Below are 57,320 nucleotides of genomic sequence, written 5' to 3'. Positions count from 1 at the left end.
GCTGTTGCCTTGCCACCGGGTAGGGTTGTCAGTGACGAACGCAATGCGTTCTACGCCTTCCGCATGCAACTGGCGTGTGATGCGTGCCGGGTCGTTTGTACCCTCGGTCGGCTGGCCGCCGGTCATCGCAACGGCGTCGTTGTACAGAATCTTGTAGGTAATGTTGGTCTTTGCAGCGACTGCCGCGCGAATCGCAAGCAGACCCGAGTGCTGATAGGTCCCGTCGCCGAGATTCTGGAACATATGTGCGGTTTTTGAAAACGGTGCGGCACCGATCCATTGCGCACCTTCACCGCCCATATGACTCGTGACCTTAGTCTTTAGCTCCGGCTGGGAGAGTGCGATCACATGGCAGCCAATCCCCCCACCGGCGATCGAGCCGTCCGGCGTGCGCGTTGACGTGTTGTGGGGACAACCCGAGCAGAAGAACGGACGGCGCACAGGAATGACCGCCGTGGACGGCCTTTTCGCAGCCGCATCGAGCGCGGCGAGCCGTTCGCGCAGTGCTGGCTCATCGATCCCGTTGGCCTGGAGCCGCCGCACAAGCACACCCGCAACGAGGTACGCGCTGAATTCCCAGACCTCCGGCAGCAACTGTTGGCCCGCGACATCGGTTTTCCCGGTAACGACCGGTCGTTCGGCATCCGGGCGATGGAACAATGCATCCTTCAATTGCGCTTCGACATTCGAGCGCTTTTCCTCGATCACGAGTACTTCGCGGTGTCCCGCCGCGAACTCGCAGGCGCCTTGTGTTTCGAGCGGCCAGCTCATGCCTACCTTGTAGACGGAAACGCCCAAGGCGCGCAATCCGTCATCGCTGAGGCCGAGATCGCGGCAGGCCTGCATGAAGTCCTGGTGCGCCTTGCCGACGGTTACAATGCCGAGCCGCTTCGTTGGCGCGGAAACAACCAGCCTGTCAATGCCGTTGGCACGCGCCCATGCACGCGCGGCGGGCAAGCGCTCGTCGATGAGCCTGCGTTCGTACTCACCGCGCTGCGAGGGCCACGCCAGTTTCGGATCCCAGTTCAGGCCGTGCGCGGGTACAGCAAAATCCTCTGGTTCGCGAAATGACGGCCACGTTGACAGGTCGACCGTAGCGGCCGTTTCAACCACTTCGGCGATCGTCTTCAGCGAGACCCACAATCCCGTGTAGCGAGACATTTCGATGCCGGCCAGACCGAATTCGATGACTTCGCGCACGTTGCTCGGCTGCAGGACAGGGATCGACGTGGAGTGAAAGATGCCGTCCGTCTGATGCGGCCACATCGAGGACTGCGCCGCGTGATCGTCGCCCGAAATCGCCAGCACGCCACCCAGTTTTGATGTTCCCATCATATTGGCGTGGCGGAACACATCACCGGTACGATCAACGCCCGGCCCCTTGCCATACCAGATGCCAAAAACACCGTCGACCTTGACGTCGCCGAAGACACGATGCAACTGTGCACCCCACAGCGCCGTGGCGGCCAGATCTTCGTTGAGGCCGGGCTGGAAGATGACCTCATGCGCTGCGAGCTGTTTCGATGCCTTCCAGAGCTGCTGGTCATAGGCGCCAAGCGGCGAACCACGGTAGCCGGAAATGAGGCCAGCGGTGTTGAGGCCGCGTGCGCGGTCGCGCTCGCGTTGAATGATCGGCAGGCGCACCAGAGCCTGAATGCCGGTTATAAAGGTCCATCGTCCGCTTTGCGTTGCGGTTGAAGTACGGGGGGAAAGGAGTTCAGTACCCACAAATGTCTCCGGGAGGCTTTCTTGATCTAGACGAGTTAGTTTATGTCGCCGCCCGGACGAAATTGCACCAATATGAATTACCAATCTGGCCATTTATAAATAAAACGAACTATAGAACATGATTTTTATAGCGCAAATCATCTAACTATTTTGGCGACGCGATTCTTATGCGCTCAAGCGACGATGTCAGAGCGCAAAAGAGTTGCACCTGACAAGTCGGACTGCTGGAGGAGGAATGGAAAGAATCGCGAGCGAAGAAGAGGCCACTACGCTCGGCGACTTTAGTTCGATTTGACTACGTGATCGCGGATACGTAGATCAATCATGTCTACGAGGGGCGTATATCCAGCCTATTTTGGTAAAAACGTTGCGCTGCCGAAGCCTAAAATGACTCTTCGAGATCGTCGTCCATGGCCCTGCCGGAGCGGTAATTATCATGAGCAGAACGCAAGCTATCAGGATCCGCGCGACAGGCTGCCCGGAAGTCATGGAGTGGGTCGATGTCGACATCGAACGCCCGGGACTCGGGGAAATCCGGGTGCGGCACGTTGCCGTGGGCCTCAATTTCATCGATGTGTATTTCCGTACCGGACTCTATCCCATGCCGCTGCCCGGTGGAATCGGTATGGAAGCCGCGGGCGTGGTGACTGCAGTCGGCGACGGTGTAACGCGGTTCAGTTGCGGGGACAGGGTTGCCTATGCTGGCACGAAGCCCGGTGCCTACGCACTCGAGCGTGTCGTACCGGAGGCCGAAGTCGTCCTGCTTCCCGATGGCGTGAGTTTCGAAGATGCCGCCGCGGTGACGTTGCAGGGTCTCACTGCGCAATACCTGTTGTGCCGGACTTATCGGGTTCAGGCAGGAGACACTATCCTCATTCATGCCGCGGCCGGCGGCGTCGGGCTGCTCGCTTGTCAATGGGCCAGGGCGCTCGGCGCAACCGTAATCGGTACGGTTAGTACGGGTGAAAAGGCCGAGCTGGCCAAGTCCAATGGATGCGATTTTCCGATTGTCTATTCGCGGGAGAATTTCACGCAGCGTGTCCGCGAGATTACTGACGGGAAAGGCGTGCCTGTTGTCTACGATTCGATCGGAAAAGACACGTATATCGGCTCGCTGGATTGTCTTTCGCCGTTGGGGATGTTCGTGAGTTTCGGCAATGCCTCTGGTCCCCTCCCGCCTGTCGAGGCATTCGAATTTACGCGGCGAGGGTCGCTGTTCTTTACACGCCCGCAGCTTTTTCACTACGCCGCAAAGCGCGAAGATCTGGACGACATGGCGAAGGACCTGTTCAATATGGTTCAGACAGGCAAGGTGAAGCCGAACATTGGCAGGCGGTACGCATTGGCCGATGTTGCGCAGGCTCACCGGGATCTTGAGGGCAGAAAGACAATCGGCTCAAGTGTTCTTCTTCCTGAAGTCAGTGGAGCATGACCTGTGAGCAGGGAGAACCTCGAGCGATCGCAGTGCCGAGAGCCGATACGGTCTACGCTACTCGAAGGGGCAGAAAGACTGATTCGTGAACGGGGCTACGCGGCGTTCAGTCTTCCTGTACTCGCGCAGACGCTTTCGGTTGAAGAACTCAGTATCGCGAAGTACTTTCGCAATCGCGAAGACGCCTGCACGGAACTGGTCGAGAGGCTGATCCTTCGAGTTGGACAGGAACTCGGTGACATTTATCGTGAGTACGGCGACGCACAAAGTCGGCTGATAGCCTACGCCTGTCTGCGCAGCGAGGAGTTCGTGTGCGGAGTGCCGTCGTTATCGGCGGCCTTGGGGGCGGCTCATGCCAGTCTGCCGGATACGATACGCACTCGCGTGTCCGATCTGCTCGCGCTGCAACTCGACTGGATTCGAAACGTCGTCCAGGACCATTTCGGCTCCTTTCACCAACGCGCGGGTGTGTCGTCCACACAGGCCGCAAAGCTGCTGCTCGTTGCGCTGGAGGGAGACGCAATGCTGGAATGTGTCACGCGCGAACGTGAGCCGTCTGCTTCGGGTTATGTCCTCATGATGGCCGTATTGGGTCTGAATGAGCGAGCGGAATAGGCCGCCACGGAAGCTACTCCGTGCGCGTTGACTAAACAGACTCCGTCCGGCCAATTGCCGCCGGACGTTTCGATGCTCCATTTGCGCTCGCGCTGCGCTAGCCCTCCTTCCGCGGGCTACGTCTTTTCCTGGAAGTTACTCGCGCATCTGCTCGAAGCGTAGTGAGCGAGCGGTATGCGAACGAGTGCGCATTGTGCTCAAGCGACATGTATTTTCCGGTGAACAAGATGTAGTCGCGGCGGTCAGCGTACCCATGCGCCTGTCAATCCGTGATGCGACCACGCCGTTCATGAAAACGTCTGTATGTGCGGCCTTAGCGAGGATGCCTTCATGATTCAGGAGCGGAAAATCCGGGGCTTCCAGATTGGCATGTGATTTGCACGTATACGGCGAGTAGTACCGGTAGACCATACCCCGGGCCAGTCGCGGTGGGTGCCGGTGCCAGCAGGCAGATTCAACGTTCCAATGCCGTTTCACACAACCAACAGGAGATAAGATGCAGCCCGAATACAGCGATGCAGAATGGAAAACACGTTGCGAACTTGCTGCCCTGTATCGCATCATCGCGCATCACCGCATGACCGATCACATCTACACGCACATCAGTGCTCGCGTTCCCGGCACTGACAAACATCACTTCCTCATCAACCCGTACGGCCAGATGTTTCATGAGATCACGGCTTCGAGTCTGGTCAAGATCGATGTGAATGGCAATATCGTTGAGTCTTCGTCAGATCGGCGCCAACGCGTGAACAAGGCGGGGTTCATGATTCATTCAGCCGTGCACATGGCCAGACACGATATTGCCTGCGTTGTTCACACCCATACTGCTGCGGGTATCGCCGTGTCCGCGCAGGAGCAGGGACTGCTGCCGATCAGTCAGCATGCGCTGAAATTTTACGGACGGCTGTCCTATCACAACTATGAAGGCATCGCATCGGACGAGGAAGAACGCGCGCGACTTGTCACCGATCTCGGCGACAACAAGGCCATGATCCTTCGCAATCACGGCTTGCTGGCGGCAGGCACAACGGTGGCGGATGCATGGCTGGTGGTCTATTACCTCGAACGTGCATGCCAGGCTCAGGTCGCGGCGCTGGCGGGGGGGAGCAAGCTGATCTATCCACCGGAGGCGGTTCGCAAGCACACGGCCGAGCAGTTCGCAAGACTCGATATCGAGGACGACGCGTTCGACACCGGCGGGGTGCAGAGCTACCAGCAGGTCGGATTCGACGCCGCATTACGGCTGATCGAGCGTGACGAGCCACGCTACAACAGCTGACCGCCGGGCAGCCCCCTACACACAATAACGAAAGCCGCATCGCGTCGCGACGCTGATGACAGGTCGTGAGCTTACGCAGCAAGGGCGCAAGTCGTCGCTTGCTGGGTCGCACGCGACCCGAATGTGTAGCGTGCGGGCGGCGATCCACAAGAAGGATGGAAGAGACATGGTTGCCACCGATCAGCGCTGCATGCGAAAGGTCCTCTGGCGGTTCCTACCGCTTTTGCTGGTGTGTTATATCGTTTCCAACCTGGACCGGGTCAACGTCGGCTATGCCGCGTTGACGATGAATCAGGACCTGGGCCTGTCCAATTCGGCCTTCGGACTTGGCGCGGGACTATTCTTCATCACCTATTTCGCGTTTGAAATTCCGTCGAACATCGCATTGCAACGCTTTGGCGCTCGCCGCTGGATTGCGCGCATCATGCTGACATGGGGAGTGCTCTCGGGGGCAATGGCGTTCGTCCAGGGCGAGATCAGCTTTTACGTCGTGCGGTTATTGCTGGGTGCGGCGGAAGCGGGGTTTTTTCCGGGAATCATTTTCTTTCTCACACTATGGGTGCCGGCGCGCTGGCGCGCCACTTTCGTGGGGACGTTCATGGTGGCTGTGCCGATGGCCAGCGTCCTCGGCGCACCCATCTCGGCGTTCGTGATCAACGGCGCGGGGTTCCTGGGCCTGGCGAGCTGGCGGACGATGTTCATCGTCGAGGCTGTACCCGCGGTACTTCTAGCCTTTGTCGTTTTCAAGGTGTTGCGTGACAGACCGGAAGATGCCGAGTGGCTGAGCAATGAAGAGAAACGATGGCTCCTGGGTACACTTGCCGCGGAGCGTGCACAAGCGGGCAATCATGTGACCGAACGCATCGGTGTGATCCTTCGGACCCCGCAGATCTGGCTGCTCGCGTACGTTTACTTCTGCCTGGCGGGCATCTCCTATGGGCTGGCGTTCTTCCTTCCGTTGATCATGAAGGAGGCGCACCTGAGCGTCATCCAGACAGGTTTCGCAACGGCGGCTCCCTTTCTGGTCGGTGCTCTCGGCATGGTGTTGTGGGGGCGCAGTTCCGACCGGCGCCAGGAGCGGCGCGTTCACGCTCTCGTGGCGCTCGGACTGGCGGTGCTCGGGCTGGTCGCGTCGATCCTGGTTCCGTCGCCAGTAGCAAAAATGATCGCCTTCTCTGTTTCAGCACTGGGCCTCATGTCAGCGCTGCCCGTGTTCTGGACGCTGCCGAATCTGCTGCTCGGCTCAACTGTGGGCGCAGCGGGGATCGCAATGATCAGTTCGCTGGGGAACCTGTCCGGATTCGTTCAATCCGTGTTGATGGGCGTTCTCCGGGACAGGACGGGCAGTTATAGCCCAGGGTTGTTGCTGATCGCCGTTGTGGGCGCCGTGGGATTCGTCGTGCTGTGGCGGCTCACCCAACGTGTCTCGCGTCCTGCGGGGCAGGTCAATGACTGGACGAGTGCGTGGTGAATCCAAATCTTGCGGCCTTGCACGGGGGTTCCCGGGGATCTGTCGCGCCCGACGACACAACGAGTGCTTTGTGCCCGCTCCGACGACAGCTTCAGCGAACTTATCGCCGGGTGTCCTTGCTTAGCTGATCTGGAGCGTGAATGGCACATTCCTTGCGTTGCCAGAGCGCGCCGGGCAGCTAGAGCGACTCTTGGGGCGTGGTGCCTGCTTTTCCAATCCGGCGGGACTGAATCTGCTGAAACAGGATTAAAAAGACGAGGTTGATCAATATGTCTCCTTTGGAAGGTCTTACTGTTATCGATTTCTCGACGTTGCTGCCAGGCCCGATGGCGAGTCTCATTCTTGCCGAAGCGGGCGCCACGGTCATCAAGATTGAGCGTCCGCAGACGGGGGATGATATGCGGACCTATCAGCCTCGTCTGGGCGAGGATAGCGTGAACTTCGTGATGCTCAATCGAGGCAAGCGGAGCATCTCAATCGATCTGAAGCGTCCCGATGCACGGGAAAAGTTAAGACCGTTGATCGAGCGTGCCGATGTGCTGATTGAACAGTTCAGGCCGGGCGTGATGTCGCGCCTGGGACTTGGCTATGACGAAGTTCGTGAGATCAATTCCCGTCTCGTCTATTGCTCGATATCCGGGTGGGGACAGACAGGACCGAAATCGAATGTCGCTGCACACGATCTGAACTATGTCGCCGAAACCGGGATGCTCGGTTTGTGTACAGGCTCCGACGGCGCGCCCGTATTGCCACCGATGCTGGCCGCGGATATTGCGGGTGGCGCCTATCCCGCGGTCATGAACATCATGTTCGCGCTGCGCGAAAGAGATCGCACCGGTCACGGGGTTCAGCTCGATATTTCGATGGCAGATAACCTCTTTGCGTTCAACTACTGGGGACTTGGCAGTGGACTCTCGGGTGCGGGCTGGCCGAAGCCGGGGGCTGAACTGGTGACAGGAGGGTCACCCCGCTACCACATTTACCGCACCGCAGATGGACGGTATGTCGCCGCTGCGCCGCTTGAGGACAAGTTCTGGGACAACTTCACCCGGCTTATCGAATTGCCTGCGGACATGAAGGATCCCTCGGCAGTTGCTGAAAAGGCGATCGAGGCTGTGGCAGCCCGTATCGCTTCGCGCACCGCGGCGCAATGGAAGGTGATCTTCGAAGGACAGGACGTCTGTTGCTCTATCGTCGCGACATTGGAGGAGGCCGTGAACGATCCGCACATCGTCGCACGTGGATTGTTCGGGCGGACTGTCGGTTCACAGGACGGCAGATTGCCAGCGCTTCCGGTCCCCGTTGCCCCCGTGTTCCAGTCGAACGTACGGCACCGACAGGCACCCCGGCTCGGGGCAGAGAACGAGTTGCTTGAGTCCTGATCTGTCGACGCCTCTTTCAAACCCGACAGCAGCGACAAGGGGGATTGATTTTTCCGCGCCCTCCATGAGGCATGGCGTGCGGCGTTCATGCGGAAGGGAAGATTTTCCCTTCCCAACTCGAATGGTAGGCGCGGGGAAAGTGGCGAGTAGCACTAGATTGGCTCATTAATTCGGATTCCTATTGGAATTGAGCGAGCAGCGGATTTTCCAAGGCATTGCGGTATTCATCACGGCCTGTTTTTGGCGAGACGAAACAAACGTTTCGACATGGCGCGTGATCACAGCGAAACATGTTGGGGGAGGCAAAGCGACCGGACCAAATCGGCAGAAAAAACCTTATTTGGATGGCTAAGGTAGATCACCATCCGATGTGCCGTAGCTGACCGGAAAAGTTCAGGTTGTCCGGTCTCTGACTGGAGATGGGTAACTAAACTATGGGAACTGTCATGAAGAGCTTCGAAAAGTGCAAGATCGCATCGATATTGGTCAGTGTGGCTTTCGGTATCCCATCTCTTGCTGATGCTCAGGATACGGAGACGGTCGGCATTGGCGTAGCAGTGCCGCTGACCGGGGTGATTGCGCACATCGGGCAGGATGTCGCGAATGGCGCGAAGCTAGCCGTAGACGAGGCAAATGCAAAAGGCTTGGTAATTAACGGAAAGAAAGTCACGCTGAAAGTGATTGAAGAGAACGACGCTGCGGACCCGCGAACGGCAACTCAGGTCGCCCAGAAGCTTGTGGACGACAAGGTGGTGGCGGTCATCGGCCACGTCACATCCGGCACGACCATTCCCGCTTCAAAGATCTACAGTGACGCCGGGATCACCCAGATCACACCGTCAGCTACGAATCCGCTGTATACGGCGCAGGGTTTCAGGACGACTTATCGGCTGATTGCCACAGATGCACAACAGGCACCTGTACTGGCCACTTATGCCGGGAAAAAGATGGGTGCGAAAACGGTTGCGATTGTGGACGATGCGACGGCCTACGGGCAAGGCCTGGCCGATGAGTTCGCGAAGGATGCTCAATCTCTCGGGATCAAGGTCATTTCTCGCGACTCCGGTACGGACAAGACAATTGACTGGAAAAGCATCCTGACGAAAATCAAGAGTGAGAATCCAGACATTATCATGTACGGAGGCGAGGACGGCGCCGGCGCTTACCTGGTACGACAGGCTGGTCAACTGGGTCTGAGCACGAGAATCCTTTCGGGGGATGGAATGTGCACTGAAAAACTGGGTGAGCTGGCGGGTGAAGCATCAAAGAACCTGACATGCTCGGAAGCCAGTCTTCCGATCGAGCAAATGCCAGGGGGTAAGGGGTTCAAGACGAAATATGAGAGCGCGTTCAAGCAACCGATGCAGCCCTTCGCTCCTTTTGCGTATGACGCAGTCAATGTCGTGATCGATTCGATGCGGCGAATGAACTCTACGGATCCTGCAAGAATTCTGGCTGGTATGCCGTCGACGAATTACACCGGCGTAATCGGACCCATATCGTTCGATCCGAAGGGGGACTTGAAGAATTCGGGAATTTCGCTCTACAAATACAAGGATGGCAAAAAGGAATTGCTTGAAGTGGCGAAGCTTTAACGTCGGATTCTTCGAGCCAGGCGATGTGTGTAGATCTTTTGTGAATGAATACCTGGCTCATGACCGGTGTTAGAAGACGGGCAACGGCTACAAACGTCGCCCGTCCGAGATCCCGCAATCTCAGTGTGTCGAACGTGCGCGAAACGACAGGTCGATACCAGGTTATTCGATCGACAGTTCGTGTAGACGCTTGTAAAGGTACGACCGGGATACACCCAGTTCTTCGGCCACGCGCTTCTTGTTCCCCTTGAGACGTTGCATGGCCTCGACGATCAGTTCCGATTCGGCACGCTCTTTCGCAACCCGCACGTCGCGGGTTGCTTTTTCGCGTTGGGCGTGAAGCGGGGCGTATCCGCCAGTGGACGCGGACTGTGTACTGTTCACGGCATATCCGCAATTGGCCAGCGTAATAGAGGGGCCGTCGGCGAAAATGGCCGCTCGTTCGATGGCGTGCTGAAGCTGGCGAATGTTGCCCGGCCAGGGTTGCGACTGCAGGTATTGCACGACCTCCGCCGACACGGCCTTCTTCGGAACGCCATGTCTTTCCGAAAAGTTGCCAAGAAATGTATCCGCAAGCATCGGAATATCTTCGAGCCGTTCGCGTAACGGCGGCAGTCTCAGCGTGACGGCGGCGATGCGATAGAACAGATCAAGTCGGAATGTGCTTTCGGAAATCATGGCGTCAAAGTCGCGGTTGCTTGCCGAGATAAGACGAAAATCCGAATGCACCCGCCGGTCGCCGCCTACGCGTTCGAAGTTGCCATCCTGAAGCGTTCGCAGCAACTTCACCTGCGTGTCGAGTGGCATGTCGCCGATTTCGTCGAGGAACAGCGTGCCCTCATTCGCCTGCTCGAACTTACCCTTGCGGCCCTTGCGATCGGCGCCGGTGAACGCGCCCCCTTCATAGCCGAATAGTTCGGCTTCCACCAGCGTACTGGGCATCGCTGCGGCGTTGACGAGCACCATCGGGTTCGCGCTGCGAGGGCTCAGCATGTGAAGCGCGTGCGCAACCAGTTCCTTGCCGGTTCCGCTTTCTCCGGCGATCAGCACGGGCACGTCGAGCGGAGCAATGCGGATGATGTCTTCCTTAAGGCGGCGTACGGCGTCGCTGGTGCCAACGATCTGGTCCAGGCCGTAGGTCCGGTTACGCATACCGGATAGTTCGCGCTTGTAGAAGTCGAGTTCCTGGCGCACACGGGTCAGTTCGTTGCGGAGTTCGTCAATCGCCTCCGGACCCTTGAACATCACCTGCCCGATTGCGCCGACGCGGCGTTTGTTCCGGTCGAAGATCGGTGTGCGTGAAACGATGCGCACAACGCCATTCATCTCCTGAACCTGTCCGATCTGCGCGCGGCCGCGCACCGCGACTTCCTGCAGTTTGGTGTTCTCGATGACTTCGGTCACCGGCTGCCCAGCCGCTTCGCCATGGCGCAGCCCGAAGAACTTCTCGTGGACGGGGCTCATGTAAAGGAGCTTCCCGGCTGAATCCACTACGGTGATGGCCTCGTAGGGATTGGTCACGAAGTGCCGGAGGATGTCGTCGGAGAAGTCAACGGTCGAAATGAACTCGGCCAGCGCCTCGTCAGCATCGCTTTCGAACACGAGAAAGCACACCGCGCTGCCTGCATCGAAGGTGGAGACGATGAGCGCCTGTTCGCGACTGGAGATTGGAAATACCTGCTTGAGTTTAATGTCTGCGCGCTCTAGCCAGAGCTTCGTCAGTTCGTCGGCCAGTGAGCTGTCTTCGCACAAACCGGCGGCCAGCAGCGGGCTTCCGGTCTCTTCCAGCACCAGGATTCCGCATTTTTGTCTCGACATGTCTCCCTCATTGTTCTCACCCTGCGTGTACGGGCAGTGTGGTTCTCAAATACACTGAGCCTTCAAAAGTGACCGCAAGAAAAACAGTTCATTGCACATTCATTGTATTCGAGACATCATTCGAGAGAAAGACATTCACCGTGCAGTCTGTCTAATTCCCTGCCGCGACGGCGATGTTGGTCCGTACGCGCCCTCGCCAGATCGAAGTTGGCATACCTCTTGCAGATTGTGTCACTAACAAAAGCAGGAGACGTGATGAGCCAACTCGAAAAACTTCCGAGAATGCAGGGCAACGGTGGACTTCGCATGCTGGAGGGCTTGCGGATTCTGGATATGACGACCTCGATTGCTGGCCCCTACGCGACGCAGTTGCTCGCGGATCTGGGCGCTGAGGTCACAAAGATCGAGAAAGTCGGTGCGGGCGACGACACGCGCGCCTGGGGGCCGCCGTTTCTCGACGGGGAATCGTTGTGGTACCTGAGCGTGAATCGTAACAAGGCCAGCGTGACGCTCGACATCAGCCGGCCCGAAGGGCAGGCGATTCTCGACGACCTGGTGCAACAAAGCGATGTGATCGTGTTGAACATGGTGCCCACAGTCCAGCAAAAGCTCGGTCTGGACTTCGACAGACTGCACACGCTCAATCCTGCGTTGATTCACGTTTCGCTTACTGGCTTCGGCGTCTCTGGCGCCCGGTCTGCGCTGCCTTGTTATGACCTCGTCGCGGAAGGCTACTCGGGCGTGATGGACCTGACGGGCGAGCCAGAGTCGGGGCCGCAGAAGGTCGGTACACCTGCCGCAGACCTGCTCGCCGGGCAGGACGTAGCGCTCGCCACGCTTGCGGCAGTGATCGAGCGCCAACGCAGCGGGGTTGGCAAGCGCGTAGATGTTTCGATGGTCGCGAGCATGGTGCGCTTCATGTCGCCACGCATCGTGCCTTACCTGGGTTCGGGCGAGCCGGTGACCCGGTCCGGCGGCCGTGACTCGGTGATCGCCATCTATCAGGTATTCGACACGGCCGACGAGCCGATTACGCTTGGTCTCGGAAATGATGCGATCTGGGCGCGGTTCTGGAAGGCAGTGGATTCCGCAGACTACGGTGCGCTGGACAAATTTCAGACAAATGCAGCGCGCCGCGACGCCAGGCCCGAGATCGTCGCCGCAATTAGCGAAGTGTTGAAGACCCGGCCGCGTGCGCATTGGCTCAAACTATTTGCCGAATACCGGATTCCTGCGGGGCCTATCAATCGCGTCGATCAGGTTGTCGCCGATCCGCATCTGCTCGACGATGGCATGTTCTATGCCATCGAAGGCGAGAATGGTCTGGTTCCCCAAGTGGGCCTCGGCATCAAGTTCGATGGAGAGGGTGCAGTACATCGGCGTGCGCCCCCAACGCTTGGACAGGACACAGCGCGCGTGTTGCAGGAGCGGCTGGGTATTCAGGAGGCCGCACTGGCGACCTTGAAAAACGAAGGTATTGTTTGACGGAGACAACGATGCAATTCGAAGAAATCACTTACGAAGAAGACGGTCCCATTGGCACGATCACGTTGAACCGTCCGCAAGACGGCAACATGTTTACGGAGCGTATGTGCCACGAGATTCGCGACTGTATCAATGCGATCCGCCGTGAGACGCGCACGCGGGTCATCGTGATTACCGGCGCGGGCGACAAGTTCTTCTGCACGGGCGGTCGCAAGGAAGGTATGCAGGATTCCACACTGTATGCCGGCGTGCTGCCGACGCTTGAGATGTACGAAAGCATCGATCGCCTGCAAAAGCCCGTCATCGCATCAGTCAACGGGTACGCGGTAGGCGGAGGCAATGTGCTTCAGGTCGTCTGCGACCTCACGATTGCGAAGGAGAGCGCGATATTCCGCCAGGTTGGACCCATGGTCGGCAGTTTCGACGGTGGCTACGGCACGTGGTATCTCGAGGACCTGGTGGGCAAGAAGCGCGCGAAGGACATCTGGTATCGCAACCCGAAGATTTCGGCTCAAGAGGCGCTCGAAATGGGGCTGATCAACAAGGTGGTGCCGGACGACCAACTGAAGGCTGCCACGCGCGAATACGCGCTCGAGATTGCCCAGCGCGGCGCGTTCGCGCTCGCATCGATCAAGGGCGCATTCAATGCCCGCCACGGTGGCGTCAGCGGACTTTCGCGCATGGCGCACGATCTGCTGTTGCGGGGCTATCTCGACTCCGAGGAGCACGATGAACTCGCAGCTGCGTTCGCCGAGCGTCGTGCACCGGATACCGAAAAGTTCGGCCATTGAGATTCGAGGTAGGACGTCATGCAAAACATCCTGACACTTCACAATCCCGAGAAGGCGCGTGAGTACTATCTCTCGGGTGTCTGGCAGCAGGACACGCTTTACACGCTGGCACGACGTCATGCGCGAGAGACGCCGACGGCGTGCGCATTGCGCGATGCTGAACTGCGGCTGACCTGGCGGGAAGCGGTGGACTGGGCCGATAGCGTCGCGGAAGCGCTGCACCGCGCGGGACTTCGTGCCGGCGACAGGGTGGGTGTCTGGTTGCCCAACGTCGTCGAGACGGTGATCGTCTTCCTGGCTTGTTCCCGAAACGGATATGTATGTTGTCCGTCACTGCATCAGAACTACACGGTCGAGGAGATCACGCTGCTGCTCGAGCAGATCGATTGCCGTGCGCTGTTTGCGGCTCCGGGCTATGGGGCAGACAGTGATCGCCACTCGATTTTCGCGCGGACAAAATCGGTAGCCCATCTGAGCGCGGTGTTCTCGCTCGACCGGCACAGCGGGGGGCGTTGCGATCTGGAGGGCATCGCGGCTTTTCCGGAGCGTGTACCGCCTGCCATTACGCATGCGCCGGATCTGAATCCCGACAAGATCGTCTATCTCGCGTTTACCTCGGGCACCACGGGTTCGCCCAAAGGTGTCATGCATAGCGACAACACGCTGCTGGCCAACGGCCGGGCGCTGACTTACGACTGGGCGCGCACGACTGACACAGTGCTGCTATCGCTTAGTCCGATGAGCCATCACATTGCAACAGTCGCTATCGAGCAGATGCTGGTGGCCGGGTTCGAACTGGCCATGACCGACCCGCTTGCCGGACGTAAGGGTCTCGACTGGATCCTCGAGACCGGTGCGACTTATGTGATGGGAGTACCGACTCACGCAATGGATGTGCTCGCGGAGGTCGCGAAGCGCGGTTTGCGCGAGATCGGCAAGGTCAAATCGTTTTACATGGCCGGCGCGCCCATACCACGCGAGGTTGCCCAAAAATTCGTTAATCTCGGCGTGACGCCGCAGAACGTCTACGGGATGACCGAAAACGGATCACATCAGTACACGGTGCCTGACGATACGGCGGACACCATCGTCTCTACGTGCGGTCGTTCGTGCAATGGTTATGAAGTCCGGCTGTGGCGCCAGGATGATCCGGACACCGAAGCACGCCCTGGCGAGGTCGGTGAAATTGGCGGGCGAGGCGGCCTGCTCATGCTCGGTTACTTCAGTAACCAGGTGGCGACGGAGCGCTCCTTTAACCGCCATGGCTGGTTCATGAGCGGCGACCTGGGCGTGTTCACCGAGGACGGCTGCCTGAAGATCGTGGGCCGCAAGAAAGACCTGATTATCCGCGGCGGCCATAACATCCACCCGGCGCGTATCGAGGAGCTCGCGATGCGGCATCAGGATCTGGAGCGGGCAGCGGCCTTTTCCGTTGCGGACGAGCGGCTCGGCGAGAAAGTGTGCCTTGCTGTCATTTGCAAACCTGGGCGCAGCGTGCATCCCGACACCTTGCTCGCCTGGCTGGCGGAGGCCGGATTGTCGAAGTACGACATGCCGGAATATTTCGTTGACGTAGAAGCGTTTCCAATGACCGCGAGCGGCAAGATCCTCAAGCGCACGCTGGTCGAAAAGGTCGCCAGCGGCGAAATCCAGCCAATCGCGGTGCGCTATGTCGCTGAACACGTCGCAGGAGCACGGGCATGACGGTCCAACTCACATTCGAAGATTCGCTCGCCTATCTCACGCTGAATCGCGTCGAAGCGCTCAACGCACTGAGCTTCGGAGTGCTTCAGGAGATCTCGGACGCGATTGACCAGGTGGCTGCCACCGACGCGCGCGCGCTCGTGGTCACCGGTAGCGGCGAGAAGGCCTTTTGCGCGGGCGCCGATATCAAGGAATTGGCCGACCGCAGTCTGATGCAGGAGCGCAAGGGGGCCGAATTTGGCCAGGCTGCGTTCGCGAAGCTCGACCGTCTGCCGGTTCCGTCGATCGCAGTTGTCCATGGCTACGCGTTCGGGGGCGGTCTCGAACTCGCGATGGCCTGCACGTTTCGTGTGGCCACGCCCAGGGCGAAGATGGGGCTGCCGGAGATCAAGCTAGGTTTGATACCCGGCTATGGCGGCACCCAACGTTTGCCGCGCTTGATCGGCGAGGCCAGGGCGCTGGAATTGATCCTCTCGGGCAGGACCGTGGATGCCGACGAAGCACTGCGCATCGGTCTCGTCAACAAGATCGTCGAGAGTGGGGACCCGAGAGCAATCGGTGCCAAATTCGCGCGGCAGTTCACGCCGTTCAGTCGCTGCGCGTCGTTGTTCGCCCGCGAAGCCGTTCAGCGTTCCGCAGGCGTGAGCCTGCAAGAGGGGCTGCGCATCGAGGCGGACCTGTCGACGCTGGCGTTTCGCACGGCGGACGCTGTCGAAGGCATGCGTGCCTTCGTCGAAAAACGTGCTCCTCAATTCAAGGATGCCTGACATGAAAAAAGGATGTGTAGTGGTAACGGGCGCCAGCCGGGGTATCGGTGCCGCAATTGCAGAAGCTCTGGCTAGAGCGGGGTTTACCGTCGCATGTCTCTCGCGCACGGGAGGTTTCCCGCAACGTGCCTCTGCAGACGACGAAGTCCGCTCACGGTGGATCCCGGTGACATGCGACATCAACGACCGCGCCCAGCTCGAAGCGGCCTTCGAGGCTGTGGCGCAGCAATCGGCGGGACCGATTGTCGGCCTCGTCAACAACGCGGGGATTCACCTCGATGGGGCGTCAGACGCTTTCGCCGTGCAGGACTTCGAGCGCGTGATGTCCACCAACGCGACCGCGCTGTTTTCCGTGAGCCAGGTGGCGCTCCCCTACCTGCGTGAGGCCGGCGCAAGCGTCGTCGTCAATATCGGCTCGTTCTTCGACAAGATCGGCGTCAAGCGCAACGCCGCATATTGCGCTTCGAAAGCAGCGGTCGGTGCCATCACCCGCTGCCTCGCGGTCGAATGGGCCAGATACGGCGTGCGGGTTTTGAACGTTGCGCCCGGCTATATCGTGACGGACCTGAATCGCGAAGAGATGTCTGGCGAGAGTCTGCGCGGCTTCCTTGAGAAGCGCATTCCGATGGGCAAACCCGGGGAGGCGGACGACGTCGCACATCTGGTCGTTTCGCTGTTTGGCGAAGCCGGCACGTTCATGACGGGGGAGACCCTGTACGTGGACGGTGGACAAGGTATGGCGCTCTAAGGGTAACGAAAATGAATGTACTGGAACGGTTGGACGCACGGGTCAAGCTGGGCGATGAAGAAAGGATGGTGCTCGACAGCGTGAACAAGCTCGCGAAAGAGCAACTGGCTCCGCGCGCCGCCGAATATGATCGCACGGGGGAATTTCCGTGGGACAACGTGAGGGCGATCAACGAACTCGGGCTCAATGCGATGTTCGTGCCGGAGGAATACGGCGGGGCGCCGTTGTCCTTCGCGTGTTACGTGTCGTGCGTGAAGGCGATTTCGGAGGCGTGTGCTTCGACCGGCATCATCTGGGCGACGAATTTCCATGCGGCCAAGCCGATCGTTCAGTACGGCAGCGCGGCCCTGAAGCAGAAGTTTCTGCCGCGTGTTGCCGAGGGCGCGCTGGTGGCGCTGGCCATCACCGAGCCGAATGCCGGATCGGACGCCACCGGCATGACGACGTCGTTCCGTGAGGATGGCGACGACATCGTCATCAACGGCGGGAAGACGTTCATCACGAACGGCGACGTCGCCGATATCTATCTGCTGTTCGGAAAGTGGTCGAGTATCGACGACCCCAAGAAGGCGATTTCGGTGCTGATCCTGGAGAAGGGCACGCCGGGCCTCTCGGTACTGGGCACCGAACACAAGATGGGCACGCGTGCTTCGAGTACGGCAACGCTCTCGTTCGAGAACTGCCGCGTGCCACGGTCCAATCTGATGGGCGAGCCAGGCGAAGGGCTGAAGATCCTGTTCGGATCGCTCAACCGTTCACGTCCGAGCGTCGCGGCCCACGCTCTCGGTATCGCGCGGGCAGCGTTCGGAGACGCTGCCGCGTATATCAACGAACGCAAGCAGTCGGGGCGTCGCATCATCGAGTTTCAGGGTATCCAGTTCATGCTGGCCGACATGGCGGCTGAGCTCGCACTTTGTGAATCGTGGCTGTGGCGCGTCGCGGAAATGGTCGATGCCGGCGAATCGGACTTCGGTATCGAGGCTTCCATCCTGAAGATGCGCGCCACCGACGCGGCCATGCGAATTACAACGGACGCGGTTCAACTCCTGGGCGGTTACGGCTACTGCACGGACTACCGCGTCGAACGCCTGATGCGTGATGCGAAGATCACCCAGATCTGGGAGGGTACGAATCAGGTGCACCGCCAGCTGATCGGGCGCAGCTTCATCGAGAAATGAACCAGGAGACAGACGTGACGGATATCAGGACGGTTGGGGTCGCGGGAAGCGGCACGATGGGTAGCGGCATAGCGATTGTCGCAGCGCGCGCCGGCTTCGCGACGAAGGTCTATGACACACGCCAGGACGCGCTGGATCGTGCGCGTGCACAGACGGAAGCGTTTCTGCGCAAATCGGCCGAGCGCGGCAAGCTTGCGGCCGATGCCGTGCCGGAGATCATGGCGCGCTGGCAAGGTACGACTCGGCTCGAGGATATGGCCGATTGCGATATCGTGATCGAGGCTGTGTTCGAGGACCTGAGCGTGAAGCATGATCTCTTCGGCAAGCTCAATGCAATCTGTGGCGAACACACGCTGTTTGCATCGAACACATCCACGATTGCCATTACCGAAATCGCGGGCGGTTCAGGACGGCCCGACCGGTTCGTCGGTATGCACTTCTGCCTGCCTGCGCAACTCATGAAGCTCATCGAGATGTCGCCTGGAATGAACACCTCGGAGGAGACGTTCGCGCAGGCGTGGCAATTCGCACTCGCCTTGGGTCAGAAGCCGGTCAAGACGCAGGACACGCCGGGATTCATCCTGAACTACTTCCTGATTCCGTTCAACAACGACGCAATCCGGCTGGTAGAGCAAGGTGTGGCAGCGCCCGCGGAAATCGACAAGGCGATCAAGACTGCGCTTGGCTATCCGATGGGACCGCTCGAGTTGCTCGACCTTATCGGCATGGACACGCAACGTTTGCTATGCGAAGCGATGCATGGGTTGACCCATGAGCCCCGTGCCGCGTGTCCGCCCCTCGTGAGAAGAATGATAGCTGCGGGGTACCTGGGCAAGAAGAGCGGCAAAGGCTTCCATCAGTACGGCGATAGCAAGATGTTTGGAGCGTGATCATGTCCTACAAAATCATTCGTGCCGGCGAGAGCCGCTCTTTTCCCGAGAACCACACGTTTATCGATTCGGCGGATCCGTCTGCGCACGCACGCGTCTACCTGGGCGCCAATGCCGGTCAGTCGTTCGTGCGCGACAGCGCTGGCCTTGGGCAGGCTGATTTTGTACTGGTCGAATTGACCACAGAGTGTCTCGGCGTCTACGTCGACGAGAGCACGGCCAGTCTCGACGATGCGCAGGCAAAGAAGACTTTCGGATTCGCGCGATTTCGCCTCGGCAATTCGGAGCCGGGCAATCTGATCGAACTGGTTGTGCCCGCCAATCCTGACGCCGATGCGTTGGCGGCGGCACGCAAGGGTTTCGAAGACGCCGGATTCGTCGTCGCTGTGTGCGGGGACTTTCCAGGACGCATTGTCGACCGTCTCGTGCGTCCCTACTACAACGCGGCGCTGCGACGACTCGACGAGAAGCTCGCCACTGCGTCGGATATGGACATGACGCTGCGCTTGGGTCTCGGCTATCCGGAAGGGCCGATCGCATTGCTCGAGCGTACCGGGCTCGAGCACCACTACACGGTCACGCAGGCACTCTATGAGTCACTGGGTGACCCGGCGTATGCGCCGGCGCGAAGGGCAATCAACGCCTTCAATCGGGCAAAGCTTAAAGACAGGTAACGCTCTTCGTGAACGCTGGGACAGTGTGACGTCCCCGCCGGACGATGGTCGGGTGTCGCTCTGGAGGACATGGCCAGACGTTTCGTGGAGTGGCCAAAGACACTTGCCACACGCGAGCCCGCCGCTTTCATGTTGTCGACACATGATGTGCGCTTGGACAGCGGGCGTCCGGATCGATTGGCATGGCGATTGCATAGTTTGTAAGCGACCCTTTCAATCAATAAATCATTTTCCCTTTTCAAGGCGCCGTCATGCGGAGTTATCGAGTACATGAACATGGTGAACCGTCTTCGATGAAGATCGAGGATATTGCACCGCTCTCACCGGGTCCCGGCCAGATGCTGATCGATGTGCAGGCGTCCGGCATCAACTTCCCGGATGTACTGGTGGTGTCGGGCGCATACCAGTTATTGCCTGAGAGGCCATTTACCCCTGGGAAGGACTTCGCAGGCGTGGTACGCGCAGTCGGCGCCGGGGTAACCGAATACGCGGCAGGTGACAGGATCATGTCGCAGATCGAGTTCGGAGCCCTTGCCGAGCAGGCGCTGACCACTCCGTCGCAATCGTTCCGCATGCCCGATGGAATGAGTTTCGAGGCCGCCGCGGCCATGGGGCTGGTGTATCAGACGGCGTGGTTTGCACTGATGGAGCGCGGTCAGTACAAGGCGGGCGAAACGGTTCTGATCGGAGGTGCGGCGGGCGGCGTGGGACTTGCCGCGGTGCAGATCGCAGTTGGACATGGTGCGACCGTACTTGCGGCCGTTCGTAACGAGGAAGAGGCGACGGTGGTACGGGCGTCGGGTGCGCACCACGTCATCGATCTGTCGGGCAGTAACCTGCGAGAGAGCATTCGCGAACAGGTCCACGCGGTTACGCAGGGGCGCGGTGCGGATGTCGTGCTGGACCCGCTGGGCGCCGACTTCTTTGCAGGCGCATTGCGGGCAACTGCATGGTGTGGTCGCGTTGTCGTGATCGGCTTTGCAGCCGGAGAAATTCCGACGCTCAAGGTCAATTATCTGCTGCTCAAGAATATTTCCGTCTCCGGCCTTCAATGGAGTGACTATCGGGATCGAACACCGGCGAAGGTGCGTGCGGCCCAGGACGACCTCTTCAGACTGTGGCATGAGGGACATGTCCGTCCCGTCGTGATGCGTGCGTTTGCGTTCGAGGAAGCGGCGGATGCGATGGCGCTCGTGCGCGACGGAAAAGTACGCGGCAAGGTAGTGGTCGCAGCGAGTCGTAGCCTGTAGGTGCTGCTTCGTCAGTCGGCCCTGTGCATGGAGGCCGACTGAGATGACAAGAAAGAATTCAGAAAATTTAGGAGACTTAAATGCGGTCTAACATGCTCACTTTGCATGACCCGCGACTGGCGCGAGCGTTCTACGAGCGCGGTCTGTGGCAGGGCGATACGCTGTATACCCTCGCAAGCAGGCACGCTGGCGCGCGCCCCGGACACTACGCTTTCCGCGACGCCTACCGACGCCTTACGTGGCGACAACTCACGCGCTGGGCGGACGCCGTTGCAGCCGATTTGCATGCAGCGGGTGTGAAGACGGGCGATATCGTCGCGAGCTGGTTGCCCAATCGTGTCGAATGCTGGGTTCTGATGCTCGCCTGCTCGCGAAATGGCTACGTCTGCACCCTGTCGCTGCATCAGAACCACACGGTCGACGAGGTGCTTACCCTGCTGCAGCGCTGCGACGTCGCTGCGTTCGTGGGACAGGTCGGTTACGGCTCGGGCTCGGACCGCAAGAGCGTTTTCGATAGCGTCAAAGCACAAGAAGGCGTGCGCCGTGTCTACGCGTTTACTACAGAAGGCTCGAGCGACCGGCCCGAGGGTACGCATCCGTTTCCCGACGTTGAGAGTTCGCTGAAGCCTCCGCCGGTCAACGACAATCCAGACAAGGTGACGTACCTCGCTTTCACCTCAGGTACGACAGGCGCGCCGAAGGCGCTGATGCACAGCGACAACACGCTCCTCGCAAACGGCCGCGCGATGGTGGCCGACTGGGCGCACACCTGCGAGACGGTCATGTATTGTCTCGGTCCGCAAAGCCACCACCTGGCGACGGTCGGGCTCGAACAGTGTCTGGCTTGCGGCTGCGAGATGGTCGTCAACGATTTGCGCAAGGGTGAGAAGCCTGTCGACCGGATCATCGAATCCGGTGCAAGTTACGTGATGGGTGTGCCGACCCACGCGATCGACATTCTGATCGAACTCGATGCCCGCAAACTCGACCGTCTGGGCAACGTGCGCGTTTTCTATCTGTCGGGCGCAGCGATTCCGGCGGAGCTCGCGCGCCGCCTGCTCGATCGTGGCATCAAGCCGAAAAACACATATGGCATGTCGGAGAACGGGTCACACACGTCGACGCTGCCTACCGATGATTTCGATACGCTGGTTGCGACCGTGGGGCAAACAGTGGGCCGGGGCAACGCCTGCTACGAATTGCGCATCTTCCGGGCCGACGACCGTGATGTCGAGGCGCCGCAAGGCGAGATTGGCGAAATAGGGGGACGCGGGGCGTCGCTCATGCTGGGCTATTTCGGCAATCAAACGGCGACGCGCACGTCATTCAATTCCGAGGGGTGGTTCATGAGCGGCGATCTCGGCCGCTTCAACGAGAAGGGTGATCTCGAGATCATTGGGCGCCTCAAGGATCTGATCATCCGTGGTGGTCACAACATCTATCCGGCCGAAATCGAGGGGCTGGCCATTACTCATCCGAGTGTCGTGAAGGCTGCGGCCTTTCCGGTGGCCGACGACCGGCTGGGAGAGAAAGTCTGCCTCGGCATTATCGCCGTGGAAGGCGAGGAAGTTTCCCCCGACGAGATGCTCTCGCATCTGTTCGATGCTGGTCTGTCGAAGTACGACATGCCGGAGTACTTCATCCGCATGAGCGAATTTCCGATGACGGCGAGCGGCAAGATTCTCAAGCGGGAACTGACCGCGCAAGTCAGATCCGGCGAGCTGGCGCCACAGCCAGTGCGTTGGACGGGACGTAAGGAGACTTCGCTGTGACTTCCGAATCGAAGCTCAAATCTCCAGCGGACCTCGTGGATCTGCGTGGTCGCGTTGTCTGCATCAGCGGCGCTGCTTCAGGAATCGGGAAGGCGCAGGTGGAACTCTTTCTCGATGCGGGCGCGAGCGTCGTTGCGCTCGACATTGACGACGCTGGTTTGCAGCGGCTCTATGTGAGCCTGCCCGCCTACGCTGAACGACTGGTTTGCAAGACCGTGGATCTGACCATGCCCGAGCAGGTCGATCACGCTGTCGCTGCCGGGAAACAGGCGTTTGGGGTGATCGACACCCTGTGCAATACAGCCGGTTTCCTCGATGGCTATGCACGCAGTCTGGATACCGCGGAATCACTCTGGGACAGAGTGTTCGAGATCAACGTCAAGGCAATGTACCGCCTCACCAATGCGTTGCTGCCGGACATGCTCGAACACCGATCGGGCGTGATTGTGAACATGGCATCGATCGCCGGATTCCAGGCGGGAGGAGGGGGTGCCGCGTATACGTCGAGCAAGCATGCCGTTATTGGATTCACACGGCAGCTGTCATATGACTATGGCCGCTCCGGCGTCCGTGTGAATGCGGTATGTCCGGGGATGATCGAGACCGCGATGACTGAGGATGTGTTGGCCGATCCGGAGTCGAAGCTCGTCAGAACGCTCAAGCGCGTCCCTGCCGGTCGCCTCGGGCGTCCAGAGGACATTGCTCGCGTCGCGCTGTTTCTGTGCGGTCCTGGGGCGGATTTCATCCACGGTGCGGCCATCGTCGTGGACGGCGGGTTGATGGTGAAGTGACGGCGTGGCAGCGTGCCCGGCGTATGAAAGCACCGGCGCGTTGCCCGATATCTGATGCAGTCCATGCAGATGACGTAGCGCATCGATGAAATGCGGCGCGCATCGCGATTGCTGGTGAGACGAGATCGCCCAGCACGGAGGAGACAATCATGCAAAACTCAGTAAGGCCTTTGGGCCGCGTCGGCATCGTCAAGGTCGCAGCGGCCAGCTTTATCGGAACGCTGATCGAGTACTTCGACTTTTTCCTTTTCGGCACCGCGGCGGCTCTGGTATTCAACAAGATATTTTTTCCGAACCTGGACCCGCTGATCGGAACGATGGCTTCGTTCGCGGCTTTCGGTGTCGCGTTCGTCGCCCGTCCCCTCGGCGGCATCGTGTTCGGCCACTTCGGCGACCGGCTGGGGCGGAAAGCCATGCTGGTATTGAGCCTTTCCATCGTCGGGGTATCGACGGCGGCCGTCGGGCTGCTGCCAACCTATGCGCAGGTCGGTCTGCTCTCGCCGGCATTGCTGGTCTTCTGCCGGATCATGCAGGGGATCGCCATCGGCGGCGAGTGGAGCGGGGCGGTGCTGATGGCCGTGGAACATGCCCCGGCGCGCAAGCGCGCCTTTTACGGGAGCTGGCCGCAGTGCGGCATTCCCGCGGGGTTGGTGCTGGCGACGGCTTCATTCTTTTTCGTACAGAAGCTGCCTGCCGCCGACATGATGAGCTGGGGCTGGCGTGTGCCCTTCGTCGCGAGCGCAATACTCGTGCTGCTCGGCCTGTATATCCGACTGAAAATTGAAGAGACCCCGGTGTTCGCTGCGGTGAAGGAGCGCAGGCAGGAGGCACGCTTTCCGGTGGCGGAAGTGGTCAAAACCGCGTGGCGTTCGCTGTTGATTACGATCTTCGCAATGGCTTCGCCGAACATCCTGTTCTACATCGCGACGGTTTTTGTTTTGCGCTACGCGCCGGAGCATGTCGGCGTTTCACGTGATGTCGTACTGGGCGCCATCTGCGCCGCCGCCTTCGTGCAGATATTCACGATCCCGCTATTCGCGATCCTCGCGGACCGGTTTGGCCGGAGGCCGGTGCTGCTGTGCGGCTCCGTGCTGATGGTGTTTGCGGCATTCCCGTTTTTCTGGCTGATCGACGGGGGCACCGTGCTGGGGACCTTTCTGGCGCTGCAGTTGGCGTTGCCCATTCTGCATGCGTGCACCTACAGCCCGATTGCCAGCTTTATGCCCGAGCAGTTCGAGACTCGTCTGCGTTACACAGGATCGGCCATTGGTTACCAGGTGGGCGGTTTGATCACGAGTGGCCCCGTGCCCTTCGTCGCCGCTGCGCTGATCGCGTCCTTTGGTTCGTCGTGGCCGCTCGCGCTGTATGTCATGCTCGGCGGCATGCTTTCGCTGATTGCCGTATCGGCGGCGCGGGAGACCTATATGGCGCATATCGACGAGAGGCCCGGGCAGACCGACGGGACTTCGGACACTTCCTCAGCGGCTTCGCTGGTAGGAGGACCCGCAACTGACGCAGGCCGGTAGCGGCGCGAAATCATACGAGGGCAATTGCGTGCCAATCGACTATTCAGCGCTTAAAGACTGGCGCTTCGACGACGTTACCCATCGCTACGACAGACGCGACACGATCCTGTACGCGTTGAGCGTGGGGGCAGGTGAGAACCCCGCCGACGATCTCGCGCTGCGCTACGTCTACGAACGGGATCTGCTCGTGGTCCCCTCGATGGCCGTCGTGCTCGGCTATCCGGGCTTCTGGCTCAGGAATCCGGCGACGGGTCTGGACTGGAAGTCCGTGCTACACGTGGAGCAGAGCGTCACGCTACATAGAGCGCTACAACCGGAAGGCAGCGTGACTGGGCGTAACCGCGTGGAAGAAGTCTACGACCGTGGTGGTGGCCGTGGGGCCGTCATGGTAACGGTGCGCGATATTGCCGACGCGCTGAGCGGGGACCCCGTCGCGACGCTTCGATGCACGGAATTCTGCCGTGGCGAAGGCGGATTCGGCGGCCCACCTCCACCGGTGCGCGACATTGAATCGATGCCGCAGACGCCGCCCGACCACGAGATCGCCGTGGCGATCTCGCCGCGCGCGGCGTTGCTTTATCGTCTGACCGGCGACGACAATGCATTACATGTCGATCCCTCAGTAGCACGCACTGTGGGATTCGAGCGTCCAATTTTGCACGGCATGTGCACTTTTGGCACAACCGTATTGTCGCTGGTACGTCTTCTGGTCCCGAATCGACCCGGCGCCATACGACATATGAAAATGCGATTCACGGCTCCGGTTCTTCCTGGCGATCGCTTGAGCATCGACGTGTGGCATATCCGGCCGGGATCCGTCCGATTCCGTGTACGAGTCCCTTCACGTGAAGCTGTCGTGATCGACTACGGGTGGCTTCAGTTCGATACTTATCAATAGTCCTTATGAATCTACAGTTCAGCACACGTGACAGGCTCGGTCCCGTATTGGTAGTCACCATCGACCGTCCCGATGCCCGCAACGCCCTCAACGTAGAAGCCCATCACGAACTCGGGCGCATATTCGACGATTTCGAGGATGATCCTTCACTGCGGGTCGCGATTATCACCGGACGCGGGAACAAGGCCTTCTGCGCCGGTAGCGACATCAAGGATGATGTGAATCCCGACAGCAAGCCTGTCTCCGGCTTTGCCGGACTTAGTCGCCGGTTTGATCTGCGCAAGCCCGTTATCGCGGCCGTCAACGGCGTTGCGCTCGGTGGTGGCGTGGAGATCCTGCTCGCCTGTGACATCGCAGTAGCGGTGGATTCTGCGCGATTCGGCTTCCCGGAACCCCGTGTCGGGCTGGCTGCGATCGAAGGCGGACTGCAGCGGCTCGCGCAGCACATTCCTTTCAAGTTCGCGATGCAAATGCTGTTGACCTGCGAAACTATCGACGCCGCAACAGCGCTACGCTTTGGCCTGGTCAACGAAGTCGTACCTGAAAACGCGCTGCTAGAGTCGGCGATGCGCTATGCCTCGGCGATCGTCGCAGCGTCGCCTCTTGCGATCGAGACAACCAAAGCGGTAGTCATGCAGGGCATGAAAGAGGCGGGCGTAACAGGAACGTCGGTATGGCGACATGAGGCTGTCGCCAGCTTGTGGCAGAGTAACGACGCTGCCGAGGGCCTCAGCGCATTCGCGCAACGGCGGCAGCCAGTGTGGAAGGGCCGGTAAAGGTGTCAAGGCCCCAGCCATGTAACAACAATGGCAGAAAGCTGAAAATCGAACCACAAGCGCGGCAACTGGAATGGCGCGAACTCAGCGGCGTCTGCTAGACGGAGGAACAAATCTGCGGTTTGCTGGCGCTCACAAGGGTGGTGCGATCAGCGATTTCACCTCCTTCACGACGAACGCGGTACATACGTTCCTGACGCTCGGGCAAGCGTTGATGTGGTTGCGCGCAAACTCTCCGAATTCGATGGGAGATTTGGCGACCACGATCAACTGATAGTCGTATTCGCCGGAGATGCTGTAACAGGCAATGATCTCGGGTAACGGCCGGATGGCCATCTCAAACGCCCGCATATGCTCGATGTTGCGCTGGATTAGAGAGACCTGCACGAGCGCCGTGACGACATAGCCGAGCTGAGCGGGATCTACACGCGCGTGATACCCCGTAATGACGCCGAGCGATTCAAGGCGCTTTACGCGGCGCCAGCAAGGTGACGTACTGAGATTGACCTTTTCTGAGAGTTCAGCGCTGGACAGGCGAGCGTCGGCCTGCAATGCAACGAGAATTTGCTGGTCGAGACGGTCCAGCGTCGGGGTCGAACGATTCATTTCGTTACTCCAGAACTTAACGGCTGATTCATCGCGTGATCGACATTATCGTTGCGCCAAAAACGGCAAACAATAGTGGCGCTACTTAGATATCTTGTTCGTTTGCATCGCTCCGACTTCGGGCAGTCGAAATCAATCTGTTTTCCCGGAGCCGGTGAATGCCGCAGCATCAAGATCAACCGAAAGCGGAGAGAAAATGAAGATTTGCGTGCTTGGCGCTGGGGCATTGGGTTCAGTCATTGGTGGTTGCCTCGCGGAAGGTGGATCGGAAGTCTTTCTGGTGTGCCGGGAAGGCGCGCACTATCAAGCGCTGGCGACACGTGGGCTTGAACTGCGAGAGGACGGAAAATCGCGCATCGTCAACGTCAAGGCGACGACTGATTGCAACGAGATTGGTCTCGTCGATCTGGTGATTCTGCTCGTCAAGTCCTTTGATACGGAAGCGGCAATGGCGGGAGCGAGTGCGCTGTTTGGTCCGGATACGGTATTGATGTCGCTGCAAAACGGGCTGGGACATGAAGAAATCCTTAGGGAGATCGTGGGTGCGGAACGTGTGATCGCAGGCAAGAGCTATATCGGCGGCGTTCTTGTCGAGCCGGGCGTTGTGCTTGCGGGTCGGCACGACAAGCTGACGACCATTGGCGAGCTCGACGGGAAAATCTCGGAGCGAGTGTTGCGTATTGCCGCCGAGTTCGAACGCGCCGGTTTGCGCGTGAAGGCCGAAGACAACATCCTCGGCAAGATGTGGGACAAGCTGCTTGTGAACGTGGCGACGGCTGCGCTGTGCAGCATCACGCGCTTGACGTTCGGTGAGCTGTTTCAGGTGCCGGGAATGCGTGATTGTGGCGTGGCGGCAGTGGCAGAGGGTATCGTGGTCGCGCGAGCGATGGGCATCGATCTGGCCATCGACGATCCCTATGAGATCTGGGACCGGATTCCCCACGGCCTGCCGTTCGAATTCAAGCCGTCGATGCTGCAGAGCGTGGAGAAGGGAACCGTCACTGAGATCGACTTCGTGAACGGATCGGTCGTGCGTCTCGGCGAGAAGTATGACGTACCCACCCCGGTCAACCGAACGCTGGTAGCCTGTGTCAAGGGCGTCGAGCGCAACATCATGTTGTCTGTACGGCCGGGCGTCTGAGCGTGTTGAAGTCACGTAATGCACGGTTGTTGCGCGGCGTACGCCTGGCTGGCGGGCAGCGGAGTCGCCCGGAGGATAGCTAAAGGAGCGCCGGGATCAGCAGCACCGATCCCGGCGATGTGATGCGCGAACGGTCAGGAGAGGTGCGACCGCAGTATCAAACCCATGCGTTTGATGCCCTCGGCGATCGCGTCATCGGTACAGGCGGAAAAACTCAGGCGGGCGTTATTGACAGGGAGATGTCGCGTATCTGCGAAGAAGTGCACGCCTGGCACGTACGCGACCTTGGTGCGCGGCAGGAGTGTCGATCTGAGGAACTGGTCGGCGTCGAAGTCACCCGGAAAGGTCAGCCACGTAAACATCCCACCATCGGGTTGTGTGTAGGCGACCGAGTTGGGAAACGTGTCGGCGATGGTGTTCATCATCACGTCGCGTTTGTGGCGGTAGTGCTTGACGATGGTCTCGACGTGCCGGTCATGGTCGAACGTCTTGAGATAGGCGCTTGCGACTTTCATGTTGACGGTGCTGCATTGCGTGTCGGCCGCTTGCTTCAGCTGTGCGAAATTCTGCACGATCTCCTTGTTGGCGACGGCCCATCCCAGCCGCATACCGGGCACGAGGCTCTTCGAAAAACTGCCAAGGAAGATGACACGACCCTGGGTGTCGAAACTCTTGATGGGCACCACCGGGGCACCGGAGTAGCGCATGTCCCGGTAAGGCGAGTCTTCGAGGATGTAGAAGTCGTAGCGGTTGGCCAGGTCCACCAGCATGCGACGACGCTCCAGACTCAAGGTGACGCCCGCCGGATTCTGGAAGTCCGGAATCGTGTAAAGGAACTTGATCCCGCTTTCCCGCTCGAGGATGGCCTCGAGTGCAACGGGGTCTACACCGTGGCTATCCATCGGGATACCGATGTAGCGTGGTTCATAGGCATTGAAGGCGATGAGTGCACCAAGAAATGTCGGCGCCTCGACCAATACGGTGTCACCTTCGTCAATTAACATCTTTCCGGCGAAGTCGAGCCCCTGCTGTGCACCGTGCAGGATCACGATGTTATCGGCGTCGCAGGCGACGCCTTCTGAGCACATTCTGTCGGCAATCTGTTGCCGTAAAGTCGCGTCGCCCTGCGAATGTGTGTACTGGAACGCCATGTTGTCCGTCGCAATGACAGATTGATACACCTCGCGCAGATTTTCTGTGGGGAATTGCGAGGCGTCCGGGTATCCGCCACAAAAGGAGATGACCTCGGGATCATGTTCGAGCTGGTGCAGTTCGCGAATGGCGGAAGGCTTGACCATTGCCATTCTCTTTGAGTATTTCACTGCGAATCTCCGTAGTGACAGGGATGTGTCGGACGCTGCGTCGTTGAAGTCACCTCGGCGGGGCCGTTAGCGAATTAACCAAGGTCCCGTAGCGCCACACGTCCACGCAGGCTATCAAGCTAAAACGTTGAGGACTTTCGAATTCGCGACACCATTATCAGAAGTGTGCCGTGGGTTGGGTCCGGCTTCGAACAGGGCAGTCTTGTTGATTGGCGTGGTCTTTGCTTGATCACGGCTTCCGTCGGAGGACCGTATGAAGCATGCATGGAGCAGCTACGCTCAGTTTCATCAGATGTCGGAATATGGAAGGTTTGCGCAGGAACATCGTCGCTCTGTGGGCAGGATCCCGTTTCAGATGCTGACCGTTGAGTCGTGCCCGCACAATTTTGTGGACCCGGAGCTTGGCGAGACGCTGCTTGCCTTGCCATTGACCGTGGAGAGGGGCTGCAACTGGACATGGCACATCAATGGTCGAAGCGTGACGCAGCGAGTGAGCGTAGGCCGCATGCTGGTCGTGCCGCCGGATCTGCAAAGCGCATGGGAAGTGGACGGTGCACGCACCATGTTGACGCTCTGTATCCCCAATGCGTCGTTCCGGAGCATTCTGGGCGACCTCAGTGCGAAGGCGATCAGGACGGCGCTCTGGGATATCTCATCGGACACATGGGAAGATGAGTTCGTCGAGGGGGCGATGAAGCAGTTGTGGACCTGCTGCACCGGGGATCAATTTCTTGATGCGCATCTGAGCGACGGGATCATTACGGCGATCGTTGCCAACCTGCTAAAACGCGCCGGTGGCGTGGATAGTGCTGCGGCGCCGGTCTCCATGCCTGCGTGGCGGATGCGTCAGTTGCGCAGTTTTGTGGAGAGCCATCTTTCGGAAAACATTAACGTCGAAGACCTGGCTGGTGCCGCTGGGCTGAGCCCACGACAATTTTTCCGCGCGTTCCGGGAGCAGACGGGGGAGACTCCGCATCGCTGGCTTGCCGGGATTCGTCTCGAGAAGGCCAAGGGACTGCTCGCGCATAGCAATGAGCGTCTCTACGACATTGCCGTGTCGTGCGGCTTCTCCAGTCAAAGCCATTTGAGCGCGACATTCAGACAGGTGACGGGAATGACGCCATCGCAATGGCGCAGTCTCGGCGGCGTCACGCCACCAAAATGAGTCAGCTTCCGTGAACAAAAGGTGATGCGCGGCGAATAGCGGGGTAGCACGGCAGCGGGGGGCTGGCGTTGGCCCCTACCGCGAAAGCATTCAGAGCATCGGAGAGGTTCGGTTCAATACGGTCTTGAGTGCAAAACTCGAACGGATGTGCTCGACGCCGGGGATGCGTGTAAGCGTCTTGGCGAGAAAGTTCTGATAGGCGTCCAGATCCGGAACAACGACACGCAGGATGAAGTCGGCGTCTCCAGTCATCGTGAAGCAGCTCATGACTTCCGGCGCCACCACGATCTCTTTTTCGAATCGTTTGATTGCAGCGTCGGCCTGATTTTCGAGCGTGACGGATACGAACACGTTGAGTCCACCAATCAATTTGCGTTCGTCCAGGTGCGCGATATAGCCCAGAATAAATCCCTGCTCTTCGAGCTTGTGCACACGCCTGAGCGTTGGCGTGAGCGAGAGACCGATGCGTTCAGCCAACTCGCGCCAGCTCAAGCGTCCGTCATTCGCCAATTCGCGCAGGATTTTCAGGTCGATTTTGTCGAGGTCTTGTTCGTGGATCACAGTTACTCTATTTCCAGATCAGGTTGGTTCAAACACATCAGAGCGCGCCAACGGACGCACTTAGTTTAGTGCAAATAGACGCGAAGAAGAGCCTATGCTTGAACGCTTCCAGTAACGTTCTTCTGCATGACTGTGCACTCATTTAGCGATACGCACTATGTACTTATGCGGCTATTCCTGGTTGAGCACTCCCACTTACTTCATCCGTCTCGTTGATTTCGCCATGTCCTACCTTCAAGAACCCGCCCGCAAGACTGTGTCCATCCTCACCCTGCAAGCCATGCGAGATGCCGGAGAGCGTATTGCGATGATGGCGTGCTATGACGCGAGCTTTGCGGCTATGTTGGACCAGTGGGGTGTTGATGTTCTGCTCGTTGGTGACTCGCTTGGCAATGTCGTCCAGGGGCAGACAACCACGTTGCCGGTCACGATCGAGCACGCTATCTACCATACGCAAGCCGTCTCGCGCGGCAACCGCACCGCGCTCGTCGTCGCAGATCTTCCGTTTGCGACCTACCCGACGCCTGCCGATGCCTTCGAAAACGCAGCGCGACTGATGCGAGCAGGCGCGCAAATGGTCAAGCTCGAGGGTGGTGCGTGGCTGGCGGAGACTGTTCGCTTTCTCGTCGAGCGTGGCATTCCAGTTTGTGCGCACATCGGCTTGACGCCTCAGTCGGTGCACGCGCTCGGTGGATTTCGGGTTCAGGGGAAAACGGATGCGGCCGCCACTCGACTGATCGAAGATGCGCTCGCCCTTGAAGAGGCGGGTGCGCAATTGCTCGTCATGGAGGCCATGCCAGCCGCCCTTGCCGCCGAGGTCACCGCGCGCCTGCGAATTCCGACTATTGGCATTGGCGCCGGGGTGCATTGCTCCGGTCAGGTTCTCGTGATGCACGATGCACTCGGTGTCTACCTGGGACGCAAGGCGAAGTTCGTCAAGAATTTCATGGAAGAACAAACGTCGATCGAAGGGGCAATCAAGGCGTACGTTGCGGAAGTCAAGGCGGGTACGTTTCCCTCTCCTGATCATTCTTTCGCGGCGTGACTTCGCCGCGTGGCCATGTAGTTTCCCGTGGCGCTGCCAATGAATCAAGGCAGCGCCACAGGCGCGGAGACGATGCTGCTTACTCGCCGGTGAAATTGGGTGGGCGTTTGCCAGCGAATGCCGCGAGGCCTTCCGCATAGTCTTTGCTCCAGCCCATTTCGCGGATACTTGTCGCTTCCATCGAGAGCTGCTGCTCTAGCGAGTGGCTGCTGGCCGTGAGGACGAGCTGGCGAGTGCGGGCAAGCGCCTTGGTCGGCATGGCGGCGAGACGGTCGGCGAGCGCCTTGATGCCCGCTGCAAAATCCTCATCATCCAGCACATCCCAGATCAGCCCCCATTCCGCTGCCTTGGTTGCCGGCAGCTTGTCCGCCAGCATGGTCAGTCCCATCGCTCGGGCGGTGCCGAGGCGCTGCGAAAGGAACCACGTGCTGCCTGTGTCGGGCGTTAGACCGATCCGCGAAAACGCTTGCAGGAAATAGGCAGAACGCGCTGCCACGACGATGTCACAGGCAAGGGCCAACGCAGCGCCGCCACCTGCCGCGAGGCCATTGACTGCGGCAACGGTCGGCATGTGGAGGTTCTGCAGCTTCATCACGAGCGGCTTCACGAGCCGCTCGACCAGATTGCCAATATCGGGCAGCTTCCCTTCGACCGCTTGCATTGCAGGGTCGGCAAGGTCCTGACCAGCACAGAAGGCGCGGCCCGCTCCGGTCAAAACGAGCACGCGAATGCGCCTGTCTGCTTCGAGTTCGTCGAGCGCGCGCAGCAGTTCGAGCACGGTCGCCTCATCAAAGCTATTGAGCTTTTCCGGGCGGTTTATTTCGATGCGCGCGATCGCTCCGGCGACGCTGACGTTGATCGTGTTGAAAGACATGATGTTTTCCCGATTGAGCAAGACGGACACTGGGGGGGCATACCGTGGCTGGCTGAATGAACCGTTGCGTTCGTCGACGCGAACCCGCCACGCACGCCATCCCAGACTACGGCTGACGATACGCCGGGCGTCATTATGTGTCAAGATCATGATGCAAAGTCCAGATGATTGGTTTGAACGGGTAGATCAGATTCGATCATCCGTTCTCAGGTATGACAGTTACCCGTCGTAAATTCGAGGCGGAAGGTACTTGAGAGCCGGCCGGGGGCCACCGGGCGCTTCCGTTGCAGGAGGATCGACGTCGAGTTGTGTCCTTATGATTTCGACGCACTGGTCTGTTGATCATCCAATGTGTGCGCGACGAAGACACAGATGCTCTGAAGAGGGCGTTTCGAAGACACGCCTGCGTGGCCGCACGGCAAGGTCACGCATCCGAATGCGTGTCGTAATCGCACGTGTGGGGCGGCCCTCCTGCTCAGTACGCGGGCAAGCAAGCACCAGATGGCACGAATGTCGCTTTTCGTTGTCCGCGGTGTGCGAAGCCGCTTAATGGCCAGGCTTTGTCGGGTTAGCAGGGAGCCGAAGGCGGCCTATCGCGCAGCGAATTCGACATCAATACATTGGAGACACGGATGAAATCACTGCAACTGGGGCAGGGCGTCGAATTGGCGCCACAGGAGGACGTGGATGAGAAGCGAAAGAGCGCGATCAAGGGCGCTGTCTTCTCGGAGTTCATCGACATGTTCGATATCTATCTCCCCGTGATTATTCTGGCGCCTATCCAGTCGTATTTTCTCCCACCGCACCTCCAGCACGGGCAACAGGCCGTGCTGGAATCTCTTGTCTTCATCATGACGCTGCTCGGGCGGCCGCTGGGAGCGCTGCTCTTTGGTCGGATCGCTGACCGTATTGGTCGCCGGACAGCATCGATTGCCTCGGTGACAGGGTTCGGCGTTGCGACGCTGCTAATTGCCCTGATTCCCGGCTACGCGTCGATCGGAATCGCATCGTACTGGATCCTTGTGATTTTGCGCTTTGTCGACGGTATCTTTCTTGGTGGTGGATATACAGGAGCGCTGCCGCTGGCGATCGAGTATGCGAAGAAGGAACAACGCGGCCTCGTGGGCGGCATTATCCTCGCAGGCTTCCCGGCGGCCTACGTCGCGATCAATTTCATCGCGATGATTATGTTCAAGCTCTTCCCCGTGGGCGGACCAGACTCGGCCTATGCCCAATGGGGATGGCGCGTGCCATTCGTACTTGGTGCTCTGATGGCAGCCTGGTTGGCTGTCTACTATGTCCGCAAGGTTGCCGAATCCGAAGTCTGGGGCAGGAAAACAGCGCGTACGCAAAACGCTACGTCGGCGGTGCGTTTGACCAGGGGAAGCGAATTCAAGAGTCTTGTGCAGGTATTGGCGATGATGACGGGTTTCTGGTTGACGCAGAATGTCGTTGGCCTGTTCTTGCCCACAGGTGTCCTGTTGAGGACACTGCACCTTACGGCGTTCGAGATGACGATCACGCTCATGGTGTCGTATTCGATACTCTGTCTTGGCTATATCGGCGCCGGGATGCTGGGTCAGCGGATCGGCAGGCGCACCATGCTTGCGCTCATCGGCGCGCTCAGCGCCACGCTGGGTGCAATTCTGCTTTATTTGCTGATCGGCGCCGCCGGTGCGGCGCTGCCCGTCGTCATGCTGCTGGTTTGTCTGCTTGCTCTCACGGTCAGCTCCGCATGGGCCGTCATCGTGACATACATCAACGAACGCTTCGCGACAGGAGTCCGCGCGACGGGCTTTGGCGTCGGCTACAGTCTGTCCGTGATCGTGCCGTCGTTCTACGCGTTCTATATGAACTGGCTGGGCACGGTGATGCCGTCGCGATACACGCCGATCGCCCTGTTATGCATTGGAGGTGTCATTGCTTGCGCTGGTGCGCTCATGGGTCCCGAGACGAAAGACGTTGAGCTTTGAAGCGGTCGTGCGTATGCGGGCCGGCACTACCGGCTCGCGCGTTGCACGATTCGGCGCTTCTACTCGTGCAGCTGCGCGAGTGCTGTAGTGTCTCCTCGCTTGCTGCCGGCGGGTTCATCGAGATTGACGTCGCACATGCCCTGGTTGAGCTGATTCAGGAAATGGACCAACGATACCTTGTCGTCGAATCGGAAGCCGGCGAGCGCTTGTCGATAGAACTCATAGATCTTCGGCTGCAAACTGTTCCAAAACTTGTGTCCGACGGGCGTCAGCACCACCATCTTCGCGCGTCTGTCTACCGTGTCGGCCACGCGCAAGACGTGCTCCTCTCGTTCCAGCCGTTTCAGGACGCCATCGAGACTTTGTCGACTTACGACGAGATAGTCCGCCAGTTCCGAAAACGACATGCCGTTGGCGACCTGCGGGCGTGATAGCGCCCCCAGCACGGCCCATTGCACGGTGGTAATACCAAGTGACTTGATCGTCTGCCTGTCGAGGGTGTTACCGGCCTGAAACAGGCGGAAGAACAACCGGTTGTGGATGGACGAGACGGACTGATCGTATGAGGGATCGGTTGTAGTCATGATTGTCTGGTGAAAGGCCGGCCGGTTCAGCGTCCGAATCCAATATTGTAAGGGGGCATTCGGGCAGACACTTCATCGCACGCTCGCGGGAGAAGGCGTCGGCGTGTTGAAGCGGCCTGTGTCCTGGTTGACGGATGCACGCCGCAGGCACCGCAAGCGCGTCGCAGACAGCCAATTTAGACAGCTACGTGACCTTTGTTAGGAATAGTCAAGACCTTGTATGGCCAATTTTTCAATCTTTAAAACAGTTTATCACGATAATTTATGTCATGATGTTGACGTAAAGATCGGCGCGATCTAGAGTACCGATACGATGCCTACAACATGACGAGACGCTCCATGCCCCGCTTTGAAACGTTACTGACCCCGCTTCCCGTTGGCTTGACGGTACTGCCTAACCGGATGGTGATGGGCGCCATGCACACACGCCTGGAAACGCTCGATCGACCGCACGAGCGCCTTGCAGCCTTCTATGCGGCACGAGCCGCTGGCGAGATCGGACTGATCCTCAGCGGTGGATTCTCGCCCAATCCGGAAGGGGTCATGGAAGAGGGGGGGCCGTTGTTCAATAGCGCTTCACAGCTCGACGAGCACCGGGGTGTGACGCATGCAGTCCATGAAGCGGGAGGCAAGATCGTGCTTCAGATCCTGCACGCCGGCCGCTATGCGAAGGTGCAGAACTGCGTCGCGCCGTCCGCGGGCAAGGCGCGTATCAATGCATTTTCGCCGCACCCGCTGAGCACGGAAGAGGTGCAGCGGACGATATCCGACTTTGCTCATACCGCAGCGCTAGCCGTCGAGGCAGGGTACGACGGCGTCGAGATCATGGGCTCGGAAGGATATCTGATCAACGAATTCACTGCGGAAGTGACCAATGCACGCAGTGACGAATACGGCGGCAGTTTCGAAGGGCGCATTCGTTTCCCGCTCGAGATCGTCGAAGCTGTGCGGTCCCGCATAGGGGCGGGGCCGATGCTGATCTACCGGATTTCGTCCATCGACCTCGTTGAAGGCGGCATGACTGGCGAGGAGATAGCGGCCTTTGCGCGGAGAATCGAAGCCGCGGGCGCCGACCTGATCAACACGGGTGTGGGTTGGCACGAGTCTGCAGTCCCTACGATTGCCGCCTCCGTGCCACGCGCAGTGTGGCGGGACGCGATCCGCAACGTGAAGCGTGCGGTCTCGATTCCTGTGATGGCGTCGAACCGGATCAATATGCCGGAAGTCGCCCAGGAGCTGATCGAATCCGGCGTGGCCGATCTGGTCTCGATGGCGCGGCCGCTGCTCGCCGATCCGGAGTTTGCAAAGAAAACGCGGCAGGGCAACGTCGACGAGATCAATACCTGCATCGGTTGCAATCAGGCTTGCCTCGATCGCATCTTCACCGAACGTACCGCAACGTGTCTGGTCAATCCGCGCGCGGGCCGTGAAATCGAGTTTCCGACGGGTACTGCTGCGCAGCCGAAACGCATCGCCGTTGTCGGCGGCGGACCTGCAGGCATGGCATTCGCCATCAACGCAGCCGAACGCGGACATGATGTCACCCTCTACGAGGCAGAAACCCGACTCGGCGGTCAGTTGAACATGGCGAAAGCGGTGCCAGGCAAGGCCGAGTTCAACGAAATGCTGCGCTATTTCGAGGCGCGGCTCGGCAAGCTCGGTGTGTCCATACGACTCGGCGCGGCGGCGACGGCCGATCAACTGGCGCGCGGTGATTTCGACGAGATCGTTCTCGCCACGGGGGTGACGCCGCGTATGCCGGAGATACCGGGCATCGACCATCCGAAGGCCGTGACCTATATCGACGTCCTCACCGGCAAGATTGACGTGGGCCCGCGCGTGGCGATTATCGGTGCAGGGGGTATCGGCTTCGACGTTGCCGAATATCTATTGGGCAATGCAGCGGAGTCGCTGGACGGGGAGGCATTCTTCCGGGCCTGGGGAGTCGACCCGGCGAACGTGCGCCCGGGCGGTCTGATACCCGTCGCCAACCACGCAGCCCCTCGTCGTTACGTCCACATGTTCCAGCGTAAGGTCGAACCGCTCGGCAAGCGGCTCGGGAAATCCACAGGCTGGATCCTGAAGGCGAAGTTGCGAAAGGCGAATGTGATGATGACGGCGGGGGCGACGTACGATGCCATCGACGATGACGGGCTGCATTACACGGTCGACGGCAAGCAGCACGTGCTCGACGTCGATCACGTCGTGCTGTGCGCCGGCCAAAATTCGAATCGTGCACTCCATGACGCACTCGTGGCCCGCGGCATCGAGCCCAGGTTGATTGGTGGCGCAGATGTGGCCGGTGAACTCGATGCGCTTCGGGCCATCGACCAGGCGACCCGGCTTGCCGTCGAGCTCTAAACCAGCGCGCTAATGTCTTGCGGTTGCGCGAAGGTGCATTGTGAAGCCAGCCGTCATAACCTGTCGTCTTGTGGCAGCAAGTAACACGCAAACCGCGAAGGAGCGTGTGAAGACGTGCAACGCGGCGATTGGTTCGTCCGAAATGCGCTGGCGGCAGAATTGCGGGAGCAACGCGATTGCGGGGGTGTATGCGAGCTATCCGGGCACGACGAAAAGTGGCTGCGGAACGATCGATAAGATCGAGCTGACATGGAACGCCGGAATCCGGCAGTTTGCGAGCCGCGAGAATACAACGCCGGACCGTCCGGAAAGCCCCACGGAATTGCGGCGATCCAGCTGCATCGAGCAACGCTGAGACAGGCTATGAACGATCTGGACAACATGACACGGATGAGGACGGCGGCCGCGCTGGCGGCCAACACCGAAGACGGTGCCGTTTGGAGGTGGTTTTCGTCCCTGATGGAAGAGCGCCGCATTCGATGGTGTCTCGCTGGAGAGCAATGGCTCGTCAGCGTCGATCACCGGCACGTCTCCACTAATCGAGACTTTGATAGCGCGATCCGAACCGCAAAAGAAAATGTAGGGCATTACCTGTCGGGCGGACGGGAAAAGAGACAGAGAAGGAAAACAAGTCTGGGAGCTGGGACGAACGGCCGGATCGTCAATGCGGCAGTCGATTGCGAGACGTGAAGATTGCGGGGCACTCGTCACTATCGTATCTGCGCACCTGCGTGAATGCGGCGGGATGCCTGCGCACCTGACACAAAACTCAGGCAGCTGAAATGAGGCTGGGAACGGCACGCGAACTGCTAATGCCGAAGCCGGATTTGAACGCTACTGTTGGAGCGCCGCTTTGAGCGCGCGAATGCGTCAGCGTTTAGTGGCGCGATGGGCGCTCACCAAAGCGTGGCATATCCGATTTCGGCTCGGCTTCCGGCGGCTGACCTGCCTGACGCACCGCGGAAGCTACACGATCGAGGTGCTGGCTATCCATCGTGGTTCGACGCTCCTTAACGAGCGCCCGCCGTAGTTTCGACCTAAACATTGGCTTGTTCCTTGTGACGCGTCCAGGCGATTTCAAGGTACAGGGGGAGACCGCGAGCGCGCTACACTTTCCATGCAAAGCGCCGCGCTCGCGCAACGTAATCCGGATGCATGCCGACATTCGCCTGCAAAGCTATCGACGACCCTGACTCGGCTCGAACTGTGGCGGAGCGTCGGGCTGCAGGTTAGTCAGCAGTTAAGTTGCGTGCGATCGACGTCTCAGAGTTTGCTTGGAAAAATTCTTATGGATCAGTTTATTTGGCCTGTTTTCGTCACGCCAGATGTTGTTTGCAAGGGGCATTTCTCGGACCAGTTTTGTTTGCAAGGTGTTTGGCTAAGTGTTTGATTATTAGAGCGGGGGCGTTTTCGCCGAGAGTTTGGAGGTCACCTAAGCTGCTGCTGGTAATTTTTACAATGCAGCGAAAGTGCGCTTGGCGTGGGAAGGGCGTTGCGTGCAAACCCTCATGGCGTAAGGAGTCGAATCGCGGGGTCGATTTTTCAGGACAGTTTTATTTGCGAAGAATCGCGAGAACAAGTTTGTTTGCAACAGAACAGGTTTCGTTTGCCAATCACCAGCGCCGCAAGTTCCTGCTCGTGAGCTACCTTGCATCGCCCTTGACTTCCATTTAGATGATGACTACCATCTAAACAACATCGAACCACAGAGCACGGGTCATCATGAGGAAGTCGAAGGTCGAAACGGCGCAAACGCGCGAGCGCATCGTGGAAGTTGCGGCCGGCGCGTTCAGGGCGAATGGCATCCACGCAACGGGCCTCGCCGACGTCATGGCCGCCGCAGGGCTTTCGCATGGCGGCTTTTATCGCCATTTCGAGTCGAAGGATCAACTGGTCGCCGAAGCCTGCGAAGCGGGCCTGGCCGGCATCGTCGAAAATCTCGCCGCCGCAGCGGCCGGGGCTACGGGCGAGGACGCGTTCCGTGCGGTCGTGGACGCGTACATGTCCACCGGTCATCGCGATGCGCGCGCAAATGGTTGCCCACTGGCCGCCATGGGCAGCGAGCTGGCGCGCGCGGACGACGCTGCGCGTGCGGCGGCGTCACGCGGGTTCGACGCGCTCGTCGACATGCTGGCGGCGCGCATGGCAACGCCGGAAGAAGAGGCGGACCGGTCGCAGGCCGTGTTCACGCTAGCGGCCATGATCGGCGCGCTGACCATGGCGCGCATCATCCCCGATCAAGCGGCTTCTGCGTCGCTGCTGCAAGACGTCAGGCAACACATCGAAATGCTTTGAACGAAAACTGTCGCCAGAGAATGGCGATTCGATTCGCGCTCATATGTGCATATGCACTTGAAATGGAGAATTCATCATGCAACAGCGTAAGTTCCTGATTACCGGCGCCACCGGCAAAACCGGCGTGCATGTGGTGGACAATCTGCTCGAAGCCGGACATGCGGTGCGCGCGATGGTCCATCGGGAAGACGCGCGCAGCGCTGCGCTGCAGGCCGCCGGCGCCGAAGTCGTGGTGGGCGACTTGCTCGATCACGACGATCTGATTCGCGCCACCGCAGGCGTGACGGGCGCTTATCTTTGCTATCCCGTGCGGCCCGGGTTCATTCAGGGCACGGCGTATTTCGCAGACGCCGCCCGCCGCGCCGGTCTCGAAGTCGTGGTGGAAATGTCGCAGATCTCGGCGCGCGAACAGGCGAAGAGCCACGCCGCGCGCGATCACTGGATCGCGGAACGCGTACTCGACTGGTCTGGTGTGCCGACCGTTCATATTCGTCCGACCTTCTTTTCCGAATGGCTGATCTTCCCTTGGGTGCGCGACACGATCGTCAAGGAAGGGCAGATCACGCTGCCTTACGGTGCGGGACGCCATGCGCCGATTGCCGCCGTTGACCAGGCGCGCTTCATCGCCACGGTGCTCGCGCAACCGCAGGGGCATATTGGCAAGACGTATGAGCTTTGCGGCCCGGTCGAACTCGACCACCACGGTATTGCCGAAGAAATCGGCAAGGTCATCGAAAGGAAGATCGTATATCGCCCGGGCACGCTCGACGAATATCGGGCGCATTTGCGGAAGTACGACTTGCCGGAGTTTGTGATCCAGCACTTCATTGAAGTCGCCGTCGACTACCAGAACGGCGTATTCGAAGGGATCGATAAAGTCATCGAGCAAGTCACCGGAAGGGCGCCGCAGACCGTCGAGGCATTCGTTCGCGCCAACCGCGAGCTTTTCCAGTCCTGATCCAATCGATCGTTTGATTACTTTGCAGAACTGATCCAGGAGATTAAAAATGAAGATCAAGAATTCCGTTGTGTTCGTTACGGGCGCAAGCCGCGGCCTCGGTCTGGCCTTTGCACGCGAGGCGCTCGCGCGTGGGGCCGCCAAGGTCTACGCAGGGGTGCGCAACCCGGAAGGCTTTCGCGAACCCGGCATCATTCCCGTCAAGCTCGACGTGACCGATCCGGCTTCGGTCACGGCCGCGGCGAAGGTCGCGTCGGACGTGACGCTGCTCGTGAACAACGCGGGGATTGCGGAAATACTCGAGACGCCGCTTTTGGCAGAGGCGGAAGAACAGGCCCGGCGCATTTTCGAAACGAACTTTTATGGCGTCATTCGCACGACCCGCGCTTTCGAATCCATGCTTCCGAGCGATGGAAACGGTGGCGTCATCAACGTGCTCTCCGATGTTTCCTGGCGCGCTGTACCGTTCCTCGCGCCGTATTCCGCTTCGAAGGCGGCGGCGTGGAGCTATACGAACAACATCCGGTTGCATTTCAGGGCGCGCAATATCGGCGTGGTCGGCGTGCATGTCGGCTTTGTCGATACCGATCTCACCAAGGATTTCGACGTGCCGAAAGTCAGCCCCGCCGATGTCGTCCGGCAAGCCTACAACGCGCTTGAGGCGGGCGAAAGCGAAGTGCTGGCGGACGCGGGAAGCCGGGAGTTGAAGCAATCGCTTTCCGCTGCGGTGCCGGGCTACATCGACCCCGCGGTGCTGCAGGCATGAGCAGCAGGTGGCCGGTCAATCGCCGCTCGGCAAGTCCAACTGCGCGTCGAGCCCAACGATTCTCCCGTCCACCACCCGATTGCGCAGCACGAGCGTGCCGCCATGGGCGGCCGCCACGCTGCGCGCAATCGTGAGCCCCAACCCTGTGCCGCCCGGCGCATCGCTGCGACGCGAATCGACGCGGAAGTAAGGCTCGAACACGCGTTCGAGCAGCGCGGTGTCGGCAATGCCGGGCCCGTTGTCGCTGATCACCACGCGCACGCCATGCTCAACGTCGCTTACGGTGACGCTCGCTGCGCCGCCATAGCGAATCGCGTTGTCGAAAAGATTCTGCAGGCAGCGTTTGAGATTGCGCGCAAAGCCGGGAATGGGCGCATGCACGCTGCCCGTCACGCTCACAGGATGGCCCTGCTCGCATGCATCGCTCGCGAGGCCTTCTAGCATCGAAACGAGGTCGATGCGCTGGCGCGGCTCGGTGATCTCCACACCCTGCACGGCGTCTAGCGTGGCGCGCACCATGCCTTCCATGTCTTCGAGGTCGCCGCGCAAGCGCTCGCGCGACGCCGCGTCCGGCAGCATTTCCACGCGCAGCCGCAGCCGCGTGAGCGGCGAGCGCAAGTCGTGCGAGACCGCGCTCAAAAAGCGCGTGCGCGCGGCAAAGCTGTCGATCAACTGCTGCTGCATGGCGTTGAACGAGTGCGCCGCGTTGCGCACTTCGCGCGGCCCCGTTTCCTGCAAGGGCGCGCGATAGATGTTGCGCCCGAGCGCTTCGGCCGCCGCCGCGAAGCGGTGCAACGGCGCAAGCGCAAAGCGCACCGCAATCAACGCGATCAGGCACACGGCGACGAAGCGCAGCGCATAGATGCGCAGCAGGTAATCCATCACGAGCGCGCCGCGCTCGGTATGCATGCCCGCCTGGCCCTCGTTCGCGTGGATATCGAGCCACCCTTGACCCGGCACCTCGAGCTGCACGTGAAAGTCGCCGGTCGGCATGCGCGAGTCGAACAGGCTCAGCACGCCGCCTTCGCGACACGCGCCGTCGCGCACCTGGGCGTCGATCAGGTGCACGTCGATGGGCTCTTGCAGGCGCTTGCGAATCACGCCCTCGATCAGCCCGGCGGTGGCGCGCTGCGCGAGCGAAAGCGTGGCGGGCACCGGCTGCGGCGCGCCTTGTACCCACTGGAGGCGGTAACGGTCGTCGCCGAGCGTGCCGACGATCGCCTTACGCGTCGCGGCATCGGGCGCGCGCTGGATCAGGCGCACCGTATCGGCGAGACGGCTGCCGAAGAGGCGCGCGGGAATTTCGAGCGTGCGGTTGTCGTGCGTTTCGAACCAGATCGTGCTGGTGAGCAACTGCCCCGCGAACATGCCCGCCGCGAGAATCACGACGAGGCGCCCGAAGAGCGTATCGGGCCAAAGCGGCCAAAGACGCAACTTCGATGCGAAACGAGCAAACCGCCTCACGCTTCGTACCCAACGTCGGCCACGAGCATATAGCCCTCGTTGCGCACGGTGCGAATGAGCGTGGCCTCGCGCGCCGAATCCTTGAGCTGCTGGCGCAGCCGGCTCACGCAGACGTCGATGGCGCGGTCGAGCGGCGTCATGCTCTTGCTGAACACCTGGTCGAGCAGAAATTCGCGCGAGAGCGGGCGGTTCGGATGGTCGAGCAGCGTGCGCAGCGTGCGGTAGTCCGAGCCGCCCAGCGAAACGACCACGCCGTCCGGCGAGCACATCTGCTTCATGCGCGTGTCGAGGCGCCAGCCCGCGAAGGTGATGAACGCGTTCGCGTCGGCGGGGCGCGTGCCGGGCACCGCGCGCGTGCGGCGCAGGACGACCTTGATCTTGGCGAGCAGCTCGCGCGGATCGAAGGGCTTGGACAGATAGTCGTCGGCGCCCATTTCGAGGCCGAGGATGCGGTCGAGCAGGCCGCCGCGCGCGGAAAGAATAATGACGGGCGTGTCGTGGACCCGGCGCAGCTCGCGCGTGAGGTCCAGTCCGTCTTCGCCGTCGAGCATGAGGTCGAGCACGATCAGGTCGACCTGGGCGGTGCCGAGTATCTGCTTCATCTGCGCGCCGTTGGTGGCGGCGCTCGCCTGGTAGCCCATCTCGCGCAGGTAGTCGCGCAGCAGTTGCCGGATGTTGGCGTCGTCGTCGACGACCAGTATGTGATCCATCTTTTTTCTCTTGCCGCCGCGGGACTGAAGCCGCGCCAACACATTCCATTACAAAACGGCCGGTTTCAACACATCGCCATTACAAATGACCGTTAAAGTTGCGCTCGCAAATAGCAATCGTTCGCATTTACAGAATATATCATGTTGACCTTTCGATTGATCCCTGGCTTGACCCGCGTGGCGCTGCGGGGCGCCGTATCCGTTGCGGCTGCGACTTCGGCCGCCATCGCCTTGAGCTGCGGCGCCACCGCCGCCCAGGCCGCCACGCCGGCGCCCGCGCAGACGGCCCAGGCGCCGCTCGTCGTGACCGATCTCGCAGGCCGCACGGTCAAGGTGCCTGCCGAGCCGCATCGCATTCTGCTTGGCGAGAGCCGTCTGCTTTCCGCAGTCGCGCTGCTCGAGGGTCAGAAGCCGCTCGCGCGCATCGTGGGCTGGCAGGGCGACCTGCCGACCATGGACCCGCAGACTTACGAGGCCTACGCCCAGCGCTTCCCCGAAATTCGCCAGATCCCGCTGATCGGCAAGGCAACCGAGGACAGCATCAGCGACGAGAAGGCGCTCGCGCTCAAGCCCGACGTGGCGATCTTCAGCGTGGCGGGCCACGGCCCGAGCCGTTACAACGCGCTCGTGAAGCAACTGGAAGCGACCGGCACGACCGTGGTGTTCGTCGATTTTCGCGTGCACCCGATGCAGAACACGCTGCCGAGCATCAAGCTGCTTGGCGCGGTCCTGCACCGCGAGAAGGAAGCCGATGCCTATATCCAGTTCTATCAGCAGCATCTCGCGCGCGTGCAGCAAGTGGTGAATGCGATTCCCGAGTCGCAGCGCCCGAAGGTGTTCGTGGACATGCTGGCGGGCGTATGGGATGCGGGCTGCTGCCACACGGCGGGCAAGGGCAACTTCGGCGAGTTCGTGGATGCCGCGGGCGGCCGCAACATCGCAGCGGGCCTCTTGCCCGGCGTGCTCGGCGACATCAGCATGGAGCAGGTGATCGCGGCGCAGCCCGACGTGTATATCGCCACGGGCAGCCGCACGAAGCCCGGCCTCGCGTCGCTGCGCGTGGGCGCGCTCACGAGCGAGCACGATGCCGATGCGAGCCTCGCGCAACTGGTCGCGCGTCCCGGCTTCGACACCATCAAGGCGATTCACGATGGGCGCGTGCACGGCATTTCGCACAACTATTACGACTCGCCGTACAACATCGTCGCGATCGAGGCGTTCGCGAAGTGGTTCTATCCGCAGCAGTTCAGCACGCTCGATGTGCACGCGACCGAGCGTGAGCTGTATCGCCGCTTCCTCGCGATTCCCGATACGGGTACGGAGTGGGTCGATGCGCCGTTGCCTGCGGCGCAAGCGCAGCAGGCCGCGCGGTGAACAGCGTGCGCCTGGCCGCAGAAGCCACGCGGCCGCTCGACGCGATGTCCGATGCGCACGACGCCAAGGCCCAGATGCGCGCCTACGCGCGCCTCACACGCCGCCGCGTGCTGTGTCTCGCAGCGGTCGCGCTGCTGATTGTCGCCTCGCTGCTGTTCGACCTCAGCTCCGGCCCTTCGGGTCTGCCCATTGCGACCTTGCTGCGCACGATTTTCGAGCCCGCCTCGGCGGACCCCGCCAATAGCGTGATCGTGTGGCAGATCCGCCTGCCGTATGCGGTCATGGCGCTCGTGGTTGGCGCCTCGCTCGGCATTTCGGGCGCGGAGATGCAGACGATCCTCAACAATCCGCTCGCGAGCCCCTATACGCTGGGCGTTTCGGCGGCGGCCGCCTTCGGCGCGTCGCTCGCCATCGTGCTCGACGTGGCGATTCCGGGCGTCGCGCAAACGTGGATCGTTTCGGCCAACGCGTTCGTGTTCGCTTTCGCTTCGGCGCTCATGCTCGATTTCGTCGCGCGCTGGCGCGGCATGAGCACGGCGGGCGTCGTGCTGATGGGCATCGCGCTCGTGTTCTCGTTTCACGCGCTCGTCGAGCTGATGCAGTTCATCGCCTCCGCCGACGCGCTGCAAGGCCTCGTGTTCTGGACGCTCGGTTCGCTTGCGCGCGCCGACTGGCCGAAGATCGGCGTGCTCACAGCGGCGCTCGCGCTCGCCGTGCCGTTCTCGATGCGCAACGCGTGGACGCTCACCGCGCTGCGTCTGGGCGAAGAGCGCGCGGCGAGCTTCGGCATCGACGTGCGGCGCCTGCGCCTGGGCACGCTGTTGCGCGTGTCGGCGCTTTCGGCGCTCGCCGTGTCGTTCGTCGGCACCATCGGTTTCGTTGGGCTGATCGCGCCGCATATCGCGCGCACGCTGTTCGGCGAGGATCATCGTTTCTATCTGCCGGGCAGTCTGCTGCTCGGCGCACTAATGCTCTCGCTCGCCTCCATCGCTTCGAAGCTGCTCATTCCGGGCGTGCTCATTCCGGTGGGCATCGTCACGGCGCTCGTGGGCATTCCGCTCTTTCTCGGCATCGTCGTGCGCTCGCAGGGGATGTCGCAATGAGCGGGCTGTCGATCCACGCGCTTTCGGTGCGCTACGGCAAGCGCGAGGTGTTGAGCGAATTGAGCGCCGGGCCGCTCGCGCGCGGCGAGATCACGGCGCTGCTCGGGCCGAACGGCAGCGGCAAATCCACCTTGCTGCGTACGCTGGCGGGCCTGAACGCGCCGCGCAGCGGCTCGCTCTCGCTCGATGGCGCGCCGCTCAAGCTAACTGCCGCGGGCGCTCGCTCGCACAGCGTGGTTTATCTGCCGCAAGCGTTGCCGGCCGGCGTGCGCCTCGCGGTGCTGGAGTCGGTCGTGGTGGCCGCGCGTGCGGGGCGCGATCCGGCGTCGCAGTTTGGCGCGTCGCGCGGGGCGTCGTCCGTGCAAATCGCGCACGCGCATGCGGTGCTCGAGCGGCTCGGCATTGCCGCGCTCGCGGGCCGCTCGCTCGACGAGCTCTCGGGCGGGCAGCGCCAGCTGGTGGGTATCGCTCAGGCGCTGGTGCGCGATCCGCAGGTGCTGCTGCTCGACGAGCCGTGCTCCGCGCTCGACCTCAATCACCAGTTCCAGGTGATGCAGGTGCTGCGCGACGTAACCCGCGAGCGCGCGATCGTCACGGTGGTCGTGCTGCACGACATCAACGCGGCCGTGCGTGCCTGCGACCGCGCGATGCTGCTGCATCGAGGGCGCATAGCGCGCCTGGGCGCACCGGCCGAGGTCGTCACCGCCGACAGCCTCGCCGAAGTGTTCGGCGTTCGCGCGCGCATCGAGCCATGCTCGCGCGGACAGCTTCAAGTTCTGATCGACGGTCTCGCCGGTCAGCAGGGCATCGCCAGCCGCCACTAGCGCGGCCCAGCCAGCCCGTTCAATCCGCCGTTTCAGCGCGCGTCTTCACGACGCCGGACCGCATTCGCCTTGCGCGAATGCGGGGCCGGTTCGCGCGCTGCGCGGCCATCGCCACACGTAACACTCGTGATCACTCGAAGGAAAAAACAATGAAAAAGACGCTCGTCGCCGCAGCCCTCGCCGCGGCTTATGCATGCGGGGCCCACGCACAAAGCAGTGTGACGCTGTACGGCGTGATCGACGCCGGACTCTCGTACAACAGCAACGCAGGCGGCCATAGCCTCTTTGCGGCCGGCAGCGGCAACGTCACGGGCAGCCACTGGGGCATAACCGGCAGCGAGGACCTGGGCGGCGGCACGCGCGCCATTTTCCGCCTTGAGAGCGGCTTCAGCGTGACGAACGGCACGCTGCGCCAGGGCGGCCGCATGTTCGGCTACCAGGCGTACGCGGGCCTCGAAAACAATCGCTACGGCGCGCTCACGCTGGGCCGGCAATATGACTCCGTGGTCGACTATCTCGCGCCGCTCAGCTTCACGGGGCGCCATCCGGGCGGCAACAATCTCTCGGCTCACCCGTACGACAACGACAATCTCAACAATTCGTTTCGCGTGAACAACGCGGTCAAGTATGCGAGCACGAACTTTGGCGGCGCGAAGTTCGGCGCGCTCTACGGCTTCTCGAACGAAGCGGGCGGCTTCGACGACAATCGCCTCTACAGCTTTGGCGCGTCGTACGATTTCGGCGGATTCCAGTTCGGCACGGGCTACCTGCAGGCGAACAACGGCGGCAGCAGCAACACGAACGGCGCGCTCACGCTCACCGACCGCACGTTCATCGCGGCCCAGCAGCGCACCTATGGCGCGGGCGTGAACTACATCACGCGTAATGCACGCTTCGGCTTTGTGTGGACGCGCACGCAGCTGGGCGGCCTCGACACGATCAACGGCGCGAACAGCCTTGGCCTCGTGCAGAACGGGCAGGGCGCAAGCTTCAGCAACTACGAGGTGAACGCGAGCTATATGTTCACGCCGCAATTCAGCCTGAACGGCGTGTACACCTACACCCAGGGCGCGCTTTCGAGCTCAGGCGGCGAACATCACCCGCGCTGGCACGAGGTGTCGGTGCAGGCCGACTATTTCCTCTCGAAGCGCACCGACGTCTATGCGCAGGCGACCTACCAGCACATCAGCGCGGACGGCTCGGGTCTGGGAGCGGATATCAGCGGGCAGTCGGCGTCGTCGACGAATCAGCAGACGGTTGTTGCGATCGGCATGCGGCACCGGTTCTAAGCGTGGCGCAGCCCGCCGCAACCTAAAGCAGGCTGGCAACGCTGACGATGCTGCTTGCGCCGGCGTCCGCGCTAACACCGGCGCCAGCGCTGGCGAGCATCGTCCCGCGGCAACCAGGCGTGCCGCAGCGGCAGGTGTATTCGCGGATGGTGTCTTCGCAGGCGTCGTCGGACAATTCGAGCGCGTAGTCGATGAATAGCTCTTCGCCCGGCAGGATGTCGCGGCATGCGTCGATGAATACGTGGCCGTTGATTTCGACGGTTTCGCAGTTCGCCTGGCACGCGTGATTGAGCCAGCGCGCCCAGTTGCCGCCCTGGCCGCCGTCGATCACGCGTCCATCGGAAAGGCCGAAGAGAAACGTATGCGCGCCCTCTTCACGCAGACGATAACGCCGGGCCGCGCTGCGCCAGCTCATGATCTTGCCTTTGTATTCGAAGATGCGCTCGCCGGCCCGCAGGGGGCGCAATGCGTAGACGCCTTTTCCGTGCACCGGCGACTGCCGGACAGTCATTCGTTTGCTCATGGCCATCTTCGCGCGCGTTGAACGCGTGCAGTATAAGCGGCCAGTATGAAAGCGAGTGTTGAAAATGCATATGAGCGTCGATGCTGCTTATTGCGCCTTCGCACGTTGCGTGCACCGTGTTGAAGCAGACCGCACTCGACTCGCCGCTGCTGCCCCGTGCCTGGCACCCAGTTGACCTCGCGGGCAGGATCAGGGCAACATACCGGGGTTTATTTCTCGGGTTTCCCGATCCAATTCTTGAGTGGGCATATGGCAAGCACGAATGAGCCAGGCGCAGAAGCCTCGTTGACCTATCGGCTGAAGGCCTTGACCAAGATCGCCGATCGTATGAGCAGCGAGATGTCGCGCGACAAACTGGGTGTGCCGTATCCGGAGGCGAGCATCATCGCCGCGATCGGCACGTTCGGACCGCAAACCGTGATGGACATCTCGCGGCGCGCCAACCTCGACAAGAGCCAGGCGAGCCGCACGGTCGAGGCCATGCTCGCCAAGGAGATCCTCGCGCGCGCAGGCAACGACAAGGACGGGCGCAGCGTCATCATTTCGCTCACCGCCGAAGGGCGCAAGATCTTCAAGAAGATCGGCCCGACGCTGGAAAAGCGCGACAGCGACCTTTACCACGGGCTGAACGAGGCCGAGCGCGTTGCGCTGCGCTTTTTGCTCGACAAGATCCTCGCGTCACATGGCTGGGACGCCACGCCCTGAGCGTCTGCGCATCCGTGCATGGCTTTCCGGCACGCGATCAGTCATTGAATTGTCATCAAACTGCCGCCGCGAGACGTAGCGCTGTTTTGTGGCGGCCTTGGCGTTAACGCTCAGTGGCGCCTGAACATAAAAGAATGGCATTGGAAGCAAAAAGCGCTTCTCTGGATTGCCGTATCGTTCCCTCACATTGAAAACCTGCTGGACGTGCCGTGCAAACGGTCGGCTCCAGCATGCGGATCTAATTTTTCCTTGGAGCGGGACGAAATGAAAAACATCATCGCGGAAAGCCACGAAACGAGCACCCACGATCGCGCGACGAGCGCTGTGGCACACACTGGCACGAACCGCGCAAACCACAGCGCCGCAGCGCGCTCGCCGTCGAACTGGGCGTGGGCGACTCCGACCAGCCAGTACGACTGGATGGACGGCCACGCGCCGTTCGCGGTACTCGACTAGCTCAAACGTGTCAATGATCTGGAGTCCGATGCGCTCCATTAAGCTATCGTTTGCGACAGGATGTCGCGAGCCGTTGCCTTATTTCGGCACTATAGTTGACTTGTCATGTAAATGAAAGTCGGCGGCGGGCTGCGCCGGAATGGAGGCAACAATGTTCAAAAACATCGGCGAAACGTATCTGGATCTGGTGGGCGATCGCACGCGCGTGCAAACCTCGCGCGTCACGCAGACGCTATTCGTGAAGGACAGGCTAGGCGGCCAGCTTCTGCTCGTTTCCCAGCACGGCAAGCCGCAGGCCGCGTTTCCGGCGACGGATCGCAATATCGAGGTCGTATTGTGTGCGGGCTTGCGCATACATGAGTACGTCATGCTCGACGGCCAGATCGACTATCAGGAAATCGCCGAAAGTCGAGACCATTTCGAAGACGCGGACGAAGGCATGGCCTTCGGCGCCGCGCACGCGTAATCACCCGCAGTCACCCGCAGTCACCCGCAGTCACCCGCAGTCACCCGCAGTCACCCGCAGTCACCCGTCGTTGCCCAAAGTCACTGCGGCTTTGGCGCCTGAATCATCTTCCAGCCGTTGCCGGCAGGGTCGCGAAAACCCGCATCCACGCTGCCATAGCGGTCGACAGGCTCCTGAGTGAATTCCACGCCCAGCGCCTTCAGGCGCTCGTAGCTGGCACGGCAGTCCGCCACGGCGAGCACGAGAGGCGGCATGGCGCCCTTGGCGACCATGGCCCGCAGCGTTTGCGCGGTGGCCTCGTCGTGAACGGGCGGCCCGGGCAGAAAGAGTCCGAGCTGGAATGAAGGCTGCTCCGGGTGCTGCACCGTGAGCCAGCGGTACGTGCCATTGCGCACGTCGGTATGCACACGGAATCCCAGCTTGTCGACGTAGAACTTGAGCGCTTCGTCCTGGTCGTCGACGTACAGGCCTACCACATTGATACCTTGGTTCATGTCACCTCCTTGATGGATGGCCGCACTTTAGCCTTGCCCGCGCGCCGGCGCTTCTCCAAAACTGCTGTGGTGAGGTCGGGGCGCTGCGCGGCTTTGAGCACGCAGGCGGGCACGCGGTCGATCTCGGGCAGGTTGGCCCGCACCTGAACGCGCATGGCGCTGGGGCTCAAGCCGGTAACGTCGCGAAATGTGCGGCCAAAGGTGCCAAGACTCTCCCAGCCGGTGGCGAAGGCGATATCTGTGATGTCGAGATCGGAGTCGCGCAACAGGGTGGTGGCCTGCTCGATGCGCCGTGTGAGCAGATAGCGATGCGGCGGGAGGCCGAAGGCACGCTTGAAGGAGCGCGCGAAATGCGCTTCGGAAACGCCGCTGACCTCGGCGAGGCGCTTGACCGGCCAGGCCTCGTGGGAGGCGGCGTCCATGCGGTCTTTCGCGCGCAACAGACGGCGCAGCAGGGCCGGGTCCTGGAGGGGTTCGGTGTCGGGTGGGGCAGGCTGCGCGTGGTTGACGGCGGGTGCGCTAGTCGGCATGCATTCGTCTGAAATGGGCGGCATGCCGGTAGTTTAGGGCCCAACAGCGATTGAGAGCGGCTGACTGGCTTGCGATCGGGTGGGCCTGCCAGGCGTTGCTCACTGCGACTCGACGAACTGGATGATCTCGCCGTTGTCGCGCCTGAGGTACAAGTCAGCGCACACAAGGTGTGTAACCGAGGCCGCACGTCGATGCCAGCGCATCGTTCGGCATGACGCCTCGATGCGCTGGCGGGCCGCGAGTGACTGGCCGCCCGGACCTTACTTCAACCGTCCCGCCAGGAACTGCTGCAGCCGCTCGCTGCGCGGCGCATTGAGCACTTCCTTGGGGTCGCCTTGCTCTTCGATCTTGCCCTTGTGCAGAAATACGACGTGATTCGAAACGTTGCGCGCGAAGCCCATTTCGTGCGTGACGACGATCATCGTGCGGCCTTCTTCGGCGAGCTTTTGCATGACCTTGAGCACTTCGCCCACGAGTTCGGGGTCGAGCGCGGAGGTGGGTTCGTCGAACAGCATCACTTCGGGCTCCATCGCCAGCGCGCGGGCAATCGCCACGCGCTGCTGCTGGCCGCCTGAGAGGTGCGACGGGTACTTGTGCTCGACACCGGCAGCGAGCCCCACCTTGTCGAGATACTTGCGCGCGCGGGCCTCGGCTTCGCTGCGGCTCAGTCCAAGCACGCTGACCGGCGCCTCGATGATGTTCTCGAGCACGGTCATGTGCGCCCAGAGATTGAAATGCTGAAAGACCATCGAAAGGCGCGTGCGCATTTTCTGGAGCTGCTTCGGATCGCTCACGCGCAGCGCGCCGCTGCGGTCGGCGCTGGTGCGGATTTCCTCGCCATTGAGCGTGATGCGTCCCGAGCAGGGTGATTCGAGAAAGTTAATGCAACGCAGAAACGTGCTCTTTCCCGAACCGCTCGATCCGATCAGGCTGATCACGTCGCCAGCCTTTGCCTTGAGCGATACGCCCTTCAAAACCTCGTTCTCGCCGAACTTCTTGTGCAGGTCGTCGACAATCAGCTTGTACATATTCGGTTCACTCCATCAGGACTGCAGGAAATTCTTTAATGGCCTTGCGGCTTCAGGTAAGCCAGCACACGGGTTTCGAGGCGGCGGAAACCCCAGATCAGGGCGAAGACGATGGACGCATAGAGCGCCGCTGCAATGCCGTACGCCTGAAACGTCATATAGGTGGCGGAATTCGCGTCGCGCGCCACCTTCAGGATGTCGGGCACGGTCGCGGTGAACGCGAGCGTCGTGGCGTGCAGCATGAGGATCACTTCGTTGCTGTACGAGGGCAGGGCGCGCCGCAACGCCGAAGGCAGGATGATGCGCGTGTAGACCTTCGTCTTCGACATGCCATAGGCCTGGGCCGCTTCGATCTCGCCATACGAAGTTTCGCGAATCGCGCCCGCGAAGATTTCGGTGGCGTAGGCGCACTCGTTCAATGCAAACGCCAGCAGCGTGCAATTCATGGCACTGCGAAAGAAGTCGCCAAGCACCGGATTGGCATGCACGAAATGCAGGCTGTAGAGGCCCGTGTAGCACAGCAGCAACTGCACATAGAGCGGCGTGCCGCGGAACACGTAGGTGTAGACCCACACGGGCCGCGAAAGCCACGGGTTGCGCGAAGCGCGTGCAATGGCGAGCGGCACGGCAAGCAGAAAGCCCACGACGATCGAGACGACCAGCAGCCAGAGCGTAATGGCGAGGCCGCTGGTGTTGAAGCCGTCGCTGTACAGATAGTTGGGCCAGTATTGACGAAGCAGTTCGATCACAGCGCTGCCCTCCGCACACCGGTCGAATAGCGCTTTTCGAGGCGGTGCAATGCCAGATTGGAAACCGTGGTAATGGCGAGATAGATCGCGCCGGTCACGAGCGTGAAAAAGAAGAACGCCTGGGTGGCCTTGCCCGCGTCCTGCGCGGCTTTCACCACGTCGGCCAGGCCGATGATCGAAACGAGCGCCGTGGCCTTCACGAGCACCTGCCAGTTGTTGCCGATGCCGGGCAGCGCGAAGCGCATCATCTGCGGGAACAGAATGCGCGTGAACACGCGCGTGGAGCTCATGCCGTATGCGAAGCCCGCTTCGATCTGTCCGCGCGGAACGGCGAGAAACGCGCCGCGGAAGGTCTCGGTGAAATACGCGCCGTAAATGAAGCCGAGCGTGATGACGCCGGCCACGAACGGGTCGATGTCGATCTGGTCCATGCCCATCATGTCGGTCACGTCGTTGAGCCAGATCTGGATGCTGTAGAACAGCAGCAGCATGAGCACGAGGTCGGGCACCGCGCGAATGAGCGTGGTGTATGCGGTGCCAATACGCGAGAGCATGCGGTTGGGCGAGAGCTTCGCGGCAGCGCCCGCAAGCCCGAGCACGAACGCGGCGCCGAGCGAGAGCACCGCGAGCTTGATGGTTTCCCACGTGCCCGCGAGGAGCAGCGGGCCGAAGCCTTGAAAGACCATGGAAGGATGTCCTCGTTCAGGGGAGCCACGCTCCCCTTTGTGGTTGCAGGAGAAGCCAGCGGCGCTTAGCCGCCGTACACGTCGAAGTCGAAATACTTCGACTCGATCTTCTTGTACGTGCCGTCCTTGATCATGTCGGCGATCGACTTGTCGATCTTTGCCTTGAGGTCCGCGTCTTCCTTGCGCAGGCCGATAGCAGCGGCGCCGGTGGGGATTTCCGCGCCTGCGAACGCGAAGCCGGCGCCGCGCGGGGTTTTCAGAAAGCCGAGATTGGCCTGCACTTCGTCTTGCAGCGCGGCGTCGAGGCGCCCGGATTGCAGGTCCAGATACACCTGATCCTGGTTCTGGTAAGGAATCACGTTGACGCCCTTGGGCGCCCAGTTCTGCTTTGCGTAGGTCTCCTGAATCGAGCCCTGCTCGACGCCTACCGTCTTGCCTTGCAGCGAAGCGACGCTCGGCTGCAGCGGCGAACCCGTTTTCGCAACGAGGCGCGTGGGCGTGTTGAAGAGCTTGGCCGAGAAGGCGATCTGCTGCTCGCGCTGTGGGGTGATCGTGAGCGCGGAGAGCGCACCGTCGAACTTCTTGGCCTTCAGGCCCGGAATCATGCCGTCGAAGTCCTGCTCGACCCATACGCACTTGGCATTCAGGCGCCGGCAGATCTCGTTGCCGAGGTCGATGTCGAAGCCGACCAGCTTGCCATCCGTCGCTTTCGATTCGAACGGCGCGTAGCTTGCGTCGGTGCCGAAGCGGATGGTGGACCAGTCCTTCGCATACGCGCCACCGGCGGCAAGGGCGAGGGCGACACACAAGGCAAGTTTCTTCATGAAGTCTCCGATAGGAATAGTTGGCGTGTGCCCGGTCATGTACTAGAGGTTCGGCCCGGCAAGTTGTCTATACAATTATCGATGTGTCGAAAAGACCGGCAATCGGTGTTATCACCTGGGGATTTCACTGTGTCGAAATCGAAAGATGGCGTAATTCAGGCGTCAGGAAGCGAAACTTCGGGTATACGTGGAGCAGATTGAACTTGTATAGACAAGCTCGCTTCGGTAATCTGATTCCACCTTGTCCAGACAACTTTGACACTGCAATGAACATCAAACTTACTCCCGGCCATCTGACCCTTTCCCAACTGCGCCAGATCGCGCGCGCTGATGAAAACGGCGGCGTGAAGCTCGAACTCGATCCGGCCAGCTTCGCGGCCATCGACGCCGGCGCACGCGCCGTTGCCGAGATCACGGCGAAGGGCGAACCCGCCTACGGCATCAATACGGGCTTCGGGCGTCTGGCGAGCACGCATATTCCGCGTGACCAGCTCGAACTGCTGCAGCGCAACCTGGTGCTTTCGCACGCCGTGGGCGTGGGCGAGCCGATGTCGCGTCCGGTCGTGCGCCTTTTGATGGCGCTGAAGCTGTCGAGCCTGGGCCGCGGCCATTCGGGTATCCGCCGTGAAGTGATGGACGCGCTCATCACACTGTTCAACGCCGACGTGCTGCCCGTAATTCCGGTGAAGGGTTCCGTGGGCGCCTCGGGCGACCTCGCACCGCTCGCGCATATGTCGTGTGTGCTGCTCGGCGTGGGCGATGTGTTCGCGAAGGGCGAGCGTATGAGCGCGCTCGAGGGCTTGCGTCTCGTCGGCCTCAAGCCGCTCGCCCTGCAGGCGAAGGAAGGTCTCGCGCTGCTCAACGGCACGCAGGCATCCGCCGCGCTCGCCATCTACAACATGTTTGCGATCGAAGACCTGTACCGTACGGCGCTCGTGTCGGGCGCGCTCTGCGTGGATGCAGCGGCTGGCTCGGTCAAGCCGTTCGACGCGCGCATTCACGAACTGCGCGGCCATCGCGGCCAGATCGATGCGGCCGCGGCCTATCGCACGCTGCTCGAAGGCTCGGCGATCAATCTCTCGCACCGCGACTGCGGCAAGGTCCAGGACCCGTACTCGCTGCGCTGCCAGCCGCAGGTGATGGGCGCGTGTCTCGACCAGATGCGCCACGCGGCGCAGGTGCTGCTCATCGAGGCGAACGCGGTGTCGGACAATCCGCTGATCTTCCCGGAAACGAACGAAGTGCTGTCGGGCGGCAACTTCCACGCCGAGCCGGTGGCCTTCGCCGCCGACAATCTCGCGCTGGCCGCAGCCGAAATCGGCGCGCTCGCCGAGCGTCGCATCGCACTGCTGATCGACGCCACGCTGTCGGGTCTGCCGCCTTTCCTCGTGAAGGACGGCGGCGTGAACTCGGGCTTCATGATCGCGCACGTCACGGCAGCAGCGCTCGCTTCGGAAAACAAGACGCTCGCGCATCCGGCCTCGGTCGATTCGCTGCCGACCTCTGCGAACCAGGAAGACCACGTTTCGATGGCGACGTTCGCCGCGCGCAAGCTCGCCGATATCGCCGACAACACGGCCAACATTCTCGCGATCGAGTTGCTCGCAGCAGCCCAGGGCGTGGACCTGCGCGCGCCGCACCACACGAGCCCGGCGCTCGCGCACGTGATGCAGTCGGTGCGCGCCGAAGTGCCGCATTACGACCTCGACCGCTACTTCGCGCCGGACATCGCCGCAATGACGAAGCTCGTGCAGAACGGCGCAATCGCCACGCACAGCCCGCTCGCATTCGAGTCCGAGCAATAAGCCGCGGTCAGCATTCGAGCCTGAATAAAACAGCATTCCTGAATAACATCCGAGACGACGACGTT

At 60.8% G+C, this 57,320-nt stretch carries 54 protein-coding genes (1 of these 54 running past the window's edge); 38 read left to right on the top strand and 16 right to left on the bottom strand.

Translation table 11 applies throughout. The annotated features are described in order from the left end of the window. Positions 1-1,728: the start of an indolepyruvate ferredoxin oxidoreductase family protein gene (locus tag U5A58_RS36940; protein WP_321965050.1), read on the bottom strand. Its footprint begins 1,788 nt before the window's first position; the window shows 1,728 of its 3,516 coding nt (coding positions 1-1,728); it begins with the start codon at positions 1,726-1,728; its stop codon lies beyond the left edge, outside the window. Positions 1,729-2,164: 436 nt separating this feature from the next. Between U5A58_RS36940 and U5A58_RS36935 the strand changes: the two genes are divergently transcribed. The 6 genes from U5A58_RS36935 to U5A58_RS36910 all read left to right on the top strand — a co-directional run bounded on the left by U5A58_RS36935 (position 2,165) and on the right by U5A58_RS36910 (position 9,505). Next, the gene (locus tag U5A58_RS36935; RefSeq protein ID WP_321965049.1) at positions 2,165-3,160 is read left to right on the top strand and encodes a quinone oxidoreductase; all 996 of its coding nucleotides are present in this window, start codon (positions 2,165-2,167) and stop codon (positions 3,158-3,160) included. A 3-nt stretch (positions 3,161-3,163) separates the two neighbouring features. Beyond that, positions 3,164-3,775 (top strand): TetR/AcrR family transcriptional regulator, encoded by a 612-nt coding sequence (locus tag U5A58_RS36930; protein ID WP_321965048.1) that lies wholly within the window; start codon positions 3,164-3,166, stop codon positions 3,773-3,775. Between the two features lie 496 nt (positions 3,776-4,271). Continuing rightward, a complete protein-coding gene (locus U5A58_RS36925; RefSeq protein WP_321965047.1) occupies positions 4,272-5,057 on the top strand; it encodes a class II aldolase/adducin family protein in 786 nt (261 codons plus the stop codon). Between the two features lie 166 nt (positions 5,058-5,223). Then, complete coding sequence (locus tag U5A58_RS36920; RefSeq protein WP_321965046.1) at positions 5,224-6,528, top strand: MFS transporter; 1,305 nt, start codon at positions 5,224-5,226, stop codon at positions 6,526-6,528. 269 nt (positions 6,529-6,797) lie between these two features. Continuing rightward, the gene (locus U5A58_RS36915; protein ID WP_321965045.1) at positions 6,798-7,910 is read left to right on the top strand and encodes a CaiB/BaiF CoA-transferase family protein; all 1,113 of its coding nucleotides are present in this window, start codon (positions 6,798-6,800) and stop codon (positions 7,908-7,910) included. Positions 7,911-8,344: 434 nt separating this feature from the next. Then, positions 8,345-9,505, top strand: a complete 1,161-nt coding sequence (locus U5A58_RS36910; protein ID WP_415774346.1) for a branched-chain amino acid ABC transporter substrate-binding protein — start codon at positions 8,345-8,347, stop codon at positions 9,503-9,505. 162 nt (positions 9,506-9,667) lie between these two features. Here U5A58_RS36910 and U5A58_RS36905 read toward each other — a convergent pair whose 3' ends face one another. Next, the gene (locus U5A58_RS36905) at positions 9,668-11,323 is read right to left on the bottom strand and encodes a sigma-54 interaction domain-containing protein (protein ID WP_321965043.1); all 1,656 of its coding nucleotides are present in this window, start codon (positions 11,321-11,323) and stop codon (positions 9,668-9,670) included. A 255-nt stretch (positions 11,324-11,578) separates the two neighbouring features. On the opposite strand from U5A58_RS36905, the gene U5A58_RS36900 reads away from it, so the two are divergent. The 14 genes from U5A58_RS36900 to U5A58_RS36835 all read left to right on the top strand — a co-directional run bounded on the left by U5A58_RS36900 (position 11,579) and on the right by U5A58_RS36835 (position 26,573). Next, a complete protein-coding gene (locus tag U5A58_RS36900; protein WP_321965042.1) occupies positions 11,579-12,808 on the top strand; it encodes a CoA transferase in 1,230 nt (409 codons plus the stop codon). 11 nt (positions 12,809-12,819) lie between these two features. Further along, complete coding sequence (locus tag U5A58_RS36895) at positions 12,820-13,599, top strand: enoyl-CoA hydratase-related protein (protein WP_321965041.1); 780 nt, start codon at positions 12,820-12,822, stop codon at positions 13,597-13,599. 18 nt (positions 13,600-13,617) lie between these two features. After that, the gene (locus tag U5A58_RS36890) at positions 13,618-15,303 is read left to right on the top strand and encodes a class I adenylate-forming enzyme family protein (protein WP_321965040.1); all 1,686 of its coding nucleotides are present in this window, start codon (positions 13,618-13,620) and stop codon (positions 15,301-15,303) included. Next, positions 15,300-16,070, top strand: a complete 771-nt coding sequence (locus U5A58_RS36885; RefSeq protein ID WP_321965039.1) for an enoyl-CoA hydratase/isomerase family protein — start codon at positions 15,300-15,302, stop codon at positions 16,068-16,070. The genes U5A58_RS36890 and U5A58_RS36885 overlap by 4 nt, the downstream gene beginning before the upstream one ends. Next, positions 16,063-16,818, top strand: a complete 756-nt coding sequence (locus U5A58_RS36880; protein ID WP_321965038.1) for an SDR family oxidoreductase — start codon at positions 16,063-16,065, stop codon at positions 16,816-16,818. Before U5A58_RS36885 ends, U5A58_RS36880 begins: the two co-directional genes overlap by 8 nt. 11 nt (positions 16,819-16,829) lie before the next feature. Next, a complete protein-coding gene (locus U5A58_RS36875; RefSeq protein WP_321965037.1) occupies positions 16,830-17,996 on the top strand; it encodes an acyl-CoA dehydrogenase family protein in 1,167 nt (388 codons plus the stop codon). Positions 17,997-18,010: 14 nt separating this feature from the next. Beyond that, positions 18,011-18,886 (top strand): 3-hydroxyacyl-CoA dehydrogenase family protein, encoded by an 876-nt coding sequence (locus U5A58_RS36870; RefSeq protein WP_321965036.1) that lies wholly within the window; start codon positions 18,011-18,013, stop codon positions 18,884-18,886. A gap of 2 nt (positions 18,887-18,888) precedes the next feature. Then, the gene (locus U5A58_RS36865) at positions 18,889-19,560 is read left to right on the top strand and encodes a 3-hydroxyacyl-CoA dehydrogenase family protein (protein ID WP_321965054.1); all 672 of its coding nucleotides are present in this window, start codon (positions 18,889-18,891) and stop codon (positions 19,558-19,560) included. Positions 19,561-19,853: 293 nt separating this feature from the next. Continuing rightward, positions 19,854-20,810, top strand: a complete 957-nt coding sequence (locus tag U5A58_RS36860) for an NADPH:quinone oxidoreductase family protein (RefSeq protein WP_321965035.1) — start codon at positions 19,854-19,856, stop codon at positions 20,808-20,810. An 80-nt stretch (positions 20,811-20,890) separates the two neighbouring features. Continuing rightward, positions 20,891-22,582: a class I adenylate-forming enzyme family protein gene (locus U5A58_RS36855; RefSeq protein WP_321965034.1), complete on the top strand. Its 1,692-nt coding sequence runs from the start codon at positions 20,891-20,893 to the stop codon at positions 22,580-22,582. Next, complete coding sequence (locus U5A58_RS36850; protein ID WP_321965033.1) at positions 22,579-23,373, top strand: glucose 1-dehydrogenase; 795 nt, start codon at positions 22,579-22,581, stop codon at positions 23,371-23,373. Before U5A58_RS36855 ends, U5A58_RS36850 begins: the two co-directional genes overlap by 4 nt. A 149-nt stretch (positions 23,374-23,522) precedes the next feature. Beyond that, entirely contained in the window at positions 23,523-24,899 is a 1,377-nt protein-coding gene (locus U5A58_RS36845) for an MFS transporter (RefSeq protein WP_321965032.1), read from the top strand. 28 nt (positions 24,900-24,927) lie between these two features. Further along, a complete protein-coding gene (locus U5A58_RS36840) occupies positions 24,928-25,797 on the top strand; it encodes a MaoC/PaaZ C-terminal domain-containing protein (protein WP_321965031.1) in 870 nt (289 codons plus the stop codon). Positions 25,798-25,802: 5 nt separating this feature from the next. Then, positions 25,803-26,573, top strand: coding sequence for an enoyl-CoA hydratase-related protein (locus U5A58_RS36835; protein ID WP_321965030.1), 771 nt, complete (start codon positions 25,803-25,805; stop codon positions 26,571-26,573). 132 nt (positions 26,574-26,705) lie between these two features. Here the strand turns inward: U5A58_RS36835 and U5A58_RS36830 are convergent, their stop codons facing one another. After that, the gene (locus U5A58_RS36830) at positions 26,706-27,179 is read right to left on the bottom strand and encodes an Lrp/AsnC family transcriptional regulator (RefSeq protein ID WP_321965029.1); all 474 of its coding nucleotides are present in this window, start codon (positions 27,177-27,179) and stop codon (positions 26,706-26,708) included. A 196-nt stretch (positions 27,180-27,375) separates the two neighbouring features. Between U5A58_RS36830 and U5A58_RS36825 the strand changes: the two genes are divergently transcribed. After that, positions 27,376-28,320, top strand: coding sequence for a 2-dehydropantoate 2-reductase (locus U5A58_RS36825; protein ID WP_321965028.1), 945 nt, complete (start codon positions 27,376-27,378; stop codon positions 28,318-28,320). 134 nt (positions 28,321-28,454) lie between these two features. Here the strand turns inward: U5A58_RS36825 and U5A58_RS36820 are convergent, their stop codons facing one another. Further along, entirely contained in the window at positions 28,455-29,618 is a 1,164-nt protein-coding gene (locus U5A58_RS36820; RefSeq protein WP_321965027.1) for a PLP-dependent aminotransferase family protein, read from the bottom strand. A gap of 277 nt (positions 29,619-29,895) precedes the next feature. On the opposite strand from U5A58_RS36820, the gene U5A58_RS36815 reads away from it, so the two are divergent. Next, the gene (locus U5A58_RS36815; RefSeq protein ID WP_321965026.1) at positions 29,896-30,807 is read left to right on the top strand and encodes an AraC family transcriptional regulator; all 912 of its coding nucleotides are present in this window, start codon (positions 29,896-29,898) and stop codon (positions 30,805-30,807) included. Positions 30,808-30,897: 90 nt separating this feature from the next. Here the strand turns inward: U5A58_RS36815 and U5A58_RS36810 are convergent, their stop codons facing one another. Further along, positions 30,898-31,368 carry an Lrp/AsnC family transcriptional regulator gene (locus tag U5A58_RS36810; protein ID WP_321965025.1) on the bottom strand — a complete coding sequence of 157 codons (471 nt, stop codon included), beginning with the start codon at positions 31,366-31,368 and terminating at the stop codon, positions 30,898-30,900. A 223-nt stretch (positions 31,369-31,591) separates the two neighbouring features. On the opposite strand from U5A58_RS36810, the gene panB reads away from it, so the two are divergent. Beyond that, entirely contained in the window at positions 31,592-32,413 is an 822-nt protein-coding gene (gene panB / locus U5A58_RS36805; protein ID WP_321965024.1) for a 3-methyl-2-oxobutanoate hydroxymethyltransferase, read from the top strand. Between the two features lie 79 nt (positions 32,414-32,492). On the opposite strand, the gene U5A58_RS36800 is transcribed toward panB, so the two are convergent. Beyond that, complete coding sequence (locus U5A58_RS36800) at positions 32,493-33,287, bottom strand: enoyl-CoA hydratase-related protein (RefSeq protein WP_321965023.1); 795 nt, start codon at positions 33,285-33,287, stop codon at positions 32,493-32,495. Between the two features lie 632 nt (positions 33,288-33,919). On the opposite strand from U5A58_RS36800, the gene U5A58_RS36795 reads away from it, so the two are divergent. After that, a complete protein-coding gene (locus U5A58_RS36795; protein WP_321965022.1) occupies positions 33,920-35,260 on the top strand; it encodes an MFS transporter in 1,341 nt (446 codons plus the stop codon). A gap of 59 nt (positions 35,261-35,319) precedes the next feature. On the opposite strand, the gene U5A58_RS36790 is transcribed toward U5A58_RS36795, so the two are convergent. Further along, positions 35,320-35,844 carry a MarR family transcriptional regulator gene (locus U5A58_RS36790; RefSeq protein WP_321965021.1) on the bottom strand — a complete coding sequence of 175 codons (525 nt, stop codon included), beginning with the start codon at positions 35,842-35,844 and terminating at the stop codon, positions 35,320-35,322. A 339-nt stretch (positions 35,845-36,183) separates the two neighbouring features. Between U5A58_RS36790 and U5A58_RS36785 the strand changes: the two genes are divergently transcribed. From U5A58_RS36785 to U5A58_RS36760, 6 genes are all read left to right on the top strand, one after another. Further along, on the top strand, positions 36,184-38,205 hold the full coding sequence (locus tag U5A58_RS36785) for an NADPH-dependent 2,4-dienoyl-CoA reductase (protein WP_321965020.1): 2,022 nt from the start codon (positions 36,184-36,186) through the stop codon (positions 38,203-38,205). Between the two features lie 106 nt (positions 38,206-38,311). Continuing rightward, positions 38,312-38,560, top strand: a complete 249-nt coding sequence (locus U5A58_RS36780; RefSeq protein WP_321965019.1) for a hypothetical protein — start codon at positions 38,312-38,314, stop codon at positions 38,558-38,560. Positions 38,561-38,568: 8 nt separating this feature from the next. Further along, positions 38,569-38,895: a hypothetical protein gene (locus U5A58_RS36775; protein ID WP_321965018.1), complete on the top strand. Its 327-nt coding sequence runs from the start codon at positions 38,569-38,571 to the stop codon at positions 38,893-38,895. Between the two features lie 1,032 nt (positions 38,896-39,927). Beyond that, on the top strand, positions 39,928-40,500 hold the full coding sequence (locus tag U5A58_RS36770; protein WP_321917115.1) for a TetR/AcrR family transcriptional regulator: 573 nt from the start codon (positions 39,928-39,930) through the stop codon (positions 40,498-40,500). Between the two features lie 76 nt (positions 40,501-40,576). Next, positions 40,577-41,458 (top strand): NAD(P)H-binding protein, encoded by an 882-nt coding sequence (locus tag U5A58_RS36765; RefSeq protein WP_321965017.1) that lies wholly within the window; start codon positions 40,577-40,579, stop codon positions 41,456-41,458. A gap of 49 nt (positions 41,459-41,507) precedes the next feature. Further along, a complete protein-coding gene (locus U5A58_RS36760) occupies positions 41,508-42,224 on the top strand; it encodes an SDR family oxidoreductase (RefSeq protein ID WP_321965016.1) in 717 nt (238 codons plus the stop codon). Positions 42,225-42,239: 15 nt separating this feature from the next. Here U5A58_RS36760 and U5A58_RS36755 read toward each other — a convergent pair whose 3' ends face one another. Both U5A58_RS36755 and U5A58_RS36750 read right to left on the bottom strand, forming a co-directional pair. Then, a complete protein-coding gene (locus U5A58_RS36755; RefSeq protein ID WP_321965015.1) occupies positions 42,240-43,688 on the bottom strand; it encodes an ATP-binding protein in 1,449 nt (482 codons plus the stop codon). Continuing rightward, positions 43,685-44,398 (bottom strand): response regulator, encoded by a 714-nt coding sequence (locus tag U5A58_RS36750; RefSeq protein ID WP_321965014.1) that lies wholly within the window; start codon positions 44,396-44,398, stop codon positions 43,685-43,687. Before U5A58_RS36750 ends, U5A58_RS36755 begins: the two co-directional genes overlap by 4 nt. Before the next feature lie 141 nt (positions 44,399-44,539). Here U5A58_RS36750 and U5A58_RS36745 point away from each other — a divergent pair, with 141 nt between their 5' ends. The 4 genes from U5A58_RS36745 (at position 44,540) to U5A58_RS36730 (ending at position 48,988) form a co-directional block, all read left to right on the top strand. Continuing rightward, on the top strand, positions 44,540-45,772 hold the full coding sequence (locus U5A58_RS36745; protein WP_321965013.1) for an ABC transporter substrate-binding protein: 1,233 nt from the start codon (positions 44,540-44,542) through the stop codon (positions 45,770-45,772). A gap of 44 nt (positions 45,773-45,816) precedes the next feature. After that, on the top strand, positions 45,817-46,875 hold the full coding sequence (locus tag U5A58_RS36740; protein WP_321965053.1) for an iron ABC transporter permease: 1,059 nt from the start codon (positions 45,817-45,819) through the stop codon (positions 46,873-46,875). Continuing rightward, complete coding sequence (locus U5A58_RS36735; RefSeq protein ID WP_321965012.1) at positions 46,872-47,699, top strand: ABC transporter ATP-binding protein; 828 nt, start codon at positions 46,872-46,874, stop codon at positions 47,697-47,699. The genes U5A58_RS36740 and U5A58_RS36735 overlap by 4 nt, the downstream gene beginning before the upstream one ends. A 149-nt stretch (positions 47,700-47,848) precedes the next feature. Further along, positions 47,849-48,988 carry a porin gene (locus tag U5A58_RS36730; RefSeq protein ID WP_321965011.1) on the top strand — a complete coding sequence of 380 codons (1,140 nt, stop codon included), beginning with the start codon at positions 47,849-47,851 and terminating at the stop codon, positions 48,986-48,988. A gap of 22 nt (positions 48,989-49,010) precedes the next feature. On the opposite strand, the gene U5A58_RS36725 is transcribed toward U5A58_RS36730, so the two are convergent. Continuing rightward, positions 49,011-49,511, bottom strand: a complete 501-nt coding sequence (locus U5A58_RS36725) for an SET domain-containing protein (protein ID WP_321965010.1) — start codon at positions 49,509-49,511, stop codon at positions 49,011-49,013. Positions 49,512-49,760: 249 nt separating this feature from the next. Between U5A58_RS36725 and U5A58_RS36720 the strand changes: the two genes are divergently transcribed. The 3 genes from U5A58_RS36720 (at position 49,761) to U5A58_RS36710 (ending at position 51,138) form a co-directional block, all read left to right on the top strand. Beyond that, positions 49,761-50,216 carry a MarR family winged helix-turn-helix transcriptional regulator gene (locus tag U5A58_RS36720; protein ID WP_321917102.1) on the top strand — a complete coding sequence of 152 codons (456 nt, stop codon included), beginning with the start codon at positions 49,761-49,763 and terminating at the stop codon, positions 50,214-50,216. Positions 50,217-50,480: 264 nt separating this feature from the next. Next, entirely contained in the window at positions 50,481-50,672 is a 192-nt protein-coding gene (locus U5A58_RS36715) for a hypothetical protein (protein ID WP_321965009.1), read from the top strand. Positions 50,673-50,823: 151 nt separating this feature from the next. Beyond that, the gene (locus tag U5A58_RS36710; RefSeq protein ID WP_321938111.1) at positions 50,824-51,138 is read left to right on the top strand and encodes a hypothetical protein; all 315 of its coding nucleotides are present in this window, start codon (positions 50,824-50,826) and stop codon (positions 51,136-51,138) included. 80 nt (positions 51,139-51,218) lie between these two features. On the opposite strand, the gene U5A58_RS36705 is transcribed toward U5A58_RS36710, so the two are convergent. From U5A58_RS36705 to U5A58_RS36680, 6 genes are all read right to left on the bottom strand, one after another. After that, complete coding sequence (locus U5A58_RS36705) at positions 51,219-51,632, bottom strand: VOC family protein (protein ID WP_321917097.1); 414 nt, start codon at positions 51,630-51,632, stop codon at positions 51,219-51,221. Further along, positions 51,629-52,162 (bottom strand): AraC family transcriptional regulator, encoded by a 534-nt coding sequence (locus U5A58_RS36700; RefSeq protein ID WP_321938108.1) that lies wholly within the window; start codon positions 52,160-52,162, stop codon positions 51,629-51,631. Before U5A58_RS36700 ends, U5A58_RS36705 begins: the two co-directional genes overlap by 4 nt. Positions 52,163-52,423: 261 nt before the next feature. Then, entirely contained in the window at positions 52,424-53,191 is a 768-nt protein-coding gene (locus U5A58_RS36695; RefSeq protein WP_321945223.1) for an ABC transporter ATP-binding protein, read from the bottom strand. 35 nt (positions 53,192-53,226) lie between these two features. After that, the gene (locus U5A58_RS36690) at positions 53,227-53,940 is read right to left on the bottom strand and encodes an ABC transporter permease (protein ID WP_321938104.1); all 714 of its coding nucleotides are present in this window, start codon (positions 53,938-53,940) and stop codon (positions 53,227-53,229) included. Further along, positions 53,937-54,626 (bottom strand): ABC transporter permease, encoded by a 690-nt coding sequence (locus U5A58_RS36685; RefSeq protein WP_321917089.1) that lies wholly within the window; start codon positions 54,624-54,626, stop codon positions 53,937-53,939. Before U5A58_RS36685 ends, U5A58_RS36690 begins: the two co-directional genes overlap by 4 nt. Before the next feature lie 65 nt (positions 54,627-54,691). Beyond that, entirely contained in the window at positions 54,692-55,450 is a 759-nt protein-coding gene (locus tag U5A58_RS36680) for an ABC transporter substrate-binding protein (protein ID WP_321965008.1), read from the bottom strand. 266 nt (positions 55,451-55,716) lie between these two features. On the opposite strand from U5A58_RS36680, the gene hutH reads away from it, so the two are divergent. Next, entirely contained in the window at positions 55,717-57,255 is a 1,539-nt protein-coding gene (hutH, locus tag U5A58_RS36675) for a histidine ammonia-lyase (RefSeq protein WP_321965007.1), read from the top strand. Positions 57,256-57,320: the final 65 nt, after the last annotated feature.

The sequence above is a fragment of the Paraburkholderia sp. J7 genome (assembly GCF_905220155.1).
Lineage (GTDB): Bacteria > Pseudomonadota > Gammaproteobacteria > Burkholderiales > Burkholderiaceae > Paraburkholderia.
Note: the sequence above shows the minus strand (reverse complement) of the source record. Positions and strands in the feature narration are given on the sequence as shown.

Coding starts and splice junctions, on each gene's coding strand:
- U5A58_RS36935 (WP_321965049.1), top strand. CDS start 2,165: ATGAGCAGAACGCAAGCTATCAGGATCCGCGCGACAGGCTGCCCGGAA.
- U5A58_RS36925 (WP_321965047.1), top strand. CDS start 4,272: ATGCAGCCCGAATACAGCGATGCAGAATGGAAAACACGTTGCGAACTT.
- U5A58_RS36920 (WP_321965046.1), top strand. CDS start 5,224: ATGGTTGCCACCGATCAGCGCTGCATGCGAAAGGTCCTCTGGCGGTTC.
- U5A58_RS36915 (WP_321965045.1), top strand. CDS start 6,798: ATGTCTCCTTTGGAAGGTCTTACTGTTATCGATTTCTCGACGTTGCTG.
- U5A58_RS36910 (WP_415774346.1), top strand. CDS start 8,345: ATGGGAACTGTCATGAAGAGCTTCGAAAAGTGCAAGATCGCATCGATA.
- U5A58_RS36905 (WP_321965043.1), bottom strand. CDS start 11,323: ATGTCGAGACAAAAATGCGGAATCCTGGTGCTGGAAGAGACCGGAAGC.
- U5A58_RS36900 (WP_321965042.1), top strand. CDS start 11,579: ATGAGCCAACTCGAAAAACTTCCGAGAATGCAGGGCAACGGTGGACTT.
- U5A58_RS36895 (WP_321965041.1), top strand. CDS start 12,820: ATGCAATTCGAAGAAATCACTTACGAAGAAGACGGTCCCATTGGCACG.
- U5A58_RS36890 (WP_321965040.1), top strand. CDS start 13,618: ATGCAAAACATCCTGACACTTCACAATCCCGAGAAGGCGCGTGAGTAC.
- U5A58_RS36885 (WP_321965039.1), top strand. CDS start 15,300: ATGACGGTCCAACTCACATTCGAAGATTCGCTCGCCTATCTCACGCTG.
- U5A58_RS36880 (WP_321965038.1), top strand. CDS start 16,063: ATGCCTGACATGAAAAAAGGATGTGTAGTGGTAACGGGCGCCAGCCGG.
- U5A58_RS36875 (WP_321965037.1), top strand. CDS start 16,830: ATGAATGTACTGGAACGGTTGGACGCACGGGTCAAGCTGGGCGATGAA.
- U5A58_RS36865 (WP_321965054.1), top strand. CDS start 18,889: ATGTCCTACAAAATCATTCGTGCCGGCGAGAGCCGCTCTTTTCCCGAG.
- U5A58_RS36860 (WP_321965035.1), top strand. CDS start 19,854: ATGAAGATCGAGGATATTGCACCGCTCTCACCGGGTCCCGGCCAGATG.
- U5A58_RS36855 (WP_321965034.1), top strand. CDS start 20,891: ATGCGGTCTAACATGCTCACTTTGCATGACCCGCGACTGGCGCGAGCG.
- U5A58_RS36845 (WP_321965032.1), top strand. CDS start 23,523: ATGCAAAACTCAGTAAGGCCTTTGGGCCGCGTCGGCATCGTCAAGGTC.
- U5A58_RS36835 (WP_321965030.1), top strand. CDS start 25,803: ATGAATCTACAGTTCAGCACACGTGACAGGCTCGGTCCCGTATTGGTA.
- U5A58_RS36830 (WP_321965029.1), bottom strand. CDS start 27,179: ATGAATCGTTCGACCCCGACGCTGGACCGTCTCGACCAGCAAATTCTC.
- U5A58_RS36825 (WP_321965028.1), top strand. CDS start 27,376: ATGAAGATTTGCGTGCTTGGCGCTGGGGCATTGGGTTCAGTCATTGGT.
- U5A58_RS36820 (WP_321965027.1), bottom strand. CDS start 29,618: ATGGTCAAGCCTTCCGCCATTCGCGAACTGCACCAGCTCGAACATGAT.
- U5A58_RS36815 (WP_321965026.1), top strand. CDS start 29,896: ATGAAGCATGCATGGAGCAGCTACGCTCAGTTTCATCAGATGTCGGAA.
- panB (WP_321965024.1), top strand. CDS start 31,592: ATGTCCTACCTTCAAGAACCCGCCCGCAAGACTGTGTCCATCCTCACC.
- U5A58_RS36800 (WP_321965023.1), bottom strand. CDS start 33,287: ATGTCTTTCAACACGATCAACGTCAGCGTCGCCGGAGCGATCGCGCGC.
- U5A58_RS36795 (WP_321965022.1), top strand. CDS start 33,920: ATGAAATCACTGCAACTGGGGCAGGGCGTCGAATTGGCGCCACAGGAG.
- U5A58_RS36790 (WP_321965021.1), bottom strand. CDS start 35,844: ATGACTACAACCGATCCCTCATACGATCAGTCCGTCTCGTCCATCCAC.
- U5A58_RS36785 (WP_321965020.1), top strand. CDS start 36,184: ATGCCCCGCTTTGAAACGTTACTGACCCCGCTTCCCGTTGGCTTGACG.
- U5A58_RS36775 (WP_321965018.1), top strand. CDS start 38,569: ATGAACGATCTGGACAACATGACACGGATGAGGACGGCGGCCGCGCTG.
- U5A58_RS36770 (WP_321917115.1), top strand. CDS start 39,928: ATGAGGAAGTCGAAGGTCGAAACGGCGCAAACGCGCGAGCGCATCGTG.
- U5A58_RS36765 (WP_321965017.1), top strand. CDS start 40,577: ATGCAACAGCGTAAGTTCCTGATTACCGGCGCCACCGGCAAAACCGGC.
- U5A58_RS36760 (WP_321965016.1), top strand. CDS start 41,508: ATGAAGATCAAGAATTCCGTTGTGTTCGTTACGGGCGCAAGCCGCGGC.
- U5A58_RS36750 (WP_321965014.1), bottom strand. CDS start 44,398: ATGGATCACATACTGGTCGTCGACGACGACGCCAACATCCGGCAACTG.
- U5A58_RS36745 (WP_321965013.1), top strand. CDS start 44,540: ATGTTGACCTTTCGATTGATCCCTGGCTTGACCCGCGTGGCGCTGCGG.
- U5A58_RS36740 (WP_321965053.1), top strand. CDS start 45,817: ATGTCCGATGCGCACGACGCCAAGGCCCAGATGCGCGCCTACGCGCGC.
- U5A58_RS36735 (WP_321965012.1), top strand. CDS start 46,872: ATGAGCGGGCTGTCGATCCACGCGCTTTCGGTGCGCTACGGCAAGCGC.
- U5A58_RS36730 (WP_321965011.1), top strand. CDS start 47,849: ATGAAAAAGACGCTCGTCGCCGCAGCCCTCGCCGCGGCTTATGCATGC.
- U5A58_RS36725 (WP_321965010.1), bottom strand. CDS start 49,511: ATGAGCAAACGAATGACTGTCCGGCAGTCGCCGGTGCACGGAAAAGGC.
- U5A58_RS36720 (WP_321917102.1), top strand. CDS start 49,761: ATGGCAAGCACGAATGAGCCAGGCGCAGAAGCCTCGTTGACCTATCGG.
- U5A58_RS36715 (WP_321965009.1), top strand. CDS start 50,481: ATGAAAAACATCATCGCGGAAAGCCACGAAACGAGCACCCACGATCGC.
- U5A58_RS36710 (WP_321938111.1), top strand. CDS start 50,824: ATGTTCAAAAACATCGGCGAAACGTATCTGGATCTGGTGGGCGATCGC.
- U5A58_RS36705 (WP_321917097.1), bottom strand. CDS start 51,632: ATGAACCAAGGTATCAATGTGGTAGGCCTGTACGTCGACGACCAGGAC.
- U5A58_RS36700 (WP_321938108.1), bottom strand. CDS start 52,162: ATGCCGACTAGCGCACCCGCCGTCAACCACGCGCAGCCTGCCCCACCC.
- U5A58_RS36695 (WP_321945223.1), bottom strand. CDS start 53,191: ATGTACAAGCTGATTGTCGACGACCTGCACAAGAAGTTCGGCGAGAAC.
- U5A58_RS36685 (WP_321917089.1), bottom strand. CDS start 54,626: ATGGTCTTTCAAGGCTTCGGCCCGCTGCTCCTCGCGGGCACGTGGGAA.
- U5A58_RS36680 (WP_321965008.1), bottom strand. CDS start 55,450: ATGAAGAAACTTGCCTTGTGTGTCGCCCTCGCCCTTGCCGCCGGTGGC.
- hutH (WP_321965007.1), top strand. CDS start 55,717: ATGAACATCAAACTTACTCCCGGCCATCTGACCCTTTCCCAACTGCGC.